55 protein-coding genes (1 of these 55 only partly in view) are annotated in these 56,516 nt (G+C 55.5%); 21 read left to right on the plus strand and 34 right to left on the minus strand.

Annotated features, from left to right (window positions below):
- Nucleotides 1-67 precede the first annotated feature (67 nt).
- The 6 genes from rplV to rplC form a co-directional block, all read right to left on the minus strand.
- Entirely contained in the window at nucleotides 68-427 is a 360-nt protein-coding gene (gene rplV / locus JUJ53_RS09230; protein ID WP_204151711.1) for a 50S ribosomal protein L22, read from the minus strand.
- Nucleotides 428-505: 78 nt separating this feature from the next.
- Nucleotides 506-784, minus strand: coding sequence for a 30S ribosomal protein S19 (rpsS, locus tag JUJ53_RS09235; protein WP_204151712.1), 279 nt, complete (start codon nucleotides 782-784; stop codon nucleotides 506-508).
- A 54-nt stretch (nucleotides 785-838) separates the two neighbouring features.
- A complete protein-coding gene (rplB, locus tag JUJ53_RS09240; protein ID WP_204151713.1) occupies nucleotides 839-1,702 on the minus strand; it encodes a 50S ribosomal protein L2 in 864 nt (287 codons plus the stop codon).
- 95 nt (nucleotides 1,703-1,797) lie between these two features.
- The gene (locus tag JUJ53_RS09245; RefSeq protein WP_204151714.1) at nucleotides 1,798-2,109 is read right to left on the minus strand and encodes a 50S ribosomal protein L23; all 312 of its coding nucleotides are present in this window, start codon (nucleotides 2,107-2,109) and stop codon (nucleotides 1,798-1,800) included.
- The gene (rplD, locus tag JUJ53_RS09250) at nucleotides 2,102-2,734 is read right to left on the minus strand and encodes a 50S ribosomal protein L4 (RefSeq protein ID WP_204151715.1); all 633 of its coding nucleotides are present in this window, start codon (nucleotides 2,732-2,734) and stop codon (nucleotides 2,102-2,104) included. Before rplD ends, JUJ53_RS09245 begins: the two co-directional genes overlap by 8 nt.
- A gap of 69 nt (nucleotides 2,735-2,803) precedes the next feature.
- Nucleotides 2,804-3,442 carry a 50S ribosomal protein L3 gene (gene rplC, locus JUJ53_RS09255; protein WP_204151792.1) on the minus strand — a complete coding sequence of 213 codons (639 nt, stop codon included), beginning with the start codon at nucleotides 3,440-3,442 and terminating at the stop codon, nucleotides 2,804-2,806.
- Between the two features lie 661 nt (nucleotides 3,443-4,103).
- Here rplC and JUJ53_RS09260 point away from each other — a divergent pair.
- Entirely contained in the window at nucleotides 4,104-4,580 is a 477-nt protein-coding gene (locus JUJ53_RS09260) for an NAD(P)H-quinone oxidoreductase subunit N (RefSeq protein ID WP_204151716.1), read from the plus strand.
- Nucleotides 4,581-4,643: 63 nt separating this feature from the next.
- Entirely contained in the window at nucleotides 4,644-5,153 is a 510-nt protein-coding gene (locus tag JUJ53_RS09265) for a hypothetical protein (protein ID WP_204151717.1), read from the plus strand.
- Between the two features lie 103 nt (nucleotides 5,154-5,256).
- Here the strand turns inward: JUJ53_RS09265 and JUJ53_RS09270 are convergent, their stop codons facing one another.
- A complete protein-coding gene (locus JUJ53_RS09270; RefSeq protein WP_204151718.1) occupies nucleotides 5,257-6,495 on the minus strand; it encodes a VWA domain-containing protein in 1,239 nt (412 codons plus the stop codon).
- A 305-nt stretch (nucleotides 6,496-6,800) separates the two neighbouring features.
- Here JUJ53_RS09270 and JUJ53_RS09275 point away from each other — a divergent pair, with 305 nt between their 5' ends.
- The 3 genes from JUJ53_RS09275 (at nucleotide 6,801) to JUJ53_RS09285 (ending at nucleotide 8,920) form a co-directional block, all read left to right on the plus strand.
- Nucleotides 6,801-7,490, plus strand: a complete 690-nt coding sequence (locus JUJ53_RS09275; protein ID WP_204151719.1) for an ATP-dependent Clp protease proteolytic subunit — start codon at nucleotides 6,801-6,803, stop codon at nucleotides 7,488-7,490.
- Between the two features lie 84 nt (nucleotides 7,491-7,574).
- Nucleotides 7,575-8,177, plus strand: a complete 603-nt coding sequence (locus tag JUJ53_RS09280) for an ATP-dependent Clp protease proteolytic subunit (RefSeq protein ID WP_204151720.1) — start codon at nucleotides 7,575-7,577, stop codon at nucleotides 8,175-8,177.
- 50 nt (nucleotides 8,178-8,227) lie between these two features.
- A complete protein-coding gene (locus JUJ53_RS09285) occupies nucleotides 8,228-8,920 on the plus strand; it encodes a J domain-containing protein (protein WP_239124914.1) in 693 nt (230 codons plus the stop codon).
- Nucleotides 8,921-9,016: 96 nt separating this feature from the next.
- On the opposite strand, the gene JUJ53_RS09290 is transcribed toward JUJ53_RS09285, so the two are convergent.
- From JUJ53_RS09290 to JUJ53_RS09315, 6 genes are all read right to left on the minus strand, one after another.
- Entirely contained in the window at nucleotides 9,017-9,313 is a 297-nt protein-coding gene (locus tag JUJ53_RS09290) for a DUF2103 domain-containing protein (protein WP_204151721.1), read from the minus strand.
- 24 nt (nucleotides 9,314-9,337) lie between these two features.
- Nucleotides 9,338-9,631 (minus strand): ATP-dependent Clp protease adapter ClpS, encoded by a 294-nt coding sequence (gene clpS / locus JUJ53_RS09295; RefSeq protein ID WP_239124930.1) that lies wholly within the window; start codon nucleotides 9,629-9,631, stop codon nucleotides 9,338-9,340.
- Between the two features lie 165 nt (nucleotides 9,632-9,796).
- Nucleotides 9,797-11,563: an NAD+ synthase gene (locus tag JUJ53_RS09300; protein ID WP_204151723.1), complete on the minus strand. Its 1,767-nt coding sequence runs from the start codon at nucleotides 11,561-11,563 to the stop codon at nucleotides 9,797-9,799.
- A 147-nt stretch (nucleotides 11,564-11,710) separates the two neighbouring features.
- Complete coding sequence (locus JUJ53_RS09305; protein WP_204151724.1) at nucleotides 11,711-12,451, minus strand: NUDIX domain-containing protein; 741 nt, start codon at nucleotides 12,449-12,451, stop codon at nucleotides 11,711-11,713.
- The gene (locus JUJ53_RS09310) at nucleotides 12,412-13,011 is read right to left on the minus strand and encodes a nicotinate-nucleotide adenylyltransferase (RefSeq protein WP_239124915.1); all 600 of its coding nucleotides are present in this window, start codon (nucleotides 13,009-13,011) and stop codon (nucleotides 12,412-12,414) included. Before JUJ53_RS09310 ends, JUJ53_RS09305 begins: the two co-directional genes overlap by 40 nt.
- A 186-nt stretch (nucleotides 13,012-13,197) precedes the next feature.
- Nucleotides 13,198-14,586, minus strand: a complete 1,389-nt coding sequence (locus JUJ53_RS09315) for a nicotinate phosphoribosyltransferase (protein WP_204151725.1) — start codon at nucleotides 14,584-14,586, stop codon at nucleotides 13,198-13,200.
- A gap of 352 nt (nucleotides 14,587-14,938) precedes the next feature.
- On the opposite strand from JUJ53_RS09315, the gene JUJ53_RS09320 reads away from it, so the two are divergent.
- Nucleotides 14,939-16,312 carry an NAD(P)/FAD-dependent oxidoreductase gene (locus JUJ53_RS09320; protein ID WP_204151726.1) on the plus strand — a complete coding sequence of 458 codons (1,374 nt, stop codon included), beginning with the start codon at nucleotides 14,939-14,941 and terminating at the stop codon, nucleotides 16,310-16,312.
- An 83-nt stretch (nucleotides 16,313-16,395) separates the two neighbouring features.
- Here the strand turns inward: JUJ53_RS09320 and cobU are convergent, their stop codons facing one another.
- The gene (cobU, locus tag JUJ53_RS09325) at nucleotides 16,396-16,944 is read right to left on the minus strand and encodes a bifunctional adenosylcobinamide kinase/adenosylcobinamide-phosphate guanylyltransferase (RefSeq protein WP_204151727.1); all 549 of its coding nucleotides are present in this window, start codon (nucleotides 16,942-16,944) and stop codon (nucleotides 16,396-16,398) included.
- A 178-nt stretch (nucleotides 16,945-17,122) separates the two neighbouring features.
- Here cobU and JUJ53_RS09330 point away from each other — a divergent pair, with 178 nt between their 5' ends.
- Nucleotides 17,123-17,959 carry a hypothetical protein gene (locus tag JUJ53_RS09330; RefSeq protein ID WP_204151728.1) on the plus strand — a complete coding sequence of 279 codons (837 nt, stop codon included), beginning with the start codon at nucleotides 17,123-17,125 and terminating at the stop codon, nucleotides 17,957-17,959.
- A gap of 243 nt (nucleotides 17,960-18,202) precedes the next feature.
- On the opposite strand, the gene JUJ53_RS09335 is transcribed toward JUJ53_RS09330, so the two are convergent.
- The gene (locus JUJ53_RS09335) at nucleotides 18,203-18,583 is read right to left on the minus strand and encodes a hypothetical protein (RefSeq protein WP_204151729.1); all 381 of its coding nucleotides are present in this window, start codon (nucleotides 18,581-18,583) and stop codon (nucleotides 18,203-18,205) included.
- A 198-nt stretch (nucleotides 18,584-18,781) separates the two neighbouring features.
- Here JUJ53_RS09335 and JUJ53_RS25065 point away from each other — a divergent pair, with 198 nt between their 5' ends.
- Together JUJ53_RS25065 and JUJ53_RS09340 are read left to right on the plus strand one after the other, a co-directional pair.
- Nucleotides 18,782-18,910 (plus strand): hypothetical protein, encoded by a 129-nt coding sequence (locus tag JUJ53_RS25065; protein ID WP_275415745.1) that lies wholly within the window; start codon nucleotides 18,782-18,784, stop codon nucleotides 18,908-18,910.
- Complete coding sequence (locus JUJ53_RS09340) at nucleotides 18,910-19,368, plus strand: DUF3531 family protein (protein ID WP_204151730.1); 459 nt, start codon at nucleotides 18,910-18,912, stop codon at nucleotides 19,366-19,368. The genes JUJ53_RS25065 and JUJ53_RS09340 overlap by 1 nt, the downstream gene beginning before the upstream one ends.
- Nucleotides 19,369-19,511: 143 nt before the next feature.
- Here JUJ53_RS09340 and JUJ53_RS25070 read toward each other — a convergent pair whose 3' ends face one another.
- The gene (locus JUJ53_RS25070; RefSeq protein WP_275415746.1) at nucleotides 19,512-19,634 is read right to left on the minus strand and encodes a hypothetical protein; all 123 of its coding nucleotides are present in this window, start codon (nucleotides 19,632-19,634) and stop codon (nucleotides 19,512-19,514) included.
- A gap of 9 nt (nucleotides 19,635-19,643) precedes the next feature.
- Between JUJ53_RS25070 and JUJ53_RS09345 the strand changes: the two genes are divergently transcribed.
- Nucleotides 19,644-20,423: a hypothetical protein gene (locus JUJ53_RS09345; protein ID WP_204151731.1), complete on the plus strand. Its 780-nt coding sequence runs from the start codon at nucleotides 19,644-19,646 to the stop codon at nucleotides 20,421-20,423.
- 2 nt (nucleotides 20,424-20,425) lie between these two features.
- On the opposite strand, the gene JUJ53_RS09350 is transcribed toward JUJ53_RS09345, so the two are convergent.
- From JUJ53_RS09350 to ndhC, 4 genes are all read right to left on the minus strand, one after another.
- Nucleotides 20,426-21,712, minus strand: a complete 1,287-nt coding sequence (locus JUJ53_RS09350) for a hybrid sensor histidine kinase/response regulator (RefSeq protein WP_343327924.1) — start codon at nucleotides 21,710-21,712, stop codon at nucleotides 20,426-20,428.
- 298 nt (nucleotides 21,713-22,010) lie between these two features.
- Complete coding sequence (locus tag JUJ53_RS09355; RefSeq protein ID WP_204151733.1) at nucleotides 22,011-22,535, minus strand: NAD(P)H-quinone oxidoreductase subunit J; 525 nt, start codon at nucleotides 22,533-22,535, stop codon at nucleotides 22,011-22,013.
- Nucleotides 22,528-23,214 (minus strand): NADH dehydrogenase subunit K, encoded by a 687-nt coding sequence (locus JUJ53_RS09360; protein WP_239124931.1) that lies wholly within the window; start codon nucleotides 23,212-23,214, stop codon nucleotides 22,528-22,530. Before JUJ53_RS09360 ends, JUJ53_RS09355 begins: the two co-directional genes overlap by 8 nt.
- 41 nt (nucleotides 23,215-23,255) lie before the next feature.
- Entirely contained in the window at nucleotides 23,256-23,618 is a 363-nt protein-coding gene (ndhC, locus tag JUJ53_RS09365; RefSeq protein ID WP_204151735.1) for a photosynthetic/respiratory NAD(P)H-quinone oxidoreductase subunit C, read from the minus strand.
- A 422-nt stretch (nucleotides 23,619-24,040) separates the two neighbouring features.
- Here ndhC and JUJ53_RS09370 point away from each other — a divergent pair, with 422 nt between their 5' ends.
- The gene (locus tag JUJ53_RS09370) at nucleotides 24,041-25,504 is read left to right on the plus strand and encodes a phosphoglucomutase/phosphomannomutase family protein (RefSeq protein WP_204151736.1); all 1,464 of its coding nucleotides are present in this window, start codon (nucleotides 24,041-24,043) and stop codon (nucleotides 25,502-25,504) included.
- 285 nt (nucleotides 25,505-25,789) lie between these two features.
- Here the strand turns inward: JUJ53_RS09370 and JUJ53_RS09375 are convergent, their stop codons facing one another.
- On the minus strand, nucleotides 25,790-26,332 hold the full coding sequence (locus JUJ53_RS09375; protein ID WP_204151737.1) for a response regulator: 543 nt from the start codon (nucleotides 26,330-26,332) through the stop codon (nucleotides 25,790-25,792).
- 568 nt (nucleotides 26,333-26,900) lie between these two features.
- Between JUJ53_RS09375 and hisIE the strand changes: the two genes are divergently transcribed.
- Entirely contained in the window at nucleotides 26,901-27,560 is a 660-nt protein-coding gene (gene hisIE / locus JUJ53_RS09380; RefSeq protein WP_239124916.1) for a bifunctional phosphoribosyl-AMP cyclohydrolase/phosphoribosyl-ATP diphosphatase HisIE, read from the plus strand.
- 13 nt (nucleotides 27,561-27,573) lie between these two features.
- On the opposite strand, the gene JUJ53_RS09385 is transcribed toward hisIE, so the two are convergent.
- The 4 genes from JUJ53_RS09385 to glnT form a co-directional block, all read right to left on the minus strand.
- Nucleotides 27,574-30,054: a peptidoglycan-binding protein gene (locus tag JUJ53_RS09385; RefSeq protein ID WP_239124917.1), complete on the minus strand. Its 2,481-nt coding sequence runs from the start codon at nucleotides 30,052-30,054 to the stop codon at nucleotides 27,574-27,576.
- A 382-nt stretch (nucleotides 30,055-30,436) separates the two neighbouring features.
- On the minus strand, nucleotides 30,437-30,607 hold the full coding sequence (locus JUJ53_RS09390; RefSeq protein WP_204151738.1) for a hypothetical protein: 171 nt from the start codon (nucleotides 30,605-30,607) through the stop codon (nucleotides 30,437-30,439).
- 359 nt (nucleotides 30,608-30,966) lie between these two features.
- Nucleotides 30,967-31,467: a GNAT family N-acetyltransferase gene (locus tag JUJ53_RS09395; RefSeq protein ID WP_204151739.1), complete on the minus strand. Its 501-nt coding sequence runs from the start codon at nucleotides 31,465-31,467 to the stop codon at nucleotides 30,967-30,969.
- Nucleotides 31,468-31,473: 6 nt separating this feature from the next.
- Nucleotides 31,474-32,799: a type III glutamate--ammonia ligase gene (gene glnT / locus JUJ53_RS09400; protein ID WP_204151740.1), complete on the minus strand. Its 1,326-nt coding sequence runs from the start codon at nucleotides 32,797-32,799 to the stop codon at nucleotides 31,474-31,476.
- 385 nt (nucleotides 32,800-33,184) lie between these two features.
- Here glnT and JUJ53_RS09405 point away from each other — a divergent pair, with 385 nt between their 5' ends.
- From JUJ53_RS09405 to JUJ53_RS09415, 3 genes are all read left to right on the plus strand, one after another.
- Complete coding sequence (locus JUJ53_RS09405) at nucleotides 33,185-34,564, plus strand: ammonium transporter (RefSeq protein WP_204151741.1); 1,380 nt, start codon at nucleotides 33,185-33,187, stop codon at nucleotides 34,562-34,564.
- Between the two features lie 23 nt (nucleotides 34,565-34,587).
- On the plus strand, nucleotides 34,588-35,052 hold the full coding sequence (locus JUJ53_RS09410; protein WP_204151742.1) for a hypothetical protein: 465 nt from the start codon (nucleotides 34,588-34,590) through the stop codon (nucleotides 35,050-35,052).
- 233 nt (nucleotides 35,053-35,285) lie between these two features.
- Complete coding sequence (locus JUJ53_RS09415; RefSeq protein ID WP_204151743.1) at nucleotides 35,286-36,683, plus strand: cytochrome P450; 1,398 nt, start codon at nucleotides 35,286-35,288, stop codon at nucleotides 36,681-36,683.
- Here JUJ53_RS09415 and JUJ53_RS09420 read toward each other — a convergent pair.
- The 3 genes from JUJ53_RS09420 to ilvD form a co-directional block, all read right to left on the minus strand.
- Entirely contained in the window at nucleotides 36,617-37,708 is a 1,092-nt protein-coding gene (locus JUJ53_RS09420; RefSeq protein ID WP_204151744.1) for an outer membrane beta-barrel protein, read from the minus strand. The two genes, JUJ53_RS09415 and JUJ53_RS09420, sit on opposite strands and share 67 nt — an antisense overlap.
- 149 nt (nucleotides 37,709-37,857) lie before the next feature.
- Nucleotides 37,858-39,153, minus strand: coding sequence for a FecR domain-containing protein (locus JUJ53_RS09425; RefSeq protein WP_204151745.1), 1,296 nt, complete (start codon nucleotides 39,151-39,153; stop codon nucleotides 37,858-37,860).
- 631 nt (nucleotides 39,154-39,784) lie between these two features.
- On the minus strand, nucleotides 39,785-41,470 hold the full coding sequence (gene ilvD / locus JUJ53_RS09430; protein WP_204151746.1) for a dihydroxy-acid dehydratase: 1,686 nt from the start codon (nucleotides 41,468-41,470) through the stop codon (nucleotides 39,785-39,787).
- A gap of 289 nt (nucleotides 41,471-41,759) precedes the next feature.
- On the opposite strand from ilvD, the gene JUJ53_RS09435 reads away from it, so the two are divergent.
- Nucleotides 41,760-43,139 (plus strand): TIGR03279 family radical SAM protein, encoded by a 1,380-nt coding sequence (locus JUJ53_RS09435; RefSeq protein WP_204151747.1) that lies wholly within the window; start codon nucleotides 41,760-41,762, stop codon nucleotides 43,137-43,139.
- 293 nt (nucleotides 43,140-43,432) lie between these two features.
- Complete coding sequence (locus tag JUJ53_RS09440; RefSeq protein WP_204151748.1) at nucleotides 43,433-45,295, plus strand: WG repeat-containing protein; 1,863 nt, start codon at nucleotides 43,433-43,435, stop codon at nucleotides 45,293-45,295.
- A gap of 219 nt (nucleotides 45,296-45,514) precedes the next feature.
- Here the strand turns inward: JUJ53_RS09440 and JUJ53_RS09445 are convergent, their stop codons facing one another.
- Both JUJ53_RS09445 and JUJ53_RS09450 read right to left on the minus strand, forming a co-directional pair.
- On the minus strand, nucleotides 45,515-46,681 hold the full coding sequence (locus tag JUJ53_RS09445) for a F420-0:Gamma-glutamyl ligase (protein ID WP_204151749.1): 1,167 nt from the start codon (nucleotides 46,679-46,681) through the stop codon (nucleotides 45,515-45,517).
- A 163-nt stretch (nucleotides 46,682-46,844) separates the two neighbouring features.
- Nucleotides 46,845-46,982 carry a hypothetical protein gene (locus tag JUJ53_RS09450; protein WP_204151750.1) on the minus strand — a complete coding sequence of 46 codons (138 nt, stop codon included), beginning with the start codon at nucleotides 46,980-46,982 and terminating at the stop codon, nucleotides 46,845-46,847.
- A gap of 89 nt (nucleotides 46,983-47,071) precedes the next feature.
- Here JUJ53_RS09450 and cruF point away from each other — a divergent pair, with 89 nt between their 5' ends.
- The 3 genes from cruF to hemC all read left to right on the plus strand — a co-directional run bounded on the left by cruF (nucleotide 47,072) and on the right by hemC (nucleotide 50,506).
- Nucleotides 47,072-48,025 (plus strand): gamma-carotene 1'-hydroxylase CruF, encoded by a 954-nt coding sequence (cruF, locus tag JUJ53_RS09455; protein WP_204151751.1) that lies wholly within the window; start codon nucleotides 47,072-47,074, stop codon nucleotides 48,023-48,025.
- 11 nt (nucleotides 48,026-48,036) lie between these two features.
- Nucleotides 48,037-49,260, plus strand: coding sequence for a 2'-O-glycosyltransferase CruG (gene cruG / locus JUJ53_RS09460; protein WP_343327925.1), 1,224 nt, complete (start codon nucleotides 48,037-48,039; stop codon nucleotides 49,258-49,260).
- A gap of 283 nt (nucleotides 49,261-49,543) precedes the next feature.
- The gene (hemC, locus tag JUJ53_RS09465) at nucleotides 49,544-50,506 is read left to right on the plus strand and encodes a hydroxymethylbilane synthase (protein WP_204151752.1); all 963 of its coding nucleotides are present in this window, start codon (nucleotides 49,544-49,546) and stop codon (nucleotides 50,504-50,506) included.
- 57 nt (nucleotides 50,507-50,563) lie between these two features.
- On the opposite strand, the gene JUJ53_RS09470 is transcribed toward hemC, so the two are convergent.
- The 3 genes from JUJ53_RS09470 to JUJ53_RS09480 all read right to left on the minus strand — a co-directional run bounded on the left by JUJ53_RS09470 (nucleotide 50,564) and on the right by JUJ53_RS09480 (nucleotide 54,674).
- Nucleotides 50,564-52,390, minus strand: coding sequence for a mechanosensitive ion channel domain-containing protein (locus JUJ53_RS09470; protein WP_204151753.1), 1,827 nt, complete (start codon nucleotides 52,388-52,390; stop codon nucleotides 50,564-50,566).
- Nucleotides 52,391-52,462: 72 nt separating this feature from the next.
- Entirely contained in the window at nucleotides 52,463-53,737 is a 1,275-nt protein-coding gene (locus tag JUJ53_RS09475; protein ID WP_204151754.1) for an FAD-dependent hydroxylase, read from the minus strand.
- A gap of 172 nt (nucleotides 53,738-53,909) precedes the next feature.
- Nucleotides 53,910-54,674, minus strand: a complete 765-nt coding sequence (locus JUJ53_RS09480) for a YebC/PmpR family DNA-binding transcriptional regulator (RefSeq protein WP_204151755.1) — start codon at nucleotides 54,672-54,674, stop codon at nucleotides 53,910-53,912.
- Nucleotides 54,675-55,081: 407 nt separating this feature from the next.
- On the opposite strand from JUJ53_RS09480, the gene JUJ53_RS09485 reads away from it, so the two are divergent.
- The gene (locus JUJ53_RS09485) at nucleotides 55,082-55,750 is read left to right on the plus strand and encodes a hypothetical protein (protein WP_204151756.1); all 669 of its coding nucleotides are present in this window, start codon (nucleotides 55,082-55,084) and stop codon (nucleotides 55,748-55,750) included.
- 94 nt (nucleotides 55,751-55,844) lie between these two features.
- Here JUJ53_RS09485 and bioD read toward each other — a convergent pair whose 3' ends face one another.
- A protein-coding gene (bioD, locus tag JUJ53_RS09490) for a dethiobiotin synthase (protein ID WP_343327923.1) crosses the window boundary here: on the minus strand, nucleotides 55,845-56,516 show its 3' portion. The gene runs 21 nt beyond the window's last position; the window shows 672 of its 693 coding nt (coding positions 22-693); the start codon falls outside the window, past its right edge; it ends in the stop codon at nucleotides 55,845-55,847.

Here is a 56,516-nt window from a genome sequence, read left to right on the forward strand (position 1 = left end):
GAATACGTCCTGGTTTTGTTTGGTTTAACCGTTCCTGAGCAATGCTGATCACACAATCGGTATGAGCCTAGTCTTCTTCACCCGGTGCCACCATGATGGTGATGTGGCAGGTTGGCTTACGAATTTGATAGGCCCGACCCTGGGCGCGGGGACGAAACCGTCGTAGGGACGGCCCCTGATCCGCATAGGCCTGGGTAATCACCAAGTTTGATGGGCTATACCCATTGTTGTGTTCAGCATTGGCGACCGCGGATCGCAATACCTTCAGAATGGGTTCACAGGCTCGGTAGGGCATGAACTCTAGAATAATTAGAGCTTCCCGATAGGAGCGTCCCCGAATTTGATCTAAGACTCGCCGCACTTTATGGGGGGACATCCGAATATAGCGTGCGATCGCTTTTACATCTTGTGCAGTTCCAACAGCCATTTATTTCCTCCGATTGCCAACTCCAAATCACTCAACTTAGGGGAGCGATCGCAACTGGATATCCAGCTAATACAATCTTTATCGACGTGCTTTCTTGTCGCTCTTGGCGTGACCCCGGAAGGTGCGAGTTGGCGCAAACTCACCCAGCTTGTGTCCCACCATCTGCTCACTCACATAGACCGGAACATGCTGACGACCGTTATGAACCGCGATCGTATGTCCAATCATTTGAGGAAGAATTGTCGATGCCCGAGACCAGGTTTTGATCACCTGCTTCTCACCCTTGGCATTTAAGTTTTCAACTTTTTTCATTAAGTGATCCGCTACAAACGGACCCTTTTTTAGCGAACGAGCCATAGCCTCAACCTACAGAAATCACTTACACAACCGTACCCAACTATCCAGCCTGCGTTAGGCGTTACGACCGCCCCGACCCCGCTTCGATACCCGACGACGACGGCGCACAATCAGCGCATCGCTTCGCTTGGTTTTCTTGCGCGTCTTGTAGCCGAGAGCCGGCTTACCCCAAGGCGTAACAGGCCCACTCCGACCAATAGGAGCCCGACCTTCACCACCACCATGGGGGTGATCCACAGGGTTCATGACGCTACCCCGAACCTCAGGACGTCTGCCTTTCCAGCGTTTCCGACCCGCTTTACCTAGGCTGATGTTGCGGGCATCGGCATTACCTACCTGACCGATGGTGGCGTAGCATTCCCGACGCACCATGCGCACTTCCGTAGACGGCAGCTTCAGGGTCACATAGTTGCCATCTTTAGCAACAACCTGTGCGCCGGTGCCGGCTGCGCGGACAATTTGTCCACCGCGCCCTGCCACAAGCTCCACATTGTGAACCATCGTACCCAGGGGCACATTGCCCAGGGGAAGAGCATTGCCAACCTCAAACGGAGCATCTTCTCCAGCGATGATGGTGGTGCCAACTTCTAACCCAGCCGGGTGCAAGATATAGCGCTTCTCGCCATCTTCGTAGACCACTAGAGCGATACGAGCATTGCGGTTCGGATCGTACTCAATCGTGGTTACTTCTGCGGGAATTCCTCGCTTATCGCGATGGAAATCAATGAAGCGATACAGGCGTTTATGACCGCCGCCCCGGTGGCGACAGGTAATCACCCCCCGATTGTTGCGACCCTTCGCCCGATGGATGGAGCGCGTGAGGGACTTTTCAGGTTTGCTGCGAGTAATCTCAGAAAACTCTGAAACGGTGCGCTCACGAGTTCCAGGCGTGTATGGTCGGTAGTAACGAATACCCATAATTTAGAACTCTGTTATCTCAAGACTGCCTACGAAATTAAATGACTGGGCTGAGTAGGGCGGAATGCCGAGGACGATCTCCCTTCTCTACAGCGTTAGACCTCAGGGAAAAGGGTGATGGAATCTCCCGGTGCGAGGGTAACGACAGTTTTTTTGTAGTGAGCTTTGTACCCGGCAAAGCGGCCAACCCGGCGCTTCTTCAGGGGAGGATTTTGGGTGTTGACCTTGACGACCTTGACATCAAAGAGCTGCTCGATGGCAACCTTAATTTGATCTTTGGTTGCCTTGGCAGCCACTTTGAAGACATATTTGTTGTCTTCTAGCAGGAGGGTTGCCTTTTCCGTAATCACCGGCACCCGGATCAGGTCGGCCAGATCTCTGGGGTTGTATCGATCAAAACTAGCCACCGTATACCTCCTGGATCTTTTCGAGGGCAGACTGGGTTACGACCAGCTTGTCTGCCAGCAATACATCATAGATATTGAGATTGGTTGACGAAATCAGCTTTAGGCGATCGATGTTGCGAGCTGATAAGTAGACCATCTCATTCTTTTCGCCGGTAATCAGCAAAACCCGATCAGATTCCTGCACGCCCCAGCGGGATAGCGCTTGAATCATGTCCTTGGTTTTGGGACGAGCAAGCTGTTCGGCAAAGTCTTGCACCACAATCATGCTGTCTACCCGGCTTTGGAACGCTGTGCATAGCGCTAAGCGGCGTTCCTTTTTGTTCATCTTGGTGGAATAATCTCTGGGCTTGGGGCCAAAGATGACACCGCCCCCTTTCCAAAGCGGGGATCGGTTAGAACCAGCTCGGGCGCGCCCTGTACCTTTCTGACGCCAAGGTTTCCGACCACCCCCACGCACTTCGGCTCGGGTTTTGGATGATGCGGTGCCTTGACGCGCATTGTTCATCTGACGGACGAGGGCTCGGTGAACCACGTGCGCCGACGACGCTTCTTTTGCTACGCGCAAGCTTAACGATGTTTCACCTGCTTCTTGCCCTTGCCAATCTCGAATTATGCAGCTAACCATTTCCTCTGCCTCATGTACCTTCCAATGCCACGTCGTTGTTCTGCTGAGCTGTTACACCGGGGTAAGCTCTTAAGCCTGTCCAACAATCGTGGCGGGCTTAATATTTAGGAGACTGCCGGGCTTGCCGGGAACAGCACCCTTGATCAGCAGCAGGTTTTGGTCAGCATCGATCCGGACGACTGTGAGTTTCCGAATGGTGACTTGCGACCCGCCTAGGCGACCTGCCATGCGCTTACCTGGGTAGACGCGTCCGGGGGTGGTGCCAGCTCCAGTGGAACCAGGTGCTCGGTGGTTCTTAGAACCGTGAGCCATGGGCCCTCGTCTGAAGTTGTGGCGTTTTTGGTACCCGGCAAATCCGCGACCAATACTAGTGCCTACGACGTCAACGAGTTGTCCTGCTTCAAACGTCTCAACCCCTAACTGTTGCCCTAGCTCGTAGGGGCCGGCCTGGCTCAAGCGATATTCACAGAGATGTCGTACGGGGACACTGCCAGATTTTTTGAGGTGCCCTAGCTCAGGCTTATTCAGAGCCTTTTCCGTCACCTGCTTATATCCGACCTGAATTGCAGAGTAGCCATCCGTTTCGGGGGTTTTGATTTGCGTTACGGTGCATGGATTAGCCTGCACAACCGTGACGGGGATAGCCCGACCTTCGTCATCAAAGACTTGGGTCATGCCAATTTTCGTGCCGAGAATACCAACAGACACAGTCACAAGTCTCCCTTGCTCAACTAAAAACGCGGCGAAACGTAGCCAGCCTATTCCGCTTCCGGTTTAGGATCTGACTGTTCCTCCTTACTAAATGGCTGCAGAAGCAGCCAGAACCCCACAAAACTGGTGTCAGCTTAGAGTTCTATGTCTTTTTGAAACCAGAGGCTGAAGGATTAGCAATTCAGATCCGCTTCAGCGCTTACGCCGAGACTTAAGCAGATGCATCAAAAAAATCCACTCAGTATCTCCTCACAGCCTGGAAAGCAGCACTAACCAGACTTGCCTGTGGCTCTATCCCATGTGACAGGAGGGTTTGACAATGTCATTGCCTTCACCCGTCTGAGCCTTTAGCCAAGTCGTGAATCATTAGCTATTTACTCTCTATGCTGTCTTGGCGACAATTTTAGATTATAGACGTATGAATATCTATTTGTCTAGACCATTTCCAACAAAAGGGCAACAAATTTTCTGGATGCGGAGATGCGGTAGGGCGATCGCCACCCCTTATAATAGCGGCAAGAGGTGAGGGAAACGCCATTTGTTCAGGATGACTGAGACCTAAGACGATGAAGGACTCGGATCCATACTGATAATGAACTAATGAACCCGTGCCGACATGATTGGATGAATGTGATGTAGGAGGCCGCAGACAGCATTTATGGCATTAATTACAACGGGTAAACCTTTCATTCGAGCCTTAGAACAGCATGGGGCTCTCGGCCTTTACATCCCCTTGGAGGGAGGAGCAGAGGGGCGGTATCAGCGGCGTCTGCGAGCGGCGGGCTATGGTATGGAACACCTGACTGCTCGGGGGTTGGGCGACTTGTCGGCTTACTTGTTAGACGTGCATGGGGTGCGTCCGGCCCATTTGGGTAAAAAGTGTGTGGACAGCGATGCCGCGGTTGGTTACACCTACTATATTCCGCCGATCGCTCGCTATCAGCTTGAGCAGTTACCTGCCAAGTCGAAGGGATTAGTGCTGTGGTTGTTGGAGGGGCATGTGCTTTCGCGTCAAGAGCTAGAGTTTTTGGCGAACTTGCCGACTCTAGAACCCAAGTTAAAGGTGGTGATTGAGATGGGAGGCGATCGCACCTTCACCTGGCAACCTTTAAAAACAGTGGTGCAAGCCGCCTAGGTATGAAATTCGGGGTATCTCCTCCGGAGAGCGATCGCTGTTCTATCCATAGGTCAAGGAATCATGACCGCAAATCAACGTCCTGGTAGTGTTACAGCCATCGCGATTTGGCTGATTGTAGCGGGTGTGTTTTACGCCTTATTTGCACTGATCTTCCTGTTGGTGCAAACCTTCTTTGCCTCCGAAGACGGTCGGCAAATGATGCTCCAAGAACCTGAGATGCAAGCCCTGCCGCCAGAGATCTTGGATTTGATGGGCCCCTTATTTCTGGGGCTGGGCTTAATCTCGTTGGTGTTTGCGGTCATCTGCGTCGTTATGAGCGTGGGGCTCTTTCGCCTCAAGGGCTGGGGGCGTATGGGCACCATCATCTTTCACTGGGTTTGCATTGGGCTAAATGCCTTCCAGTTGCTCGGCTCGATCTTCAGCGCAGGGACAGCGGGTCTCACGGTTCTCCCTACCCTGCTGTTGCTGGTGTTCAATCTTGCGATCGCCGGCAGCATTGTTTACATCTTGCAGCAGCCCGATGTCCGTCAAGCCTTTCGTCCTGTCTCGATCAGCGATCAGTCGTTCTAGATGGTGTAGATTCAGTTGAGTTCTGGAATGGCCCAGCGCTCAACTGATCTGTGTTTCAGGCTGATTTGTACTGCAGGCTGATAGAAGCTTCCTAGCGCTGGGACTACTGCAGCATCGTTTTGGAGACCATGCGGGTTTTCTTGCGATCGCTCTCGCTGAGTTCTTCCCCAGACTGGAGGCGCGTGGCGTTGTCTTGCAAGACGGTGGCAGCGCCTTCATCGCCCATTTGTAGCGCGGTCTTAGCGGCCGACTGGAGCATGGTGGCCGCACCGGTGCGATCGCCATCCTTGAGCTTTTGTTCGGCAATCTGCGTCTGACGGTATTTGGCCAGGGCTAAGACATGCTGCTGGACTTGAGGATTCACTTGGGGCTGGAAGGCTTCCAGCACTTTGGCAACCACGGGAATGGCCTCGGAGAAGAGTCGTTCCTTGCCGCTGTTGGGGTCATCGTAGCGCACCTGCAGCCCGGCAATTTGCTGGGAGCCAGGAGGCAACTGTCCAGCATAGAGATTCACTAGCACTACCCGAGGTGCATCTACCATCAGGTCTCCCAGGCGCGCTAGGTATTGATCCCCTTCTTGGATGATCGCTAGTTCAACTGTGTCGGGTGACACTTGGGCAATGGGTTTTAGATCGGCGAGACGGATGTGGGAGCCCAGGGTGAGGGTGAGATAGGCATTGGTGAGCCCCACGGACTGGGCGCGGCTGAAGAGCCGGTCAAACTCACTCACGGCCTGGTCGGGGGTTTGAATGTAGGACAGGGTGCCACCGGCTGCGTCGGCGATGCGTTCGAGGACATCTTGGTTCCAATGATCGCCAAACCCCAGGGTGCTGAGGGTCATGTTGTAGGTGGCGGCCAGCTCCGCTAGTTTGAGGCAGCGATCGTTATCGCCATGCTCATTTTCCCCGTCGGTGAGTAAGAAAGCCTGGGAAATGGTGTCCTGCTTGCCCTTGGCTAGCTCCTCAATGCCCAACTTCATGCCTTCATCAATGGCCGTGCCGCCACTGGCCCGCAGTTGACTGAGCTTCACCTTGACCTCGGCAGGATTCTCAATGTGTTGATTGGACAGTAAGACCTTAGCCTTATGATCAAACGCCACAATGGAGAGGCGATCGCCCGGTGAAAGCTGTTCCACAATGCGGTTGGCGGCTTGCTTGACGATGTCGAGCGGTTTCCCATTCATAGAGCCGCTGTGGTCTAAAATCAGGCAGAGATTTAAAGGAGCATGGCGGTTGAGCGACTCAGCGATCGCCGAAATTGAGACGGCCAGTTGCCGCTGGCTGCTGGGCTGATGAGCGTCAAGATTGACATCATTGAGAGCAGCTTGTAATCCCACTCGCATAGTTAAGCTCCTTAAATTCTGAGCGCAGTTGATCGAAAAATATGGAGATCGATCCTATTCAATCCCTTCACGGTGAGTAGTAAGGGTTTCGGATCATTGGGTGATTTGGGGCCCTGCAAGGGGCGATCGCTTCAAGGCCATTGGCCAAGGCGGCGGCTAGAGGTTCGGGAATCCCGTCAAGTATCCGCCATGAATCTGGGGGATCAGCCACCACCATTGCTAGCGAGGGCACGTTACTATGTTTACTATGTTAAAGGTGTAACACTGCACCCAATTGTTGAGGCAACTGATAGGCAAGACGTTATATGAATTCACCTATCCAGGCGGTTCAGTCTACATATGGTGGTGATGCTTACTATCGCACACCCCCCCCAGACCTACCGTCGCTCTTGTTAAAAGAGCGTATTGTGTACTTGGGGTTACCCCTGTATTCCTCTGATGAGGTGAAACAGCAGGTTGGTATTGACGTAACTGAGTTGATTATTGCTCAGTTGCTCTACCTGCAGTTTGATGATCCGGACAAACCGATTTATTTCTACATCAACTCGACCGGAACCTCTTGGTACGGCGGAGATGCAATTGGGTTTGAAACCGAAGCCTTTGCTATCTGTGACACGATTGACTACATTAAGCCAGCGGTTCATACCATCTGCATTGGGCAGGCTATGGGAACTGCGGCCATGATTTTGTCAGCGGGTACGAAGGGCTTCCGTGCTAGCTTACCCCATGCCACCATTGTGCTGAACCAAACTCGCAGTGGTGCTCAAGGGCAGGCCACCGATATTCAGATTCGGGCCAAGGAAGTGCTGACCAACAAGCAAACGACCCTGGAAATTATGGCAAAAAACACCGGTAAAACGGTGGAGCAAATTGCCAAAGATACGGATCGAATGTTCTATCTGACTCCCCAAGAAGCCTTGGAGTATGGCTTAATCGATCGCGTGTTGGCGAGTTCTAAGGAATTACCCACTGCGCCCGTGGCGTCGCTCACCTAAGGGCTTGCTAGAGCCCTGAAGCTGCCGGCATGGCGGCTGCTCCCCCGTTCTCCTATCGTTTTCAATCTGTAGAGAGTACTCACTATGCCCATCGGCACACCTAAAGTTCCCTATCGGCTACCCGGTAGCCAATATACCCAGTGGATTGACATTTACACCCGCCTCAACCAAGAGCGGATCATTTTCCTGGGACAAGAAGTCACCGATGGCTTGGCCAACTCCATCGTTGCTGCCATGCTCTACCTGGATTCTGATGATCCCGGTAAGCCCATCTATTTGTATATCAACTCGCCCGGTGGTTCCGTGACGGCGGGCATGGCCATCTACGACACCATGCAGTACATCAAGTCTGAAGTGGTGACGATTTGTGTTGGTTTGGCTGCATCCATGGGAGCTTTTCTGTTGGCGGCGGGTAGCAAGGGCAAGCGCTTGGCCCTGCCCCATGCGCGGATCATGATCCACCAACCCTTGGGGGGTGTGGGTCGTCGGCAGGCCACGGATATCCAAATCGAGGCGAAGGAAATTTTACGCGTGCGCCAGCAGTTGAACGAAATGCTAGCGGCTCGTACCGGAAAAACAGTTGAGCAAATCGCCAAAGATACCGATCGCGACTACTTTATGTCGGCAGCGGAAGCGGTTGAGTATGGTTTGATTGATCGTGTTGTGGAAAGCCCACCCTCGACCTAAGGCAGTTCATCTGCACGGTGAGCATCCAATGAAGATGTCACGTTAGATTTATGGCAGAATTGTTCAACATTCTGCCATTTTTGGTATCTATGAACCTACCGGACTGCTATCGACTATTGGGATTACGGACGGGCGCACCGGCAGACGATATTAAGGCGTCCTACCGGCGTTTGGCACGGTTATATCACCCCGATGTTAACCCTGGCGATCAAGCAGCGGAGGAGAAGTTCATTCAGATCACTGAAGCCTACAAGTACTTAATGGAGGTTGTGCCTGAGGGATTGGCTCAGTCTACATCTACGCCGAGTGCGACGCCCTCCCCTACGCCGTCGTCTCAGCCTCCTAAGGTGCGTATCCACGTGAAGCGGCCAGCGGAGCGATCGCCCTCTCCTAGTCCGTCAAAATCCCCTGCGCCCCAGATTCGCCTTGATCCCACCCTGTCGGAGACCGATCGCAAACTAAAGCAGCATAGCTACAAGCAGCTTCAGCATCTGCTCAAAGAGCAGCGGTTTCCTAGGGCGATCGCGTTGGTGGAGGGTCTATCCCAGCGGTTGCCGAAGGATCGGGAGGTGAAGCAGTGGCAGGCGATTACCTATCAGCGCTTTGGCCAACATCTTGTGAAGCAACGGCAGCTTGATAAGGCCAGGATTTACCTCAAAAAAGCGCTACAAACGGATCCCAATAATCGATCGCTTTGGCTAGAAGTGGAGCGGGTGTTCCGGCAGATTGAACAATTGCTCTAATCGGGGAGGGAAAGCGGTCAAACCCTAATTCTCTTGTCTGGTGTGAGCTGTCATGACGAGCATTGGTCAGGATATCCCAACATCATCCAAGAGGGATTACTTGGTCAGGACGTCAGCGATCGCTTCTTCCAGAGCTGGTTTTTCCAACGTTGTAATCACAAATACTTCTTGAAATTGCTTGCCCTTGCGGGCGATCAGCTTAAAGCCACCCAGGACAGGCACAGAGACACGCAGTGTCAGCTTAGGACTATGGGCCCGCGATCGCCCGATCACCGCTGGCGTGATCGTGGTAATCGTGGTTTGACGCTTGAGTAACGTCTCCAGGATGGGGATGAGCCCTGGAATGTGGGTGGAATGATTCCAAACTAAGCGTCCGCTGGGTGGTTGGGCCATGGTGGGGTATGAGGGTGGGCTGGATTAGGCGGCTTCCAAGGGAGCCATGGTGAGCCCGGCGCGACTGAGTTGCTGATGGTACAGTTCCGCCTGTTCTTGCGGCCCTGTCCAAACAATGGCCTGCCCCTCAAAATGTACCTGATTGGTGAGTTCCCAGGCGCGATCGCTGGTCATTTGGGGAATGTATTTCATCAAACAGGCGGCCACGTGCTGAAAGGTGTTGAAGTCGTCATTCAACACAATCACCTTAAAGTTGGGATAGGTTTTGCGCGTGGTTTGTTTAACTCGATCAGGGGTGATGGTGGGGGATGCAGTCATGGTTAGGGGATAGGTGGCTGCATCAGCGGGGTGTACCGTCGTCATACGCAGGGGTACCAAGTCCAAATGTGAACAGAATCTAAAGGATTGATGAGGGCCATTGTAGCTTAGTCGGTCGGGCAGCCGGAGAACCTGCTGGTGCTGGTTGGTTCTGGCGTGCTGGGCCTAGGGAGCGGAGCTGGGAGTGGGAACCGTGGCAATCCAGCGACTGGCGATGGGCATTCGCCAACCGGTACCAAAGGCGCGATCGGTGATCTTTAAGCCGGGAGGGGCCTGCTTGCGCTTAAATTCAGCGCGGGTGACCAGCTGCACGACGCGGTTGACGATGCCTGGGTCATGACCAGCGGTGACGATGTCGCTGGGCGACTGGTGGCGGGTGATCAGTCGACAGAGAATGTCATCCAGGGTGTCGTAGTCGGGCAGGGAGTCGGAATCTTTTTGGTCGGGCTTGAGTTCGGCGCTGGGGGGCTTGGTGAGAATGGCGTCGGGAATGATCTCTCCCGCTGCGCTCTGCGGCAGTCGCCAGGGCACCGCTGGATCGTCACTGGAATTGAGCCAGCGACAGAGGGAATAAACCCGCGTTTTGGGGACGTCGGCGATCGCTGCTAGACCACCATTCATATCGCCGTAGAGGGTGCAGTAGCCCACCGCCAGCTCTGACTTGTTGCCGGTAGATAGCAGCAGGTAGCCAAACTTGTTGGCGATCGCCATCAGTAAATTGCCGCGAATCCGAGACTGGATATTTTCCTCGGCAATGCCAAAGCTGGTGCCGGCAAACAGATCTTCCAAGGTGTCATCATAGGCGGACATTAAGCCGGCGATCGCTAAGGTTTCGGTGCGGATGCCCAAGTTTTTGGCCAGGGCATAGGCATCGGCCAGGGAATGGTCGGAGCTGTAGGGGGAGGGCATCAGCACACCCAGCACCTGATCGGCTCCTAGGGCCGCGGTGGCGATCGCCGCTACCAGAGCAGAGTCAATACCGCCGCTGAGACCGATGACCGCTCGGGAAAAGCCGCATTTCCGGGCATAGTCCTGGACGCCCAGCACCAGTGCTGACCAGATTTCCCCATCATGGCTGGCGGGCTGGGGAGCGATCGCCTCTGGATCGGCGGTCACGTCACCGAGGGTAAGGTCGTAGTCTAGAAACTGTAGGTCAGGCTGGAAGGGCAAGGCTCGCACCACGGTCTGTCCCTGAGCATTCATGGCTACGCTGCTGCCGTCGAAGATCAGATCATCATTGCCGCCGACTTGATTGACGTAGAGAATGGGTACCTGGTGACGCAGGGCCGCATGGCGTAGCATCGCCTCTCGAATTGCCTGTTTACCGACGCTGTAGGGAGATGCGGATAGATTTAGCACCAGATCGACGCCTTGGCTGGCTAAATCAGCGATGGGATTCACCTGATAGCTGCGCTTGCCCCAGAATTCCTCATCGTTCCACAGGTCTTCGCAAATGGTCACCCCCAGCGTTACGCGATGACCATCGGGTAAGGTCACGGCAAAGGTATTGATATCGTCCCCGGGTTGAAAGTAGCGATCTTCGTCAAAAACATCGTAGGTCGGCAGCAGACGCTTGTGGAAGATCTGCTGAATGGCACCCTGTTCTAACAACGCCACGCTGTTGAACAGCGGTTTCTCTCCTAGGGGCGATCGCTGATTGGGATCAATGGTGCCCACCAGGACAGCGATCTGGGGCGGCAGGTCATGGGCTAACTGGTGCAGCGTATCTGCCATAGCCTGGATGAACCGAGGCTGTATCAGCAGGTCGCGGGGGGGATAGCCGCAGAGAGAAAGTTCTGGGGTGAGCAGTAACCGCACCCCCTGGGACGCAGCCGTTTGGGCGGCGGTCAAAATCTGCTGAGCATTGCCCGCAAGGTCACCAATGGTCGGATTCAGTTGAGCGATCGCCAGGGAGAGGGTGGGAGGGGTCATAGGGGTAGGAAGGAAAGGGAATGCAGGCTGACGGAGATCCTACTTGGGCTCATATCGGTAGGCATCTTGACTCGATGGGGCTGCGGGATCAGGTTGGAGACGGTAGAGGCTAGATAGGAAGGGTTAGACAGCAATGGCCAGGCAGGGCTAGGCAAAGACGAGGGGTTTATTCTTCAGCGGCGCAAAGGCTTCGGCATCAAATCGGTAGAGGCTGGCGGGACGACCGGCCCCACGGGAAGTTTTAATGCCCGTATCGCTGAGGATGCCTAGTTTGAGGATGCGGGTGCGGAAGTTGGAATAGTCAGCAAAATGGTCACCCAAGACGGTGGTATAGAGCTGATACAGATCATTGAGGGTAAACATCTCGGGCAAAACATCAAAGGCGATGGGGCTATATTCCAACTTATTGCGCAGGCGGCGATAGCCATAGTCGAGGATTTGCTGATGGTCAAACGCTAGGCTGGGAACTTGCCCAAGGGGATACCAGGCAATGCCGTTGACGCCATCAGCAATCAATTCGGCTTCGGCAAACCGCACGAGGGCAAAGTAGCTCACCGATAGGTAGCGTACGCCGTAGCTGGTTTCGGCTTCCCTAGGATCGCGGTTGGGGCCGCCGAAGGTATAGAGCTGTTCGAGATAAAGGTTTTCGACGCGGATTTTTTCGGAGAGTACTCGATAGGCTGAGCCTTCTAAGGATTCTCCTTGACGGACTAAGGTGCCGGGTAGGCTCCATTCACCGGAAAAAGGCGCATCTTGGCGCATCACCAAGAGTACCAAGAGGCGATTTTGGTCACTGTCTACCGAAAAAATGACGCTATCGACTCCCACCTTAAACTCGGCAAGTGGGCTTACCAGGTCGGTAGGCTTTCGTTGGCTCCGTTCTGACATGCGTACAACTGCTCCCGATGGATATAGTCCTCAATGGGAGGCGTGAGAATAGCCGTATCTCCGGCTTTGCGGTAGGCTGTGGACGAGACTGCCAGACCGGTTAGGTCAGCGATCGCCACCGTAGCTCCCATCTGCCGCAGCTGATCTAAGTTCCCGTCTTCTAGAGGATACCCAGGCCGGGGCACCACGAGCAGATCAACCTGGTGCAGCAGCTCGTCTACTTGGTACCAGCGCGGCAGTTGATCCACTAAGTCGGAGCCAATAATCAGCGTGAAGTTGGCTTGGGGCCAGCGCTCTCTGGCCCGTTCAACGGTGATTAGCGCGCGGGGACTGCTGAGGTCGGGATGGTAGCCAATATTGTGCCGAGGGGGATAGATATCGGCAATCAGCAATCTTAACATTGCCCCTCGATGTTGGAGCAGAGTTTGGTGGGACTTAAAGGGATTGTCGGAAGCCCAAACGGCTACCCAATCAAAACGATGGGAGAGCCAGGTGAGAATTTGCTGGTGGGCAGTGGTGGGGGGATCGGCGCTGGTTCCAAACAAAGCAATGTTCAGCATAGGGCAGAGGGGATCAGGGGGATCGAGGTTGGCAAACGACGAATAATCTGACGTGGGTTGACACCATCTGGGGTGTCGCACTCCTTGGGAGTCGTGGGTTATCCATAAACCCGTTTCATCGGGCGGCTGTCTAGAAGGAACCTGAAGGAAACGGGTGGGGCGGTTGTTCGTCTAGGAGGTATGGTTTCAATCGGCAACGCTGGAATTTTGATCAGTATAGACCTGACGCGCTCGGTCTTGGGTGTCTTGGGTGAGCGTTTGTAGGGCGGTGGACAGGATGGGGGATGTCATGACGGGATGGTCGAGGTCGCGTAGGCTGGCTGGAAGTGCCTGAACGGCGGCGGCGGTGCGGGTGGCGATCGCTCCCAGAGGTTCTGCATCTAAGCGGCGATCGCCCTTGTCCATGACCAACTGCAGTAGGGGCACTTCTCCTGGTTGGGCTTCTTCGTCCATCAGGGCTAGGCGATCGTGAACCCAGCGGTCTTGCTCGTAGGTGCGGAAAATCTGCTTGCGACCGGGGTAGGTAGTCTTGCTCGTCGAGTTTTTCATGGTGGGAATGCCGTCGATGTCCACCAGTTTATAGACGCCATTGACCGGGGTGCCGGTCACCAGTTTGGTGCCCAAGCCGTAGGCATCGATCTGAGCGCCCTCGGCAAGCAGGCGGGCAATTTCGTATTCATCCAAGTCGCCGCTGGCTACGATGGTGGCATGGGGCAGCAGCGATCGCACCTCCTGAGACTGGGAAACTAGATCGCCGGAGTCGAGGCGCACCCCTTGCACCTGCAGGGTGCCGGCCGTGACGCGATCGCTCAACCGTTGGGCCGCAGCGATCGCATCGTAGGTATCGATCAACAGAGCCGTGTCGGGGAAATAGCGCAGCATGGTGTCAAAGGCCACGTCTTCATCCTGGGCGATCGCGGTTAACGCCATCACTAGGGCATGGGCCATGGTGCCTGCGGGGCGTTGCCCGAGCTGCAGCGCGGCAAGGACATTGGAGGTAGCGTTGAGACCGCCGGCGATCGCGGCCCTGGCCGCCCAGAGCGACGCTTGGGGACTGAACGCCCGCCGGGTACCAAACTCCAGCAGGGTAGCATCGGGGCCCGCCACATCCCGCAATCGAGCGCTGCGGGTGGCCACCAGGGTTTGATAATTGAGGGTATTAAGAAGATAGGTTTCCACCACCTGAGCCTGCCAGAGGGGCGCTTCAATGCGCAACAGCGGCTCATTGGCAAACATCACGGTGCCTTCAGGAACCGCCCACACCGAGCCACTAAACCGGGCTGACTCTAGCACCTGCCAGAAGCGATCGGGGACATGGGCGAAGAGTCCGGTGCCCTGCAGCGCTGCAATCTGGTCGGGGCCAAAGGAAAACTGGGTGAGGTAGTCGAGAGCTTGCTCTAGCCCCATGGCGACTAGATAGCTGAAGCCATCGGGCAAGCGACGCACAAAAAGTTCAAAACTAGCGGGGCGCTGATCCAGATCCTCGCCCACATAGCAGGCTGCCATGGTGAGCTGGTAGAGATCGGTCAGCAGTCCATAATCCTGAGGTTGGGGAATTAGAGAGACCATCGTCATCTTCGACCATAGCTGTGATTTTATTATAGTGTTTCCTACCAAAATTCAGGTAGAGGGTTCCGGTCATGATCCCATTAAGGTTTGAAGAAATTCCGGTGCTATCTTTGAAGATTCGTAGAAGATAGGGCGATCGCGACCCTCTCTTGTTCTGACTTATATTGAAACAGACTAAAATTGTTTGCTAATCTGATCCCTGCCTAGGACGCGATCGCCCCTCGTGTTTACGAATACGACAGCCTTGGGCAGAATGGGGCAAGATTAAGGTCTGTAGGCCCCAACTCTGCCTGCAGCCATCTCCCCAGCGCCTGTTTTCTACCCGCCTGTACTCCTAATCTCCTACCCCTTTTCTTCCATGTCACAACCTCAGCGATCGCCCCATAAAGTTGTCATCATCGGCGGTGGATTTGGTGGCCTGTATGCCGCTCAGGAACTCAACCATGCAGCCGTTGAGGTCACGTTGATCGACAAACGTAACTTCCACCTGTTTCAACCGTTGCTGTACCAAGTGGCGACCGGCGGCTTGTCGCCTGGTGATATTTCCTCGCCGCTGCGGGCTGTTCTCAGCCACCAACGCAATACCAAGGTGTTGATGGATGAAGTGACGGATATTGACCCGGTGGCCCAGACCGTCACTCTGCGCCACGATACGCTGCCCTACGATAGTTTGATTGTGGCCACCGGCGTCAGCCATCACTATTTTGGCAATGAGCATTGGTCAGAGCAGGCTCCGGGGTTGAAGACGATTGAAGATGCCCTAGAAATGCGGCGGCGGATTTTCCTGGCCTTTGAGGCGGCAGAACGGGAGCCTGATCCGGTGAAGCGACAGGCTTGGCTGACGTTTGTAGTCGTAGGCGGTGGGCCGACGGGAGTGGAACTAGCCGGTGCGTTGGCGGAACTGGCCTATGGCACTCTCAAGGCAGATTTCCGCTCGATCGATACCTCAGAAGCGAGAATTTTGATTGTGGAAGGTATGGATCGGCTGCTGCCGCCCTACCCGCCCGATTTGTCGATTCAGGCAGAGGAGGCGCTGGCGGAACTGGGCGTCACGATTTGCACCAGTACCTTTGTCACCAGCATTGACAAGGGCGTGGTCACGTTCAAACAGGGCGATCGCACGGAAGACCTTGCGGCCCGAACGGTGCTGTGGGCTGCGGGGGTGAAGGCCTCTGCCATGGGGCAGGTGCTTGCCGATCGCGCTGGTGCGACCCTCGATCGGGTGGGACGGGTGATGGTCGATGCAGATTTTGCTGTACCTGGTCAGCCCAATATCTATGTGATTGGTGACTTGGCCCACTATATTTATGAGGGTAAGCCTGTTCCAGGAACGGGGGCAGTGGCGATGCAGCAGGGTAGCTATGTTGCTCGTGCCCTGCGGGCGAAGCTTAAGAATAAGGTGCCGAAACCCTTCAAGTATTTTGATGCGGGTAGCTTAGCGGTGATTGGTCGTAATGCGGCGGTTGCTAGGTTGGGGAACTTCCATTTTGCTGGATTTCCCGCCTGGTTGATTTGGGTGTTTATCCATATTTATTATCTGGTGGAATTCGATAATAAATTGGTGGTGATGATCCAGTGGGCTTGGAATTATTTTACCCGCAAGCAAGGATCGCGGTTGATTACCGGCTATGTGCTGCCGCCTGTGGATCCAGATAGTGTAGAGGGCGATCGCTCCCCAGAACATATCTCGGAAGACGCCGTGACCTCGGAAAAGTCAGTGGTCGAAGTCTAATCCTGCTTCTAGATCCCCGATGTTCCAGATCCCCGATGTTCCAGATCCCCGACGTTTTCAAAACGTCGGGGATCTTATTCTTGCTAGTTTTCTAGCCGATCGATATGCTGACCCAGATGCTGTAAATCCAGCACATAGCCGGCGGTCACTAAATAGGCTGCGTCGGCGATCGCTCCTACCTGCCGTGTGAGACGTCCGAGGCGATCGCGAAAGGCACGGCCCAGGGGATAGGCCGGCACAACGCCCCAGCCCACTTCTTCGGTCACCAGAATCACCTCAGCGGTTGTTTGCTGCAGGCTGTCTAGGAGAGCAGTGGCTTGGATCTGCCAGGCGTCATCGGTTTGGTCGATGGCATTGGCCAGCCAGGTGCCCAGGGAGTCGATCAGCAGGCAGTCTTTAGCGGCAGCCGTTTGCAGGGCGATCGCCAGCTCGTGGGGTACATGGCGCGATCGCCAATGGGCAGGACGGCGCTGCTGGTGCTTCAGGATCCGAGCTTGCCACTCAGCATCCGTGGGATCCATCTGGGCGGTGGCAATGTAGAGGACATCTCGGGGCGATCGCTCTGCTAGGTGTTCGGCCCATTCGCTTTTGCCCGATCGAGATGGGCCGGTGATCAGGGTGAGGGGAGGCATGGGGCGTTAGGCGGGATAGGAACGTTAAGGCGTATCAGGGTGGGGACGACCTCGACCAGTTTAGACGCTTTGGGGGGTAGGCTGGGAGATCTGGTGGCAATGGGGGGCGATCGCTTTTATGCTTAGGGGCACGACCTCGGATGTTCTGAGGGCTTCATCTACTGATGGCGGTGGGCCGATGATTAGCTTCATTCAAGATTTAGCGGTACTGGTTCTCGATCGCGTATTGGGGGTTGATCCAGAGGATAACCTGGATGCCTTAGAACAATCTACCTCGCCTCAACTGCGGCGCTTGGGTGAAGTATTGTCGAATCTGGAGATGCCGGTGCAGGTGCCGCCTCCGCGGCCGGAGTTGGTGGAAAAGCCCCGTCCTGCCCTATCGGCGCGGGCGTTGTTGGGCCAATCTCATCCCAGTTTTGATCTTCATACGTCGATGCCTCCAGCCTTGTCGCCTGTGGAGCAACGATCGGTTGAGCAACGACCGGTTGAGCAACCATCGATGGGGAATCCGATCGCTTCGCCTAGCCCGTCGGCGACCGAATCTATGCCGGCTCCACCCAATCTGCAACGGCATCCACCGACATCGGAGCCCTCCAGCCCCCCTCCGCATCCCGCACCTCCGCACCTTGATGTACCCCTCCACGGCCCATCCGATTTAGTCTTGCCAGCCCTCACGGAACTGAATACGTTGCTGGTCACCTGGCAGGCGGAGGTGCAACGGCTCCAGCAGCAGCGCCAGGAGATTTGTGCGGAGGGGCCGGCCTTTGGCGGTTGGCTAGAGGCGGAGCAGGGGGCAGATGGAACGGCGCAATATCGGCTCTGCAGTATTCACGAGAGCGGTCGGCTGTTATCGGAGCCTTGCCCGTTGGTGCAGGTGGGAGAAATCCGGAAAGCGATCGCTCGTTATCATCGTCAGCAGCATCTTCTCTCTCGTCAGCAACAGCTTCAAGGTCGCCTCGATATGCTGACGGCGATCCTCCAAGGTTTGGCTAACCAAATTCGCTCACAAAAATAGCAGCCCCACGGTGATCCACTCGGGATCAGGGTAGGGCTGGAGACGCAGTTAGGAGGTATCTAATTCTGAAAATACCCTCGGAATTCGGATTTGCCTCTGGCTTTAACAAGTTCTTAATCCTGCGATCGCCTTTTGGTAACAAAAGCAACCGTTCGTCAAGTTTTGGGCTGCCATTTCCCCTGATGAAGACCGAGGGTTGAGGATCTGCTCCCACGGACTTAAGGGGGGAAGGCGCGGAATATCTCAGCCAAGGGTTTCATCAAGGGGCGCACAAAATTGATCCACGCCAGTTTTCACTAAGTAGATGGCCAGGAGGGTGACGAGGGACACCGGTAGGTCAATCACTTGAGTTAAGAGGGTCACCTGCTCGGCAATGGTTTCCGCCTCCGTCAGCGTGGTGCGGGATGGCGTTTGGCAAATGCGCGATCGCCACCGTTTTGCCAACCCCATCAACCATTGGTCAGAACAATCCGGCTCCTGCCCCGCTGAAATGGCCAGGGCGATCGCCGCATCTTCTAAATTGCCTTCGCAGTCTTCTAACATGTCTAGGGCTTGGAGCGCGTTCGCATTGCTGGCTAGCTCTGCCCGATACTCAATAATGTCAACAGCCGTTACGGTGATCATGAAACGTTCTCCCTATCCCCCATGGCTGCGTTAGAGGCGCGTGACAGAGGCTCAGGGTGCTTCTAAGTCACCCCAATGCTTCACTCACTCCCCGAATCTATGACCTCTCAGGGAGTTGATCCATTGAGGCTGCAACGCTACGATGAGTAGTCTGCCAGAAATTTTAGTCTAGACCTGCCCCTTCTGTCTGGTAATGACATGAAACGTTGGCATTGGCGATCGCTTTCCCTGCCCCACCAAGCGCCTCAGAATCCAAAACTCTGTGAGATGATTTGGATGACGGGGGCTGCCCCTGCCAAGACCTACTCAGGACAACCCAACTGTTAATGAACGTTGAATTTCGTGAATGTGACTTTTTTGATCTGTGGATTTGGCTGGAATTTGACACCGTTCCCTCCAACCTAGAACAGCAATACATTGAAGAAGTCCTCAATTCTTGGTTTTTTCTTGGAAAACTGGGCGGCTTTAATGCCGAAAATCTTCAGGTGCAAGATACAGGGCTGGATATCAGCTACATGTCCTACGATTCCAGCCAGATCGACAGCAGTCTGACCTCGCTCATGCACAACATGGCTGACCTGGAGTTTCAGGGAACCTGGGCCCGCTGCTGGTTTGACCTTGGCACCACCGACGCGATCGCCCTGGATGTGTTGATTAATGCCCTGCATCAGTTCAGCACTGAATATGTCGCCATTGAAACCCTGTGGATTGGTGGCGAAAATGCCGACTGGCCCATTCCAGGGCACCGCCGACCCAATTATCTTGAAACGAATACAGACTATTAAGTCGGAGGACGTAACGCTTGGTAAGCATTTCGATGCCGCTCAAGGCTCCAATCCTGATGAGAAGAGGGTTGAGCGGAGCCGAAACCCGGCAAGCTTCATTTACATGGGAGTTTACCTACATAAGGCGTCAGTCGGCGTAAACCTTAAGGCCATGGGGGCAATCTCCAAGTCACCCGCATGGGCAGGGTAAAATAAACGGAACATTCCAGCGATCGCTCCAACATCCCTACCCGAGAGCGATCGCCCCGTTCACACCGCAACTTCACCCAGGACCTGTGGCACATATCTCTCCTCTCCCCCAACATTTGACCCATCGCCTGCAGCAAGCCATGCCATCCCCGGTGCTGCCCAACCTCCGAGATTGGCTGGACGCTGATCTGCTGCACATGGTGATCAAGGCCGGTCAGCGGCGGCGCTGGCTGGGGCTTTGCTTTGGCTTGGGGCTGCTCTTGGCCTGGAACTGGCTCTTGGTATCCGCCGCGATCGCTGGTGCAGGGGTGAGTGTGGCCAGCTATCAGTTCCAGCAGGGGCGCTTGCAGGTGATGCAAACCCTTTGGCAACGGCTGTGGAAACCCACCAATCGTTCCTTGACCTTGTCGGTGGGCGTGGGCGGTCTGACCCTTTTGGGCACCTACCTAACGCTCCACACTTGGCTGATTGCCGAGAATCCCACCCTAGCGATCGCGTTCTTGATTCAAGGTGGTGGCATGTTGGGTCTGGCGCTGCTGCTCAGCCGTCGTCCATCGGCAACTACGGAGCGATCGCCCTCCTGGGATGCCCTCGCAGATGGGTTATCCGATGCCAATCCCCTCAAGCGCCTTTTGTCCATTCGCCGCGCTACGGAGTCTAGTTCCGCCGCGAGCTATCGGGCAGAGCTACTAGCCTGTTTCCATCTCATGCTCAAATATGAGACCGACGATATTTTGCGTCAGGCCCTGCTCGATGGTATCCAACGTCTCCAGACCCAGCATGGCTTAGGCACCGGAGCCCCTTCTCTGCATATGCCCCTGCCAACGGTTCAGCAGGCCGATCAGATTGCCCTAGAGCGCCATTGATTCTAGGTATGAGCCTGGATAGGTACTGTAAACCAAAAGGTGGCTCCTTGCCCAACCGTGCTTTCGACGCCAATGGTGCCGCCGTGGGCTTCCACAATTTGCTGACAGAGGTAAAGCCCTAGACCCAAGCCAGCACTATGGTTTTGCTGATTGCCGCGAAAGTAGAGATTAAACAAATGTTCTTGCTGGTGTGGATTAATGCCAATGCCGTCATCCTCCACGGTGATATGCACCTGTTCCGAGCGCTCTATCTGCCGGTTGGCGGTGATGGTCAAGGTCAAACCGGGAGGATTATGCTTCACCGCATTGGCAACTAGGTTTTGAATCACCCGCACGAGTTGCATTGGATCTGCGGTTAAGACCGGGAGGGTTTCATCAATGTGCAACTTCAACGTCGTCTGAAACTTATCTAAAAGGGGCTGGACATCAGCGATCGCTGCCTGGATCACCGTCGGTAGGGCGATCGCTTCTGGGTGCAGCACAATGCCCCATACTTCCGCTGCGTGGGTATCGATCAGAGAATTAATCAGCGCTAACTGGCGGTGATTGCTTTCGGCGATCCGTTCCATCACGTGGCGTGCTACCTGCACATCGCCCTCCGTCTCGGCCATTAAATGGTTCAGCACGATGGATGTGCCTAGAACCGGATTGCGCAAATCGTGGGAAACGGCATGGAGAAATACGTTGAGCTGCTGCCGTAGCTGAGCTTCGAGGGTACGCAGTTGTTCATTGGCATCCTGAAGGGCGGCGGTGCGTTCGTCTACCCGCTGTTCAAGCTTTTGGTTGAGGGCTTCTAGGGCCTGCTGCGCTGCCATGCGATCGCTCACCTCCTGCTGCAGGTGCCGATTTTGCTCTTCAAGCTGATGCTGGAGGCGACGCAGGTTGAGGTGTGTGTCAATCCGCGCTAAGACTTCCTGGAGCTGAAACGGCTTGGTGATATAGTCCACCCCCCCCATCTCAAACGCCATCACCTTATCCAGGACGTCGTCTAAGGCGCTGATGAAGATAATCGGAATATCACGGGTGCGATCGCTTTCCTTAAGCTGGCGGCACACGTCATAGCCGCTCATGTCTGGCATATTGATATCCAGCAAAATCAGATCGGGAAGAATCGCCCGAATGGCCCTCAGGGCGCGATCGCCATTAATCGCCTTGCGCACCTTGTAGCCAGAATCCGTCAGCATGACCGATAATAGCCGCAGATTATCCGGCATATCGTCCACGATAAGAATATCCGCCAGCGGCGGATCAGCCACAGGATGCATCGCCTCGTCTGGAACGTGAGCCATTCCCTTCATAGGATCACCACAAGGATATTTCTTTATTGCCCATACCGCAGCGCTATCATGCGCTAAACGACCGCTTCTCTTGTCGATGGCTATCGGTTAAACCATCAAGACAGGCGGTCAGGACACATTGATCTCACGAACAGAGCTCACGAAAACCTAGAGTTGAGTGTTCAGCAGGACGATTCAGGTTCCAATGCCCATAAGAGGCCAGGTAACCTGACCTCTAGGGCATTGGGGCGACTTAGACTAGACCGGTGCCGATAGGATGCTTCCTAAGGGCAGGCGATCGCGAAACGACTTAATAGGCGTCTTGCAGCTCGTAGAAGTCTGGAGAAATGTAGTCTTTCCGCAGGGGCCAGCCTACCCAGTCTTCAGGCATCAAGATCCGCTTCAGGTTGGGATGCCCTTCATAGACAATCCCATACATATCGTAGGATTCGCGTTCTTGCCAGTCGGCAGCCTTCCAAATCCAGTACACCGACGGGATGCGTGGATCCTGCCGAGGCAGAAACACCTTCACCCGCACTTCCTCGGGGCGATCGGCATTGTCATACACCTTACACAGATGGTACATGCTCACCAAATCGCCACCGGGGCCCATGTCATAGGCACCTTGGCATTGCAGATAGTTGAAGCCATAGGCATAGAGGGCTGTGCAGAAAGGAATCAGCACGTCCCGATCGACCTTCAGCACTGGAATACCGGAGTGATCTGGCTCCAAGCTTTCATGCTGAAAGCCGTTCTCAGTGAGCCAGCGCGATACGGCACTGGCCTCGACTATCTTAGACTCCTGCTCCTCGGCAGGGGTAGCCTCATCAACCATTGCGCTCCTCCTCCTGGGTAACTTGCTGCTGTAGGGCTGGCACGGGCATTCCGGTCGCTGCGGCCAATTCTTGAGGTGGTGCTTGCCGAGAGGCGGAGCGAATATATTCCCCCGTCAAAATCTCGGGCACCACCTTCATCTTGTGCTTCACGGTGAAGTAGCGATGGGTTTGGTCGAAGCTACCCCTTTCTTGCAAGGCCTCGTTGGAGATCTTCTTGCGCAGTTTGATGATCGCATCAATGATGGCTTCGGGGCGGGGCGGACAGCCGGGAATGTAGACATCCACTGGAATCAGCTTATCGACTCCCCGCACTGCCGTCGGTGAATCAGAGCTGAACATGCCGCCGGTGATTGTGCAGGCTCCCATGGCGATCACATATTTGGGATCGGGCATTTCTTCGTAGAGCCGTACCAGTGCCGGAGCCATTTTCATGGTGACCGTGCCGGCGGTGATCAACAAATCGGCTTGGCGAGGACTGGCCCGAGGCACTAACCCAAAGCGATCGAAGTCGAAGCGAGAGCCAATCAGCGCCGCAAATTCGATAAAGCAGCAGGCCGTACCGTAGAGCATGGGCCAGAGGCTGGAAAGGCGCGCCCAGTTATGCAGATCATCCACGGTGGTGAGGATGACGTTTTCTGACAAATCCTTGGTGACTTGCGGAGCCCCAATGGGGTTCATAATCCGCTCATCGGATGTCGTAATTGATGGGGTGCCGGAATTCATGACCATTCCAATGCTCCTTTTCTCCAAGCGTAGACAAGACCAATAACTAGAATTGCGATAAAAATTAACGCTTCTATGAATGCAAGCAGCCCAAGTTGGCTGAATGCTACCGCCCAGGGATAGAGAAACACGGTTTCTACATCAAAGATGACAAAGACCAGGGCAAACATGTAGTAGCGAATATTGAACTGGATCCATGCACCCCCCACGGGTTCCATCCCAGATTCGTAGGTTGTTCGCCGTTCGACGCCCGTGCGCTTAGGGCGAACCAGTTTGGAGACGGACAGGGCAAGGACGGGCACCAGCCCACAAATAATGAGGAAGCCTAGAAGATACTCGTAGCCGCTGAGTACAAACACGATGTCGCTGTAGCTGTAGGGTTTCTAGTAGCCATGTTACTTGTTTTTTACATTATAAGGAATCAGGCTAATGGTCGCAGAGGCAAGAAGTGTTGATTTCCATGGCTGAAATCGTATGCCCATGGCGAGGTTGCCCTAAAAATTGCTAGATTTGCGGATGCTCCAGACCTGTCTTAGGGATGAGTCTTTGCCGTCGATCGCCCTAGTTGCATCGGTGAAGACGTTCATGGACTAGAGATGCCCCATGGACAACAGCCCAGATGCCCGATAGGGAGCGATCGCCCCTGAAGGATGAAAAATCTTGGTGCAGCAACCCGAGTCCAAGGTTCTAGAATTATCGTGACTCGGTATTTGATCCAAAGAACTCATTCTAAAGCACTGATTCTAAAGCACCGATAGAGTACACCAAGGCAAACAGCACTATGGCAGTTCATATTTCTCCAGCGTTGCTCGCAACGAAGCCCATTCAGTTTGGAACCGATGGGTGGCGAGGACTGATCGCGGCGGATTTTACGTTTGAGCGCGTCATGCAGGTTGCACCGCGAGCAGCCCAAGTTCTTAGCCAGCACTATGGTGAAGGGACGTGCCGCACCGTGGTGGTAGGCTACGATCGCCGCTTCCTTTCTGAGGAATTTGCCCAGGTGGCTGGGGAGGCCATCCAGGCGGCGGGGTTTGATGTGCTGTTTGCTGAGGGCTATGCACCCACGCCGGCTTTTAGCTGGGCTGCCAAGCAGCACAATGCTCTAGGCGCGATTGTGATTACGGCTAGCCACAACCCAGGGGTCTATTCTGGCTTGAAGGTGAAGGGAGCCTTTGGTGGATCGGTGTCTCCTGAGGTGACCCAGCAGATTGAAGCTATCCTGGATCAACCCCTGCCGGCGGCAGCCCAACCGGGAACCTGGACAACCTTTGACCCCTGGGAAAGCTACTGTGCGGGTCTCCGGGCCATGGTGGATATTGCGGGCATTCAGAAGGCGATCGCTGATGGTACGCTCACCGTGTTTGCGGATGTGATGCATGGCGCGGCGGCGAGCGGTCTAGCGCGGCTGTTGGGCGATGGCATTCATGAACTAAATGGCGATCGCGATCCTCTCTTTGGCGGCGGTGCGCCTGAGCCTTTGCCGCGCTATATTCCTGACCTATTTAAGGCGATCAAAACCCAGCGCCAGGCCGATGCTAAGGGGTTAATTACCGGCCTGGTGTTTGACGGCGACAGCGATCGCGTGGCCGCTGTTGATGGTCAAGGAAATTTTCTGAGTTCCCAGGTGCTCATTCCTGTGTTAATTGAGCATTTGGCAACCCGACGCGGTTTCAGCGGCGAGATTGTCAAAACCATTAGCGGCTCGAACCTGATTCCTAAGGTGGCGGCGCTCTACGGGCTATCGGTCTACGAGACCCCCATCGGCTACAAGTACATTGCCGATCGCATGTTGTCGGCGGCGGTGCTGCTGGGGGGCGAAGAATCTGGCGGTATCGGCTATGGGCATCACATTCCTGAACGGGATGCTCTGCTCTCGGCTCTCTACGTTCTTGAAGCTGTCGTCCAGGCAGGACAAGACATCAGCGACCAGCACAAGCGCCTGCAGGAGGTCACCCAGTTTAGCTCCACCTACGATCGCATTGACCTGCCCCTCGCCAGCATGGAGGTGCGATCGCGCCTCTTGCAGGCCCTAGAGGAGCAAACCCCGACGGAAATTGCTGGGCAAGCGGTCACCCGTTGCCTTGCCATTGATGGCTATAAATTTGACCTAGCTGATGAAAGCTGGCTGCTCATCCGCTTTAGCGGCACCGAGCCCGTCCTACGTCTCTACTCAGAGGCCACTACCATGGATCGGGTCAAGGCAAACCTACACTGGGCCAAGGACTGGGCCAATGCGATCGCTTAGCACTCTGCGACGGAAGGTTGCTCTGTAGTAGGGCATCAGCGTTCCCCACCATTGTCCCCTGAGCGAAATCGAAGGGAGCAATGGTGGGCTTTTGGCTTTCTCCCTTTGGGAGACGTTACACGTTGGCGTAGCCTGTCCTCAGGACAAACGACTCCGCTCAGCCAGCCCATACCCAATGAATCAATAGCACTAGAAATTAACTTCCTAGACCTTTTATGACCGCTCACGACATCTGGTCAGGGCAGCAGGGTGTGACCTCTTGTTCCAAGAGTGAAACGAGAGGGATTACTTGAACTTTTGGCGAATGAAGGTCAAGATTTGCACCATTTGCTTCTTGAGCATGTCGATTTCGGCCTGCATCTTGGCAATCTTATCGTTCAGCGCCTGGATTTCTTCTGCATTACCAGCCACCACCTGCTCCGTACCCATGGATGGGGTAGAAGGAGCTGGCCAGTTGCGGAATTTGCTCATGGCTGACTTGATAGCTTCTACTAGCTCTCGCTGCTCGAAGGGTTTTTCGATAAACTCAAAATACTCAAAGGGCTCTTGGAGTTTCTCTGTCACCTCTTCCTTGCGCCCCGACATGAGTACCAGGGGAGCCCGCAGCTCCGGCTGGGCATGCAGTTGCTCAAAGACTTCCCAGCCACTGACACGCGGTAGCAAGAAATCGAGCATGATCAGGTTAGGGTGCTCTTGACGAATGAGGTTGATGCCCTCAGAACCGTCTTTCGCTTCTAGCACCTGGAAATTACCCTTAGGCAACATATCCTTGACCATGTTGCGAATAACTCGGCTATCGTCGATGACTAGAATTTTGTGACTTGCCACAATAGACTCCTCTAGTGAGTAAAGGAAACACGCTTGTAGAACCTAGCAATATCATGTTTTGCACTGTAAGGCTCTAATCGTACTACCGTTCATTCGCTTCCGGGGAAAACCGGTATCAGAACGCAACCAATGAAAAATTTTGAATATTGGAGGGCTTTAATAAAAAACGGGCTGCACGGTAGGCAGAACCGATGGTGTAGGTATGAGTAATGTGGAGCGTAGGAGGGTGATGCATCATAACGATGCAACATCTTCATCTCTGCACTCAAGATATGGATGAACAGAGTAAACCTTGGGCGATCGCCGGATTGCTCGTCCATTTTTGCTCCACTCTAGTTTAGCCTCTGCAATTGGGAATGCCTCATTCTTTTCACGGAGGTTGTGGAGATCTCACCGGTCTAAGCAACAACCTTGATCGTAGGATGGGAGGAGGCATGGGATGGAGTCGCCGCCGTTAGGGGCGATCGCTCTTGGTTCGGAATGGCACAGACGGTGCTTTCAGACCAGGGTGGACATACTGTTGAAGATTTGAAGTTGAAGATTTGAAGTTGAAGACTTAGGAGGAGACATGAGCGATAGGTTGTCGATGAATAATGTCCTAGGGGAAGCGGCGATTCCGGTGGAGCAGATTTGCTACAACGATCAGGGGTTGGTGCCCGCCATTGTTCAAGATGTCCTGGATGGCACGGTGTTGATGATGGCTTGGATGAATGCTGAGTCGTTGACCAAAACTCTGGAGACGGGAGAAACCTGGTTTTGGAGCCGATCGCGCTCTGAACTTTGGCATAAGGGCGCGACGTCGGGGCATCTGCAAAAGGTGCAGTCTTTGCGCTATGACTGCGATAGTGATGCGCTGTTGATTACTGTGGAGCAGTTGGGAGATATCGCCTGTCACACAGGGGAGCGCAGTTGCTTTCACCAAGTCAGCGGCGGCATTACGCCACCGCCCGCCGACATGCTCTCTCAGGTGTTTGCGGTGATCTGCGATCGCCGCGACCATCCCACTCCCAGTTCCTACACCAGTCGCTTGCTAGAGGGCGGTGATAACCAAATCCTCAAGAAAATTGGCGAGGAGTCTGCAGAGGTGGTCATGGCCTGCAAAGACGACGATCCGGAGGCGATCGCTGGGGAAGTGGCGGATTTGTTCTACCACACCATGGTGGCGATCGCCCATCACAACGTTAGCTTGCGAGATGTGTACCGTAAGCTGCAAGAGCGACGGCGCTAATCTCTGCTGATCTTTACTGTGCCTGGAGATTGCGAATATCAACCCAGGTACCGTCGCTTAACTCTGCCCAAGTGCGGTTGAGGGCAAAGGTACGGTTGCCCGTTAGTTCAACCTCCTCTCCAGAACCAACGCTGCCAATCACCAATCCGTACGGATCGTCCCGGCGCTCGATGGTGGCAGAGGCGGAAAATGAACCGCTCGGCCCTCGAAAGACGTAGGAATCTTGCAAGACCAGTTCTTGGGCACCGTCATCTTCTGCTTCAGCAACCGTTGGCTCGGGCTCAGGCTCGGGCTCGGGGGCTTGGCTGGTAACTGGACTATCGCCTTCGCCAGCGATCGCCGCATCAATTTGCCGCGCATTCACCCAACTGCCGTCTTCAAGTTGTGCCCAAACGACACCACCCACCAAGGTTCGGCGAGAGGTCACATCAAACGATGATTCTGAATCAATGATGCCCACCATGGTTCCACCGGGTTGATCGTAGCGATCGACCGAAGCCTCGGTGGTAAAGGTGCCGCTGGGCCCTTGGAAGTCAGATTCTGAAGAACCAATGATGGCATCTGTGGGCCCGTCTGCCGCTTCTGGATCGACGGCTTCCGGATCAACTGCTACTTCATCCGAGGGCTCTTCCGTTTCTGCAATGGGTTCAGGATCAGGTTCATCCGACGGTTCTGCTGCTGACTGACTGCCGTCCAAGTCAACAGCCATCGCATCCACCCAGGTGCCATCGGTAGCTTCTGCCCACACGGTGCCATTGGCGAGCGATCGCCGTTGGGTGAGTTGAATACTCTCTCCGGGCATCAGGGTGGTCACCGGCGCTCCTCCCGGACTGCTGCGTAGATCCGTTGGAGCCTTCACGGAGAAAGTGCCGCTTGGCCCTTGAAACTCAGGCTCGGAGCTGGGTGGCTCTGTTGTCACATCAAGATCGTCCGCTGGCTCTTCGCCCTCGGCCACGGTGTCAGGTTCCTCTTCGGGTTCCTCTGTCACCGCCTCATCCGGCTCAACGTCATCTGGTTCAGGCTGGGTGGGAATCACAAGTCCATCACCCACTGCCCCCCCGACGATCTCAACGTCAGGATCAACAGCCGTCTCTTCCTCCGGTTCGACCGGCTGTTCTGCTGTGGGAGTTTCCTCATCCGGCTCTTCTGCTACTGGAGTGTCTGGAGCTTCAACCTCAGCTTCCGCTGTCGTCTCGTCATCGGTTTCGACCGGCGCTTCCGCTGCTGGAGTTTCCTCATCCGGTTCTTCTTCGGCTACCGGAGTATCTGGAGTTTCAACCTCGGCTTCTGCTGCCGTTTCTTCCTCCGTTTCGGCAGGCACTTCTGCAACCGTCTCTTCTTGAGTCTCGGATTCTCCATTATCGGGGAAGGCTAGAGCATCCTCGACGGGGTCAGAGTCGGTAGGCGGATCTGTATCCGCAGCAGTATCTTCGGGCTCTGCCGTCTCCGGCTGCTCGGTAAAGACGTCTGACTCTTCTTGAACCTCGGGCGCGGGAGCTGGGGATGCAGGCGTAAAGGATGCAGCCGGAGTAGGAGCAGGAGCAGGGGCTGGAGCAGGGGCTGGTGGTGGTGCAGGGGCTGGAGCCGGAGCCGGAGCCGGCGGAGCCGTTGCAACGGTTCTGGTGCCCGCTGATTCTGCCAAAAAGTCTGTTGCTACCCAGGCTCCGTCTGTGGTCTCAGCCCAGAAATAGGAGCCGGCAGGCACTTGCGCGCCCGTCAAGAACACGACGGCACCATCCGCCAAGCTGCCAACGACCTCGCCATTGGGCGTGCGGCGTAAGTTTACACCACCGCCTGCCTGGGTCGTGATCACCGCAGTTCTTGCTGAACTGTCTACCACACCCGACTGGCTGGAGACCAAGGTAGCTTGCCCGGAGGTAGAGGAGGCTGAATATTGCAAAAAGTCTGTGGCCACCCATTGACCATCACTGAGCTCTGCCCAGCTATAGCCGCCTGCTGAGACTTCGCGTCCTGTCAACGACACAGACGCGCCCTCCGGCAATCCACCTGAAATGGCTCCGTTGGGCGTGCCCCGGAGATTAACGCCCACGCCACTACGGGTGACGATCAGCGCTTGCCCAGTGGCGATGCCTCCACCTGAACTAGCTGGAGCGACTCCTACGGTGTCTGTCAAATCCCCAAGACCTAGGGAACTCAGGGTCTCTGGGCCAGCTTTACCATCTGCCAGAAGCCCCATGGCCGCTTGGTAGCGCAGAACGGCCGCTTCGGTTCTAGCGCCGTAGATGCCATCAGCCGTCACCCCTAGCGATCGCTGAATATCGGCTACAGCTCCCCCGGTACTACCCTTGCGGTAGATCATGGCTTCGGCGGGTGTGGCTGCACTGAGCAGGGTGAAGAGGGCGATCGCTCCAACTAATCCCATCCAGGCCGAACTGGGAATGCGCCAGTCAGCCAATCCAAACTCACGCATGGGTGGTTGGGGGGAGGGATCAGAATAGGCAACCGAGTGGTGGATAAAGGCAAGTGATTCCATAATGCCCCTGTCGTGGCGTAATGGTGGCTAGACAACAGGCGATCGCCCTAGCGTGGCTGAGCCGCATCTAGTACTCTTAACTCTTCCTAGTGTAGGTGAGTCCTGAGCATAACCAAGGCGCACCCTATAGGGGCCTTCAGTGCGATCGCTAACATCACAACTATATAAAGACTTCCCTAAAACAGCCACCCTTTTGCCAAGCAGTTTACAATCCCTACCCTGGGTACCTAATCTATTAAGACTTCATTAGCCACTTCATCAGCCACTTCATCAACCTAGGATGTCCGCTGGGCCGCCTTGGGCGGTTTTACCGGGTTGATATCGGTCGATGAACTCAACCCGGCTGCCCCAGAGAGTACCGTGTTTTGGCTGATCTGCCACTCTAGGGGCGATCGCTCTGAGTTCTGGGGGTGGATCGTTCAGAACGCTTGCGTAGGCAATCGAGCATTTGCTGTCTGACGGCTTGAGACCAGCGGTCAAAGTCTCCCGGCGTGACGACTGTCAATGTCGAATGCTGCTCACGACGGGCATTGGAATTTGCTTGGAAATCCATGACAGTTATTACATTGGGGTTCATCCCTAGGCTGACATAGATCGCTAGGGATCAACCTCCGAGTCTATGCACTTATTGCATTCTGTAGATGCACGATTCGCAAATCAGGGATTTTCTGGAGGGCAACCTATGCTGCAGATGCAGTAGCTGTGGTACTTTGCCTGCTCTGCTCTTGATGCCCTCCGGTTTTCCCTGGAGCGGGCTTGTCAGGATTTGTCTATGTCCCACGGGATAATCTAGGCATCAATCTTTACATCTAAACGTGAGAGCTGCTTGGCTGACGAAACGCGGGAGCCTGATGCTCGAACGTCCTCACCCTAGTCTTCTGGGAGAGGGACTAGGGTGAGGACTGCTGTTAGTCAACCAGATGCCTGGGCTAGGGTCGTCAAGGCATCGCCGGTGACGCGACAGGTGCGCCAATCGGGTAAGACGGTGGCTCCCATGGTTTTATAAAAGCGGATGGCGGGTTCGTTCCAATCCAACACACTCCACTCCAGCCGTCCGAGGTCGCGATCGACAGCAAGCTGGGCCAGGGTTTGCAAAAAGGCTTGACCAATCCCCCGTCGCCGATAGTCGGGCAACACAAACAGATCTTCTAGGTAAATGCCTGGCTTGGTGAGAAAGGTTGAGTAGTTGTAGAAAAATAGCGCGAAGCCGACAATCCGCTGATCTACTTCCGCAACCAAGGCTTCCACATAGGGGCGATCGCAAAATAGATGATTGTGCAAACTCTCGGCATTGCCCACTACGTGGTGGGACAATTCTTCGTAATCCGCCAAGGCCTGCACCAACTCAAACAAGACGGGGGTATCGGGAGGATGAGCTGGGCGAATCGAAAGACCTGGGGAATAGGAAACCATTGTGCGTTAACAATTAATGTATTGATCTAGCTCCCACGCCGTTACTTCAGCGTTATGAGCATTCCATTCATGATACTTGAAGCCTAGGAACGTCTTGGCAGCCTGTTCTCCCATCATGGTCATGAGTAGGGGGTCTTTCTCAAAACACTGGAGTGCTTCCAGCAAGCTGGTGGGCAACATGTCTAGATTGGAGAACTCCGAGCCTCGGACAAACATGTTTTCATCCAAGCGATCGCCTGGACTAGCGTGCTGAGCGACCCCATCCAATCCAGCAGCCAACAGGGCGGCCTGGGCTAGGTACAGAGTGGTGGCTCCATCCAGCAAGCGGCATTCAAACCGTCCGGCATCGGGGATGCGGATCATGTGGGTGCGGTTGTTGCCGCCATAGGACAGGTAGCGAGGGCTCCAGGTGCTGCCGGATTCGGTGGTGGTGGCTCCGAGGCGGCGGTAGGAGTTAATGGTGGGATTACAGAGCGCCGTCATACTTCGGGCATGGCCGAGCACCCCAGCCAGGAATTCGTAGCCCAGGGTGGAGAGCCCTAGTTCATCGTTCAGGTCGGCGAAGACATTGGTGTCTCCTTGCCAGAGGCTCATGTGGATATGGGCCCCATTGCCGGTGAGGTGGCTGAAGGGCTTGGGCATGAAGGTGGCGGTCAGCCCCTGCTGTTCTGCCAAGCTCTTCACCATGTATTTGTAAAACACGTGGCGATCGGCGGTGGTCAGGGCATCGTCGTAAGTCCAGTTGATTTCAAACTGCCCATTGGCATCTTCGTGGTCGCACTGGTAGGGCTCCCAGCCCAGTTGCTCCATGTAGGTTACCAGGGTGGAAATGAAGCCAAACTGCCGCATCAGGTTCATTTGGTCGTAGCAGGGGCGGGTTGCGGTATCTAGGTCATCGGCAATTTTGTAGCCCTGCTCGGTTTTCTTCAGCAGCAGAAACTCGGCTTCCACACCCGTTTTGTAGGTATAGCCGAGGTTTTGACATTGTTCCAGCACCCGCTTAAAAATTACCCGAGGTGCGGCTTCAAAGGGTTTGCCATTCATATACACATCGCTAGCGACCCAGCCCACGGTGGGTTCCCAGGGCAGCACAATCAGCGAGTTGGGATCGGGAATGGCGGCAATATCAGGTACTTCGGGCCCTAGACCCAGGTTGGAGGCAAAGGGCGCAAAACAGGCCCCATTTTTCTCGACGTCAGCAATTTGTCGAGCGGGCACCAGCTTGGCGCGGGTTCCGCCCAGCAGGTCTGTGTAGGAAACCAGGAAGAATTCTAGTCCTAAATCCTTGGCCTGCTCAACCAGGCTTTTCTCCGACGGCAACGTTCCAACCATAGCGGCTCTCCGAATGTCGCTTCTCAGTAAATCAACCTTTTTGATCCAGTATTTGTATAGTTAGATACGTTTCATGGTTTCCGTGGCGGGCGATCGCTTTTTTCCTCGCTCATGCACCCTTCATGACCAATCTAGGCAGACCAAATCACAGTCCGTAGCCATCGTTACAAACTTGTTTGGAGAGCGATCGCACACTTGACATAACAATTTTCTTATCGTTCCGTCCGACTCAGTTCTTCGGTACTTGGCAGCTCCCAAGCACAAGTGTCCAGAGCTTTTCATGCTTACCTGTCTAGGATAAATCCATCCTAAGACAGGTATAAAAAAGAGCGATCGCCCTTTTACTCACGAATTCCATTGAGTGTTATCCACCTGAGAGTTACTCATGTCGCCTGAAGCAACAGAATTTCTCGGAACCTTTGTCACAGAGACTTACTATTACTGGGCCTCTGTGTTCATGCTCGCCATTCACGCAGGCTTCCTTGCCTACGAAGGCGGTGCAGCCCGGACTAAAAACGTGTTGGCCACCATGGTCAAGAACCTGCTGACCCTATCCGTCGTCGGTCTATCCTTCTACTTCTTTGGCTGGTGGGTCTATGCAGGGTTCTCCATCTTTCCGCGCTTTGGACCAATTCTTGGCCCTTGGACCAGCGAACTCCCCGCCAACCTTGGCACCTTAGATGGCGATGGCCTGTTGGACTTTGTTGCCAGCACCTATCCATGGTCAACGGCGATGGCACCCAACCTTTCGGATAATCTAACTGGGGTCTTTTGGTTTGCCTTTAGCTTGTTTGCCATGACCACTGCCTCGATTATGTCTGGAGCCGTGATTGAGCGAATTCGCCTCGGTGCCTACCTAATCTTGGCCGTCGTTCTCGGTGGATTTACCTGGGTGGTGGCAGGATCATGGGGCTGGAACTACTGGGGCTGGTTCAACACCATGGGCTACCACGACTTCGGTTGTTCAGCCGTTGTCCATGGCGTGTCAGGATTCTTCGCCCTAGGTGTGTTGATTAACCTTGGCCCTCGGATTGGTAAATACGACGCCAACGGCACACCCCGCGATATTCGCCCCCACAATCTGCCCCTGACCATGGTGGGCCTGATGCTGATTTTTGTCGGCTTCTACGCCTTCCTAGCAGGCTGCGTGATTTTTGGCCCTGGCGCAACGGTGGAAAGTACGATTTACGGGTCTCCCATGACCCTCGCCTCCATCGGCGTGAATACGACCCTAGCGCTCTGTGCGGGGATTGTGGGTGCTTACCTGGGCTCCAAGGGCGATCCATTCTTCACCATTTCCGGTGGATTAGCGGGCATCATCTCCGTGGGCGCTGGGTTAGATTTGTACTCTCCACCGTTGGTGATTCTGATTGCCTTCATCGGCGCAGTCACCATGCCTTGGGTTGGCAAGTGGATTGAGAAAATTGGCATTGATGATGCCGTGGGTGCCTTTGCGGTACATGGCTATTGCGGCATGTTGGGCGCGATGACCGTGGGCATCATGGCCAGCGGCTACCAAGTGCTGGGCTACCCTCCCATTAACTTTGGTGGGCAGTTGCTGGGGACGTTCCTTTGCACCATCGTACTAGGGCTGATTCCTGGGTATGGGGTGAGCTGGGTGCTTAAGAAAATGAACCTGCTGCGCGTACCGCCTGAGGAAGAAATTGAAGGGTTGGATATCGGTGACTTCGGCGTTACTGGCTACCCAGAATATACGATTGTGCCCGAAGCTGCTGAACGTACCGAAGCCCCTATCAGTCACTAGTTCTTGGATCAGAGGAGACTGTTATGTTGATGATTGAAGGCTTGGCTGTAGCCAGCCCGTTCCAAACCTGGGCCGAGTTTGAAGGAGCCATCGATGGCCCCACCGGCGGCGCGATCTATACCTTTGCCGATCGCCCTGGAATTACTGCCATCTTGCTGATTGTCTCGGCGCTGATGTTCATCTATTTTCTCTATGCGTCGTTCCACACCAAGATCAACGACGAGCCAGCCAAGAGCCCTACAGCCTTAGGAGTACTGTTCCTAGCTGGAGCCGTCTCTCTGGCCTCAGCGGCCTACGATGCCTATGCCAACCGCCAACCCCAAGAGGCCTTCCAGCGGCGCTCTACGCCGGAGGCGATCGCCCGTCAACGATCAGGGTCGCCGATGTTGTTGGGGCTGATGGGCATGACCGCTAGTCTACCAAAAGCATTTCAGACGCGATCGAAGCGCCGCCGTAAACCTGGGCGCGATCGCTATTCTCGGTTCTAAGACCGAATGTCTGTTCAATCTTCCGCTGTTGCGGTTGCAATGTGTTGAAGGGTGGGGCCATCGTGCCCCTTTTTTTATGGAAATTTAGGCTGACGCGGGAATCATTCCTGCGCATCTATTGGCAGCGATCGCCTTTTGGATAACAGTTGGGCAACTGATGGATGAATCCGAGAGCGATCGCTGATCTAGAGATTACACTGGGCAAAAGACTAGAGCTTTCTGGTGGTGTACCTATGTCTCTCCCCAACGGCCCCAAAACCCCGCCACTGTTGCTCTTGCTACGGTGGATTGCTGATCCCCTCTCCATCTTGCAAGCCGGTGCCCAGCAGTATGGCGATTGCTTCATGCTCGATTTCGGACGCTACGCCCCTTTCGTCTTTTTCAGCCACCCGGAGGCCATCGAGCAGGTTTTTGCTCTGGGCTATGAAGAGGTGCAGGTGGGCTCGTCCAATAGCATCCTGCGTCCTACCCTGGGCGATCATTCCTTGCTGTTACTCGACGGCGATCGCCACCAGCGGCAGCGACAGTTATTGATGCCATCCTTCCACGGGGAACGAATGCGCGCCTATGGAGCGTTGATTCAGCAGGTCACCGAGCAGGAGATCCAAACCTGGACAGCGGATCAGGTTTTCACCCTTCGTCCTGCCATGCAGCGTATTTCCCTGCAGGTGATCATCGAGGCTATTTTTGGCGTTCAGGACAGCGATCGCGCCCAGGCGCTCCAGCAGCGCACAGCGGATTTACTACATCTGACGACGTCACCTCTAGGCTTTGCCTCCGCCTTCTTTCCCATCCTGCAGCGTGACCTTGGGCGGTGGAGTCCGGGGGGAAAATTTCTCTACCTGAAGCAGCAGGTGGATGAGTTGATCTATGCCGAAATCCGCGATGGGCGATCGCACCTGGATCCCAATCGTAGCGATGTGTTGAGCCTGATGATGGCGGCGGTGGATGAGCAGGGCCAGGGCATGACCGATGTGGAACTGCGGGATGAACTGATGACCCTCTTGCTGGCGGGGCATGAAACCACGGCAACGGCCCTGAGCTGGGCTTTGTACTGGATCTATCAAAATCCTGCCTTGGTGCAGCAACTGCGTGATGAGTTGGCCCAACCCAGCGAGGGCGATCGCCTTTCCCTGATGCGGCTACCCTTGCTGAATGCCGTTTGTATGGAAACCCTGCGCATTTATCCCGTCGCCTTCATTGCCGGGCCCCGCTTTTCCCAGCAGCCCACTTCAATTATGGGCAGGACATTTCCAGCGAACACCCTGCTCACCCCCTGCATTTATCTAGCCCACCGGCGTCCTGAGCTCTATCCCGACCCAGAAACCTTCCGCCCCGAGCGCTTTCTCGATCGCCAGTTTTCGGCCTTTGAATTTTTGCCCTTTGGCGGCGGCAATCGGCGCTGCATTGGCTCTGCCTTTGCCCTGTTTGAGATGAAGCAGGTGTTGGCTACCATCCTCAGCCACTGTGACTTGGCGATCGCTGAACCCCAGCCTGTCCGCCCCGTGCGGCGAGGGGTGACCATTGCTCCCAAAACGGGGATTCGTGCCCGGCTTATGACCTCTCAAAACAAGGGCACGTACATATCGACGCCGATGCCGAACACCGTGCCATCAAAGTTGACAGAATGATCGGTAGAGTTGCCTAGGCTATAGCCGCCGTAGAGCAGGACGCGGGTGCGGCGGTTGAGATCGTAGGTCAACTCTGCCACCAGTTGGTGGTAGGCATCTAGGCGATCGCGCTGGGTAAAGTCCACATAGGTAAACCGGTAGTCTAGACCTACCGCCAGATCGGGCTGTAAGGCATGACTGAGACGTGCGCCTAGGGACTGAATCACCCGACTGCGATCGCTCGGATCCGCAATGCTCCAACGGGCTTGATAGGTACTGCTGACGACCAGATCATCAGCTAGATCGTGCTGCCAAGACACCAGTACCCGAGGTGAATGATCGTTCAAAAAGCGATCGCCGCTGTCGGAGTCAAAAAGCTGGCGGTTGGCCCAGTCCGCCGTAATCGATACCTGATTGGACAGATCATGGCGCACCCCAGCCTGAAGCCGCAGATCGTGGTAGTTGAGGTCGGTCAAGGTGCCGTAGCGGGAGATGCCACCTTCCACGGCCGCAATCAGACTTGTATTGGCACTCAGCGGCTGTTGGGCATAAAGCCCTAGGCTAGGGCGCAGGATCCCGTCATCGCTGGGATCGCGATCCTCCAGCAAAATGTTGTCGCTGCGAAAGTAATGCACGTCCATGACCAAGAACAGGCTGGGACGCGTGGAGCGAGGCGGGGTGGTGTCGCGTAACCGCAAGGTGCCTAGTTCTGGATCCTCAACGGTGGGGGAAGGGGCGATCGCCTCGTTGTCATGTTCGGGTTCATCCATGCTTTCGGTCACCGGAGCCTCTATGGGCTCGGCGATCGGCTCCACTTCTTGAAGACGCAGGATGCCCAGTTCTGGATCGGCGAGGGATGGCACGTCAGCGATCTGATCGGCCTCTGCGGCAGGTTGTTCTGGAGGGTGAACCGCTTCTGTACCGTGAGCGGTGGCACCCAGAGTTAGCCATAGCCCGAGTACAAGGCTCAGGCATCGGAATCGGTGGACAACAGGATGATGACGGCCGTCATGCAGGGGAGACTGACGGGTTGCTGCACTATTCAAAGCCTCTACTCCTTGCCCTAGGGGGATATGCGTCCGCCCCGTATCCACCGACAGGGCTCAGTCCTCACACAAGATGGAGGATCGCAAAACCGTCATCCTAGATTGTCAAAAACCAGGAGGAATTGCGATCCCGCTCAATCTTAGCTGATTTAGTTTCGACCGCCTCTTCCACCAGGAAAGCCATCGTCCACACCACCTCCCTGACCAGGAAAACCATCGTCTACGCCTTGTCCTTGACCAGGGAAGTCTCGGTCTGGAAGTTCACCCAGACCTGAATCGGGGTCGGTAGGGCGATCGGGGCGATCGGGACGGTCAGGTCGGTCGGGACGGTCAGGGCGATCGGGACGATCGGGACGGTCAGGTCGATCGGGACGATCGCTAGGACGTTCTCCTAAACCAGGAGTTCCATCTGGATTACCACCGCGAACATCTCGGTCATCGCGATTCATTGGGTCAGAGCGATCGGGTCGATTGGGGCGATTGCCTTGGTTAGAGCGAGCGGGTTGGTTGGGAGTATTAGCATTGGGATCATCCGCAGGCCGATCGCGCTGGTCTTGATTCACCTCCCCAGACTCCCGCAAGGTCTCGCGGTTGGTGCGCGTGCTGCGATCGCTGGTTCTACGGTTCGATGAAGGCACAACAAAGGGTTGCCGCGCAAAGTCGGGCATGTCTAAATCTGTGGGCATCTCGTCGCCATTACTGGGCGGCAGCAGCACAAACGTTGGGGTATCGATCGCCCCCTCGGCATCCACGGGCTCGTAGGCATCCAACGCCTCTTGCATTTCCTGTTGAACAAGGGCGATCGCTTCATCGTTGCTGACCGGCTCATCCGTCGGCGAAAATCCCTGCATCAGGGCGCTAGTTTCATGGAATAGATCGAGGTCAAAGGTGTAGACCGCATCGAGGCGATCGCCCACCGCCACCGCCATCTGCCCCGCCTCCAGCTCCCACACCTGGGATCCATCGGTGCTGTAGGCCCGAATGCCACTATTGGTCAGCGCGCCAATGAGGGTGGTGTCACTCTCTTCGATGTAGCGCACAAAGAGAGCCGAGCCCTGGATGCCAGCGGCGGCGTTGGGTGTACGAATATAGGTACTGCCCTGTCCGGGGGGAACCAACAGGAGTACCGTGCCATTGGATAGGGAAAAGTTGCGGGTGCCGGGGGTAAACCAGAAAATTACCTGTTCACCCATGCGGCCTAGGGAGCCGTCATTGAAGCGCAGTTCGGCCAAGGAGGATTGCCCCGTGGTAAGACCATCGCCAGGGGCCATCGTGTCAGAAATCCGAGCCGCCCGAGAGTTGCCGTCTTGCAAAATAAGCTGCACTCGGTTTTGTATCGACTCAACCGTAGCGCGGGTGAGAGCCGTTTGAGCAGCCGCAGGACTGGGTATGGCGAGTAGGCTGCAACCTACTGCGACGAGGAGTGAAATTGGGCGACGAAGCATAGCTAATCTCCTAGGCACTGAGTATAGGTGAAATCGCGATCGCACCAATGATTCAAGCGGAACATCACTGCATAGGTAGACATCTTCGGCACCGACTTGAAGTTGTTAAGGATCTAGTGATTGGAGGGACAACACACCGAGAACGATTCCGTTGATGATGGCATCGATCAACATCTACATCAGTAAATATCTATGTATGGCCGTTGAGACCACTAGCTTTTATGATGCAAGATTAGCCCTAGTTGTTCCATGGGGTTGTACTCCCAAACACTAGGGGCGATCGCCCCATACCCCTTCATACAAGTCTTCCTACTCGATTCTAGACATTCCAGACTATGAGCTATCCATTCTGAAATTTTGCTTCTCTAGTTGTAGGGCGCTGTTAGGCGCAGCCGTAACGCACCGCCCCAGTCCAAACCGTCACATTCCCGGATTAAGGTGCTGTTAGGCGTAGCCGTAACGCACCGCTTCGTAAGGTGTTGACGCATGATACTGTGCCCATGTATCGCCCCATCCAGTTTTTCTACTCATCATCAAGCCCATGCCAAAACAAACAAACCTTCGGCGGTCAGAGAATAACTCTAACCGCCGAAGGATCAGTCTATGGCTATGGCTACTACCTTGAGTCTGTTTAGAACAGGTTCAAATCGGTGACGGCACCTAGGCTGCTGGACGACACCAGCTTGGCATATTTGGCCAACACGCCACGGGTGTAGCGTGGTGCAGGAGGCTGCCACTGGGCTCGACGCTGGGCCAGTTCCTCGTCAGAAACATGCACCTGTAGCAGACGCGCATCAGCATCAATAGTAATCGTGTCACCTTCTTGAACCAGAGCAATGGTGCCTCCTACATAGGCTTCCGGAGCCACGTGCCCCACCACCATGCCGTAGGTACCGCCGGAGAAGCGTCCGTCGGTAATTAGGCCCACGGAGTCTCCCAAGCCCGCGCCGATGATGGCGGAGGTTGGGGCCAACATTTCCCGCATCCCCGGACCACCCCGCGGCCCTTCGTAACGGACGACGATCACATTCCCCGCCTGGATCTTGCCAGCAAGGATGGCGGCTAGACAGTCTTCTTCAGATTCAAAGACGCGGGCGGGCCCGGTGATTTTGCGTTTTTTAATGCCGGTGAGTTTGGCGACAGCTCCCTCGGTTGCCAAGTTGCCCTTGAGGATGCCTAGGTGCCCAGCGGTATACATGGGCTTGTCCCAAGGACGGATCACGTCTTGATCGGCGGCGGGTTCGTCGGGTATGTCTTGGAGCAGCTCGGCTATGGTCTGTCCGGTGATCGTCAGGGCATCGCCATGCAGGAGCCCTTTCACCAACAGCATTTTCATGACTTGGGGAATGCCGCCGGCCCGGTGTAGATCGGTGGCGACGTAGCGCCCAGAGGGTTTTAGATCACAGAGGACGGGTACCCGCGCCCGGATGGTTTCAAAGTCATCGAGGGTGAGAGGCACGCCCATGGTGGAAGCGATCGCCAATAGGTGTAGCACAGAGTTGGTGGAACCACCCACGGCCATAATTACGGAAATGGCGTTTTCAAAGGCTTGGCGGGTGAGGACTTGGCTGGGTAAGATCTGCTGCCGAATGGCGTTGACCAAGGCATGGGCCGATTTTTCGGCGCTCTCCGCCTTCTCCGCATCTTCCGCCGCCATGGTGGAAGAATACATCAGGCTCATGCCCATGGCTTCAAAGGCTGAGGACATGGTGTTGGCGGTATACATGCCGCCGCAGGAGCCAGCACCGGGGCAGGCATGTTTCTCCACCGCCATCAGTTGCTCGTCGCCAATTTTGCCAGCGCTATATTCACCCACGGCTTCAAAGGCGCTGACCACCGTTAGGTCTTTGCCGTCTAGATGACCGGGTTTGATGGTACCGCCGTAGACGAAGATGGCGGGAATGTTCAGGCGCGCCATGGCAATCATGGCACCGGGCATGTTTTTATCACAGCCACCAATGGCCAAGACTCCATCTAAACTTTGTCCGTTGCACACGGTTTCGATAGAATCGGCAATCACATCCCGCGATACTAGGGAATATTTCATCCCTTCGGTGCCCATGGAAATGCCGTCACTGATGGTGATGGTGCCAAAGAGCTGAGGCATCCCGCCGGCTGCCCGCGCCCCTGCTTCGGCCCGCAGCGCTAGGTCATTGATACCCATGTTGCAGGGGGTGATGGTGCTATAGCCATTGGCGATGCCGATGATCGGCTTGATGAAATCTGAATCTTGGAAGCCAACCGCTCGCAGCATGGCGCGGTTTGGGGTGCGCTGCACGCCCTGGGTCACAACTTGGCTTCTACGATTTTCTGGCATGGCGTTTTTCCTTCAAAAATGAATGTGTGCCGACGTTCTCCCAGGGGTGGCGGGAAGAGCGAGATGCGGCTCTCCAACCAGCAAGGTGCCAACCATGGGCAGCTTCGGCGATCGCAAATAAACTGTGGCTGACTGTGGCGAATACTGGGATGATCGGCCGCGATCGCCCCTGGATTTCTTCCTTTAGTGTAAAGCGACTCGGTCTCTCACTTGCCAGAGTTTCGGGCACAATAAATAATGAAGGGTCTTGCGCGGTTGCGCAAGGGCCGATGTTGTCTAGGGAAGTCCTATGAGTTCGTCTACGATTCGCCCTGCTCGGATTAGCCATGTGTTGCCCGACTCCATCGCTGCTGAGATTGGGTTTGCACCGGGGGATGCGATCGTATCCATTAACGGTCAAGCGCCGCGAGATTTGATCGATTATCAGTTTCTCTGTGCCGATGAGGTGCTGGAATTGGAGGTATTGGATGGGAAAGGGCGATCGCACCGGATTGAAATCGAGAAAGACTACGATGATGACCTAGGTCTGGCCTTTGAAACGGCGCTGTTTGATGGATTGATCCAGTGCAACAACCGCTGTCCCTTTTGCTTTATTGACCAACAGCCGCCGGGCCTGCGGGATACGCTGTATCTCAAAGATGATGACTACCGCCTCAGCTTTCTCTACGGCAGCTATCTCACCCTCACGAATCTGGGACAGCGGGAGTGGGATCGGATTGCCCAGATGCGTCTGTCGCCGCTCTATGTCTCGGTTCATGCCACGGAGCCGGATGTCCGCAGTCGGCTGCTGAAAAATCCCCGTGCTGGTCAGTTGATGGATCAACTACGCTGGTTCCAAGAGCAGCGGCTGCAAATCCATGCCCAGGTGGTGGTTTGTCCGGGGATCAATGATGGCGACCATCTGACCCGCACCTTGACCGATCTAGCCTCGTTCCACCAGGGTGACCTGCCCACCGTGATTTCCGCAGCCGTGGTGCCCGTAGGCATGACTCGCTTCCGCCCCGATGAGGATGAACTAACGCCGGTGACGCCGGATATCGCTCGCCAGGTGATCGCCCAAGTGCAGGATCTACAGGCTCAGTTTCAGGATCGCTTGGACTCCACCTTTGCCTGGCTGGCAGACGAATGGTTTTTGATTGGGCAAGCGCCTCTGCCGCCGGAGTCGCACTATGAAGACTACCCGCAAATTGGCAACGGTGTCGGGTCTATCCGTCTGTTTCTCAAGGAGTTTGACGAGGTGGCGGTTGACCTCCCCGATCGCCTCCCCAGTCCGCGCACCTTCACCTGGGTGGTGGGTAATGCGGTGGAGACGGCTTTTCAGCCCTTGGTGCAGCGGCTGAACCAGGTTGATGGTCTTACGGTCAATCTTGTGGCGATCGCCAGCCGCTATTGGGGACAGGAGATTAGCGTTACGGGGTTAATTACCGGCCAGGATATTCAAGCGGTGTTGCGATCGCAGCCCCTGGGGGATGGCATTCTTTTGCCCACTCTGATGCTCAAGCATGGCGAAACGCGCTTTCTCGATGACAGTACGGTAGAGGAGCTGGCCCAAGCGCTGAAGACGCCCATTTGGCTGATTGACGATCTGGATGCCCTGATCGATTGCTGTAGTGGCGCAGAGGGCGATCGCGTCACCTGCATTCGTCCAGAAGCGATCGCTGTATCCTAAGGTTCGCTGGGGATGTCTGCTGGGGGCGTTCGTTGCTGTCCCCTAGAAATTTGTGCCAAGGCTGGGTGTTTCTTCAAGAGGTAAGTTATGGTGTCCATAGAAGGGGGCCTTGAGTCGTTTTAGAGAGATAGGAGAGACTTCATCACTACTCCTTGACATGGATTTGAAACTGAGGTTGATCCCGTCCTGATCTGGATGACTGCCTTGGAACTAATGAACGATAGGCATGTAGTTGGATGAAGACAATCGTCTGATTGTCTAGTTGCACCACTCCGCCAGCTCTGGAGATTTGAATGTTAATTGGTGGGCGATACGACATTATTCGATCGCTGGGTCGAGGCAGTTTTGGTAAAACATTCCTGGCTACCGACACGTTTCGACGCGGTAGCCCCAAGTGTGTTGTTAAGAAATTTCAGCCCCAATCGACCTTGCCCTCGCTGCTCGGCCATGTGCGTGAGCTGTTTGAACAAGAGGCCCAGCGCCTCTATGAACTCAGTACCCACGACCAAATTCCTAGCCTGCTCGATCACTTAGAGCAGAGCGGTGAGTTTTACATTGTTCAAACCCTGATTGATGGCAATGATCTCCGGCAGTCCTTTGCTCTCGGTAGCCGCTGGGATGAAAAAAGTGTTGTATCCCTGATGCACGAGATTCTGGAGATTCTCGCGGTCGTTCACAGCCACCACATGATCCACCAAGACGTGGCTCCCCAGAATCTGATTCGTCGCTGGACGGATAAGCGGCTGGTGCTGATTGGGTTTGGCAGTATGAAGGCGATCCGCAATATGATGCTGACGCCCGAGGGAACGCCCTACTTCACTCGTCCTGTGGGCACGTCGGGCTATATGCCCAAGGAGCAAGTTGAAGGACAGCCCCAGGAGGCTAGCGACCTCTACGCGGTGGGGATGCTGGGCATTCAAGCTATGACCGGGTATTTGCCCAATCAACTGCCGCGCCATTCTGCCACCCTAGATATTGACTGGTATGACCAAGCGCCGTTGGTGAGCCCCATGCTGCGGCGGGTGTTGGATAAACTGGTGCGCTACGAGGTGGGCGATCGCTATCAGTCTGTAGCAGAGGTGGTTGCCGACCTACCCGATCCGCCGACCCGCCCAGCGCCGCCCATCCAGCCCATTGCGGTGAGTATTGACTTAGACAGTTTGGTGGAAAAGCCGGTGCCGCCACCACCGCCCAAACGCCGCACGTGGAGTCTGGCGATCGCCCCGCAGTTTGCCTTTGTCCACGATTTTTCGGAAGGGCTAGCGGCGGTGGTCAAAGAAGGGCAACTGGGCTATGTCGATCCAGCGGGGGCGATCGTCATTCCCCCGCAGTTTGAGTTCAACTGGATCAATAGCCTGCGGGAAGGCGCGTACCAGTTTTCGGAAGGGCTGGCCCGGGTGGCGGTTGGCCATGCCTGGGGCTATATCAACAAGCTTGGAAAGGTTGTGATTGCGGCCCAGTTTGACGGAGCCGAGAATTTCCATGATGGCCTAGCGCGGGTGGAACAGAACCACCACTATGGCTATATCAATCCCCAAGGTGAGCCGGTGATTCCGGTGCAGTATGCCAGCGCCGCCCAACGGTTCAGCGAGTCCTTGGCCCATGTGGAATCGGATCAGCGCCACGGCTACATTAACGCCGCTGGACATTTTGTGATTGCGCCCCAGTTTGACAGTGCCGATCATTTCAACGAAGGGCTAGCCCGCATTACCCTCAATCATAAATATGGCTTCATCGACAAGACAGGAGCGATCGTCATCCCCGCCGAGTTTGACGTGGCCCACACCTTCCGCCAAGGTCTAGCTCGGGTGCGCATTGACGAGCGCTATGGCTATATCAAACCCAATGGCGACCTAGCAATCCCTGCCCAGTTTGACGACACCTTTAGCTTCACGGAAGGTCTGGCCCTCGTGCGCAACCACGATCGCTACGGGTTTATCGATCCCTCAGGGGCGATCGCTATTCCGCTGCAGTATGAAGACGCCTACCCCTTTTCTGAAGGCTTAGCTGCGGTCAAGCTAGATCAAAAATGGGGCTATATCAATGCCCAGGGCAAAGTCTTAGTTGAGCCCATCTACGAGGATGCGCGTTCCTTCCAAGACGGCCTAGCCGCTGTGCAGCAGGATGGTCTATGGGGCTATCTGCGAGAAGACTAGAGCCCCATGGGCCATGAGAGGCATGAGGCTGAGCGCATCAGTGGGAAGACGTAACGATGGGCAGGCGTTGAGTGACGTCAAGCTCCAATTCTCATGAGCAGAGGGCTGGGCGGAGTCACAACTCGGCAGCGTTCCTTCTGAGCAGAGGGTTGAGCGGAGTCGAAACCCGGCCGCTTTCATGCAATAGAGTCCACGACCTAGCATCTCTGGGGATGACGGCTACTTGGGCCGAATCAGCACCACCGGCGTTTGTTCATCGGCGTTGCCAGCGGGATTGGTAATCAACGCCTGTTCCAACAAGCCTGGTGCAATGCCCGAGGATGCCGCCAAGACCTTCACCGCCCGCAGATCATTCACATCCACGATCGCTGCTGCCAAACCCGTCTCCGCCTGGATTTGATTGACCACCCGTTGGGGATCTTCAGGGCCTAGGACGATGAACTGATCGTAGGGAGGCAGGGTGCCGGTGACGTCATCAATCAGGCGGGCCTGCTCTCCCGCCAGTTGGTAAAACATGCCCGGTCGTTTGAAGATTTTTTTGGCGATCGCCCCCACCAAGAACGCAAACACCACCCGCCACGGCCCGGAAATATCCACCAGGGTTTGCATACCGCAGGCGGTGGCTAGGCTGGAGGTGGGCATGAAGTAGTAGCACAGACGGCGGGCTACCCAGCCAGGCTGCACGGTGGTGGGATGGCGGAAGCGATCTTGCATGATGGCGATCGGGGTTTCACCGATGGTGACAATATCGCCAGGCTGGGCATGGGGCATGACGTAGCGCTGCACCACTTCCACTGGATCATCCAAGTGGGTGAGCAAATGGGTTTTCACCGGCAAAATATCAGCGCGATCGCCCGATCGCCACTGAATAGGCGCATCGGGGCTGGGAAACCGGAGGGGCACAATCACATGGCGGGTCTTCGGCACCCGCCCCTGGGGGCCATAGGTGACATAGCGCACCTTAATCCAGGCGGCCTGCAGCGCTTCTAGCTGCTCGCCCACCACATCCAGCACCACTTCCATGCGGGTGGTCTTGCCAATTTTGACAATATAGCCAAACCAATAGCCATCCTCGCGGGCATCGGCATCGGGGTGGCAGGGGGTGATCCGCAGCGTATGCTGAACCGTGTCGAGACTGTCCTTCGACAGCAGCGTTGCCGTTGCCGAGACCTCCGGCACCATCAGCTCTAGGCGCTGGGTTTGGTTGACAAACTCCATATCGCCCACAATGCGGTAATGCTGAGGCTCGTAGACATCTAGATTCCAGGTGCCTGCCCGCAACTGCAGCCGATTGCCCGGTCGCCGTCGATACTGCACCTCAATGGCGATCCATCCTAAAACCAACAGCAGGGCGATCGCCCCGATCAAAATCCCCAAACTCCCCATCACAGCCTTCTCAGTGGTATTGCTTCACTCTATAGCACAAGCATTCTCTCAGAGTCTGGCACACATTGCACTGCAGCGTTTCTCGATTGCTCCCATAATCTTCACGAGGGTCAAGCTCCACCCGGATGGATTCGACCATGGCGGTAGGTGCCTACTTGATGATCTAGAGGCGATCGCCCACGACAGCCCAGAGCATCCTGTACCGTAGGGGCAGTTCCTCGCTGTGGGGATACCCAATGGTCTGGGAAGAACTAGGGAATTCCCCTAAATTGCCGGGAGAAATTTGAATATTTGTAAACAAATATTTGTAAACTATTAGGAAATCCTTAGCAAATCACGAGTCCACCCGTTCCGCCTATCTGCTGTCTATATCGTCTAGGGAGTTTTTTGATGAAGCAATTAATGCTTGCAGAACGCATTTGTTTAATTGGGCATTTGGTGTCCATGGCCTTCGGCTTAGCCGGTTTGTTGCTGGTGATGCCCCATCCAGAATTTCTCAGCCATGTGCCCGCTGGTCAAACCATGTTCCGCTGGAGCATGGCTGGGGGTGGCGTGGTTTACATTGTCTTAGGAGCGATCGCCGTCGCGCTCTATGCCTACCGTACCCTAGGGCTACGGAACTGGCTCACCTTTATGCTTCCAGCGGTGTTCCTCTCCCTAGGCAGCGAACTGCTGGGTACCAGTACTGGTTTTCCCTTCGGCAACTATAGTTACCTCAGCGGTCTGGGCTACAAAATATCCGGCTTGGTGCCGTTTACCATTCCCCTGTCTTGGTTTTACCTGGGTCTCGCCTCCTACCTCTTGGCTCGCACCGGCTTAGATTCCGTTGAACGTCTTCAGTCCACCGATGTGCTGCGCCCGATGACCTGGTGGCGGCAAATTGCAGCGGTGCTTCTCGGGGCTGTGTTGCTTACCTCTTGGGACTTTGTGCTCGATCCGGCCATGAGCCAAACCGCTATGCCGTTTTGGTATTGGCATGAGCCCGGTGCCTTTTTTGGGATGCCCTACCAAAACTTTGCTGGCTGGACAGCAACAGGCTGCCTATTCATGGGCATTGCTGCCGTCATCTGGTTCCGCCAACCGATTCGTCTAACTGCGGCGCAGCTCAATCTGCCCTTCACGGTCTACGTTGGTAACTTTACCTTTGCCATGGTGATGAGCTTGGCGGCTGGTTTTTGGCAGCCGGTGCTCTTGGGCATTGTTGTGGGTCTTGGGCCAGCGGCGTTGTGTTGGAACCGGGCTAAGTCCATCGAAGCTCAGGGGGCGATCGCTCCTAAGACCAGCATGATGGACGATCCCATCTCTGACTTGCCTTCCACCCCCGTTGGAGTCAGCAGTAAGTGATCGACGTGGGCATATCTCAGGCATCTACATGGATCAATCTCCCTGGATGGATCGCCGTAGCGCTCTTTGTGCTGCTGGCGATTCAGCTTCCTGCGTTGGCCATTTTGCTCTCGCGCCTGCTGCAGGGCCCCACTCGGCAACCACCCCTACCGCCGCAGCAGGCGAATCTCTCCCAGTTTGGTAAGGTGAGCGTGGTGGTGCCAACCCTCAACGAAGCCGAGCGGATTCAGCCCTGCCTGGACGGTCTCAGCCGCCAGAGCTTTGGGGTGCGGGAAATTATCATCGTTGATAGCCGCTCTCAGGATGGCACGGTTGATCGGGTGAAAACCATGCAGCAAATCGATCCGCGCTTTCGGGTGATCTACGATGATCCTCTACCTGCAGGCTGGGTGGGTCGCCCTTGGGCATTACACACCGGCTTCCTCAACAGTTCCGACCAGAGTACCTGGTTTCTGGGGGTGGATGCCGATACCCAACCCCAGCCGGGTCTGGTGGCGGGTCTGGTGGCGGCGGCAGAAGCCGGTAACTTTGACCTCGTGTCCCTTTCCCCCCAGTTCATCCTCAAACAGCCGGGGGAATTTTGGCTACAGCCGGCTCTGCTGATGACGCTGATCTATCGCTTTGGCCCGTCCGGCAGTGCGATCGCTGGCTCTGACCTAGGATCGGAACGGGTGATGGCCAATGGTCAATGCTTCCTCTGTCGGCGATCGCTGTTGACGATGCTGGACGGCTATAGCAGCGCCCGCAATTCTTTTTGTGACGACGTTACCCTAGCTCGCTATGCTGCCGCCCAGGGTGCCAAGGTAGGATTTTTGGACGGTGCCAAGCTGCTGAAGGTGCGCATGTATGAAGGCATGGCTGAAACCTGGAAGGAATGGGGGCGATCGCTCGATTTGAAAGATGCTGCCACGCCGATCCAAACCTGGGGTGATGTCGCGTTCTTGGCGCTGGTGCAGGGATTGCCGCTGATGCTTTTGCCGGTGTTGATGGCCCTAGTGTTCTTAGGCTATGCAGCTCCAGTTCTGTGGATTTGTTTGGGCATGAATGCATTGCTGGTGACCATGCGGTTTGCGCTGCTGTGGGCGATCGCCTCCTCCTATGATGCCTCCCAAGGGAAGGGAGCCTGGGCCTTTTGGCTCTCACCGTTTGCCGACCCCTTAGCGGTGGTGCGCATTGCCCTCTCCGCCAGCCGCACCCCCACCCAATGGCGCGGCCGTCAGTACGACGCGGTCTAGTACTCTGAGGCAGAAAATCTGGTGTGTTCTGGAACCCCTTTTCGTTTTTCTGTCTTCGTTCTTCTGTTTTGCGGTACTAGGCTATGCCGCTCGGTCGCGAATCGGCTACGAAGGGGCTAGGGCTGACCGTCGGCAACTAGGGACAGAATGTTGCAGGAATGTTGCAGAAGCGTTTTTTGCGCAGCAGCCTACGGTACTGTAATAAACAGTGCAATTTTTCAATTGCCAGCCATGGTTCACGACACTTAACCGTTATAGATACGTCTTTACATCTGGGTTTCACATGATTGCAAGTCCTCCCCGCACAGTTCGCATTGGTTCCCGCAAAAGCCAGCTTGCTCTGGTTCAGACCCATTGGGTGCGTGATCAGCTTCAACATCACTATCCCGATCGCCACTTTGATATCTCTACGATGAGCACCCAGGGCGACAAGATTCTAGACGTAGCCCTAGCCAAAATTGGCGATAAGGGGCTGTTCACCAAAGAGCTAGAAGTGGGGATGCTCAATGGGGATATTGATTTTGCTGTCCATTCCCTCAAGGACTTGCCCACCAACCTGCCGGGCGGTTTGATTCTCGGCTGTGTCACTGAGCGAGAAAACCCGGCGGATGCTTTGGTGGTGCATGAAAGCCACAACGATAAGCAACTTGATACCCTGCCCGAAGGGGCGGTGGTGGGTACGTCATCGCTACGACGCTTGGCCCAGTTGCGCTATCACTATCCGCACTTGGTTTTCAAAGATATTCGCGGCAATCTCAACACCCGTCTGCAAAAGCTGGATGACGGTGGCTATGATGCCATCATCCTAGCGGTGGCTGGCCTCGAACGCCTTGGCATGGGCGATCGCGTTCATCAGATCATCCCGGCGGAGATTTCCCTCCATGCGGTGGGTCAAGGAGCCTTGGGAATTGAATGCCGCAGCAGTGACCCAGATATTTTGGCGCTGCTGACGGCGATCGAACATCGTCCTACGGCGCTGCGCTGCTATGCCGAGCGGGCATTCCTGCGGGAGCTGGAAGGCGGCTGTCAGGTGCCCATTGGCGTGAATACTGCCTTCGATGGCGATACCCTCACTTTGACGGGCTTGGTGGCTAGCTTGGATGGTAAACGGCTGGTGAAAGATACCCTGTCTGCACCTTCAGCGGAGGCCGAATCTCTGGGCGTTCAGCTTGCTCAGAGCCTGAGAAATCAAGGTGCTCAGGAAATCCTGGATGAGATCTTGGCGGAGATTCAGCGAGACGGTTAAGCAACGATGGGGGCGATCGCTTGAGGGGTGGGTCATGCCTTGATCCACTCCTCAAGGTTAGGTTAGGGAGTCGCCAGAGCGATCGCTCTCCGAATGATGGGCATGACCATTGGACGATGTTGTCGTCATCAGTTGCTGAATCCACTGCTCCATCTGGGGTGTGAGGGTAATCGGCAGTTGCCCAGAGCGAACATGTAGATCTCGCTGTGGGAAAGGAATTTCCACCTGATGCTCTCGCAGCAGGGCTTCAATGGCGAAATAGAGATCGCTTTTGAGGCGAATTTGTTGACTCGGTTCTGCTGTCCATACCATCACCTCAAAGTCTAAGGAACTATCGCCAAACCCCTTGAAAAATACCTGGGGTGGCGGTGTGCTGAGTACAACTGGGTGACTGCGGGCTGCCTGGAGGAAGACGTCTCTGACGACCTCAATATCAGATCCGTAGGCAATCCCAACGGGGACGCGAATCCGTGAGACGGGGTTGCCCAAACTCCAGTTAATCACCTCATTTTCGAGGAACCGAGAGTTCGGCACAATAATAGAAACCTGGTCGAGGGTGCGAATTAGGGTGCTGCGGGCCCCAATATGCTCGACGGTACCTTGAAATTCACCCACTTCCACAAAGTCACCGACTTGGATAGGACGTTCAAACACCAGCACGAGTCCACTACCAAAGTTTTTGGCAATATCCTGCAGACCAAAGCCAATCCCAATCCCCAGGGAACCGGCCAGGATGGCTAGGGAACTGATGTCAATCCCCCAAATTTGCATCAGGGCAAGGCTGCCAAAAAAGACTAGGCTGTAGCGCACAATAATCGCGATCGTGGCTTGGGCTCCGCGATTGACCCCGGTGACCGCCAACACCTTTGCCCGAAAAAGATCGGTGACGATTTTAGACAGAATAAACAGCACGACCACCGACGTTAACAGCAGCAGCATGTCGGAGATCGAGTAGTCGTTGCGTCCTAGGTCAATTGCCGGGGAGGTAAATACCGACAGGAGGCTCTGACTGACGACATAGCCCCACTGTCTGCTCCAAGGAAATAACCGAGTGATGCTGAGCAGGCTGGCAGTCCATAGCCCCAGTCGCGCCATCAGGGGCGGTAGACTCAACAGGGCATCTAAGAGGCGGTTGGGCGGTGGGTCACCGATATCGGTTGGCTGATCATCAGTTGTGTCATCGTCTTCACCGTTCGGGTCGGACACAAACTGAGACATTAGGACTGGCTGGACGTAGTGACGCCAGCAGTGCTGCAGACCCCATTGAATGAGGGCTGTGATCACCAGGATGATGCCGGATAATAGGGCTGCCCAGCGCAAATAGGAGAGCGATCGCTCTGTGCGCGCTTGTTCTAAAGCCGCTTCCAATGTTGCTTGCCAATCTAGGGCCTGATTATAGGCTGTACTTCCGGGCGGCACATCGGCCTCAGTTACCGTAATCAGATGTTGTTCGTTGAGGGTAATGGTGGGTAGTTTGGTGCGCTCGCCAACCTCAATCTTGGGAGGATTTTCCAACTCGATCGCCATTTCTAGCTTTTCATTGACCGTCTGAGCACGCTCCTCGGCCCCAAACGTTCCTGAAGAATTAACTTGAAACAGAATTTGGCCATCTAGGACAACCGGCTTGGATTCGGGCGGTGGATCGAGTTGGGCGATCGCCCCAGAGTTAATTCCAAGCATCAGACTCACCCCTAGGCTCACCAAACCCAACATGAAGTACCTGGACATCCAGCGGATGCTCCAAGGGAAGGCATGACGATTCATAAACGTTCCTAGTAGGGGCTGAAGCAACACGGCGTTATCTCTCCTCACGGGGATGACCCCGGTACCCGGAGGATAGCGCAAAATGGGGCGATCGCTCGTTTGGCATTCGTCTGGAGACAAGCGCCCACGGGATAGGACATGGGGCGACGTCTGCAGCCCAAGCTTATACCGGAGATTGACGTGGGAAGACTATCACGAGCAGTCTACAGTCCTTTTCAGGCCCGGCTGGGCCAAATCCGGCAATCGCCCGCTCAATCCAGTCATCAGGCGCAGGGAAAGATGGCGCACGAGCCAGATCCGGTTCATGCCCCATAATCCTAGCCGCCGCAGCCGCCGCAGCCACCACCAATTGTTGGAAAAGAGGCGATCGAGCACATCGGTAAACATCAGAATCGCCAGGGTTTCGAGCCGCCGCCAGCGTTCATACCGCCGCAGGATCCTCAGCGAGCCAATATCTTGCCCCCGCTGCTGGGCCTGGGTGAGCACTTGGGCTAGGGCCGCTGCATCGCGAATGCCTAGGTTCATGCCCTGGCCGCCTACGGGATGGCAGCAGTGGGCAGCATCCCCCACCAGGGCGAGGCGAGACTGCACGTAGCGATCGCTATACATGAGCTGCACGGGAAACAGTTGGCGATCGCTCACCATGGCCAGCTCACCCAGTTGTCCTTGATAGCGCCGCTGGAGTTCAGCGATAAACTCGGCTTCGGGAGCCTCTAGCCAATGCTGGGCCTGGCGATGGGGAGCCGTGAGCACAATCTGGCAGCGATTGCCGGGCAGGGGTAGGGTGGCAAAGGGGCCGCTGGCCCAAAAATGTTCGCGGGCAATATTTTGATGGGATTGTTCAGGACGCAGCACCACGGTAATGCAGGACTGCCAATATTTCCAGCCATGGGTTTGAATGCCTGCCTGCTGGCGAATGGGCGATCGCGCTCCGTCGGCGGCAATGACCAGACGACTGGTGACCTGGCGGACGGTATCGTCAAGGGCCACCGTGAGGGTCGCCTGCTGAGATTCGTAGCGCACCGACTGCACCGTCGCGGGACAGAGCCAGTCTACCGTTGAACATTGCTCTAGGCGACGGTGTAGCGCCCGCAGCAGCACGCCATGTTCTGCCACATAGCCAAGTTCTGGAGTACCCAAGTCATCGGGCTGCAGGTTTACCACCTCGGGATGCAGTTCTTCCGCTAGGCGAATCTGCTGAAACGTGGTGATCTGGGGTAACACCTCATCCCAGATGCCTAGACGCTGAAAAATTCTGCCGGAGAGCAGGGTAATGGCATAGGCGCGACGGTTGGCAAATCCGGCTTCCTTGGGGCGCGCTTCCATGAGGGCGATGCGGAGCCCCGAGTCTTTCAAGCTGCAGGCTAGGGTTAGCCCGACAAGACCACCGCCCACAATGGTCACGTCATAGTCTACAGAACGGGAGGCGATCGCCTGAGGTGATTGGGCTGCCTGTGTTAACACCATGCCTGCATTACGTTGCAACAACAATTTGCAGCTAGAGCCTTGGATCTAGGCGTCGATTAAGGGGCATCAGGGGTGATGCTAGCTTGACGCTACGCCACGGAACCATTGCTATATCTCTAGCTCCATCTATCTATTGTGACGCGATCGCTCTCTCCCATCAAGCAGAGACCTATCAACCCATACTCAGGGCCATCAAATCCTCGGCCATATCAAAATTGGCCGTCACGGTTTGCACGTCATCCAAGTCTTCCAGGGCATCCATCAGCTTCAGGAGCGATCGCGCCTGATCCGGATCCGCTACCTCTAGGGTATTTTCGGGAATCCAGCGCAGTTCTGCATCGCTGATGTCATAGCCCCGCTCTTGTAACGCTTGGTTTAGGGTCTCCAGACCGGCTGCATCGGTCAACACCTCTGCCCCCGGCGTTTCGTCCACCTCCATGAGTTCATAGGACTCGGCCCCACCCTCTAACGACGCCTCCAACAGAGCATCTTCATCGGTGATGTTGCGTAACGACACCACGCCCTTCTGGGCAAACATCCAGCTCACACAGCCCGTTTCCCCCAGGTTGCCGCCATTTTTGCTGAACGCCGATCGCAGATCCGCCGCTGTGCGGTTGCGGTTGTCGGTCAGCGCCTCAATCAGCACCGCAACGCCGCCTGGCCCATAGCCTTCGTAGCGAATGTCTTCCAGCTCGTTGGCCGAGCCTAGGGTGCCAGCTCCCTTAGCGATCGCCCGTTCAATATTGTCATTGGGAATGCCCGCCGCCTTGGCCTTTTCAATCGCGGTGCGTAGTTGAAAATTGCCCTCCGGATCGGGGATGCCGTTGCGGGCTGCCACAATAATGGCTCGGGATATTCGGGCAAAGGTCTTGCCCTTGACTGCATCCACCCGTGCTTTTTGGCGCTTGATATTCGCCCACTTACTATGTCCTGCCATCGGTTCTTCTATGATTCGATTGTGACCATGCAACCAGGCGCACAACCTGTCCACTCCTCAGCATAGCGAAAGACGTTTCCCGGTAACCCGCGAATGTAACCGGCGATCGCCCCTAGATTCCAACGGCGTGGAACTTTAGCTTCCGGACAAAGTCAAAGGTAATGAGACTGCGGTGGCGGCTGATCTCTATCGATACGGAGTTTGTCTCTAGGAACCCGACACGATGGTGATCTAGAGCAAAGCCACGATGAGCCTTGCCCTCCATTCTCGTGAAGCCTACTCGTGAAGCCTAAAGGATATCGACCCTGACTTTGGCGAAAGCGATCAAGTTTGAACGCCCCTAGCAGATGAAAGCCAACGGTGGTTTGCAGTGTATCTATGTTCTTGCATTTAATCGGAGACTCATTATGTTGTCAAAACAGTTCAGATCTAAAACAGCGGCACTGATAGCTTTGGGCATGGCATCCGCAGCGATCGCCCCCTTCTCCATGGCTCAGCGGGTCTTGGCATCGGAAGCGCATGTGCAGCCGTTCCAAACCGCTCAGTTGTTTGGGCAACCCGCTGCCGTGGTGGTGCCTGCCGGTACGATTATTCCCGTGGCTTATACCGAAGCAGAGCGGATTGTCATCGCCCCGGATGAAACCTATCCTGTAACCTTGGTGACCACGGTGGATGTGTTCTCCTCGGCTGGCACCTTGGTGATTCCTGCCGGTAGCCAGATTGAAGGTGAGCTATTGCCGGTTGAAGAAGGTACCCAGTTTGTCGCTAGTGAAGTGGTGTTTGCCAACGGCACTCGCCGCGATATCGTGGCATCCTCGGATCCAATTACCGAAACCGAAATCATCTCAGAGCGCAGCGACCCAGATATTCTACGGGGAGCCGCCATTGGTGCTGCTGCTGCCGGTGTCATTTCTGAGGTCTTTGGTTCTATTGACTTCCTAGAAGTGCTAGGTGGGGCTGGCTTGGGCGCACTAGCCGCTATTTTAATCGGCGGTAGCGATCGCGAAGTAGAAGTAGTGGTGATTGAACCTGAGGAAGACCTTGACGTGGTGCTGGATGCAGATTTCGCTCTGTAGTCTCCCAGTCTCCCAGGCTCACGATTGATCTATCGGTAACTAAGAGGTAGCTAGAAAGGGGCGAACATTGTTCGCCCCTTTTCTATGGGAATTCTTATGCCCCGAGAGGTAGGGGCATGGATCCAAAGACTTTTTCAAGTTCAAGGCCTGCTGCTGCCTGTAGGAGAGCGGAGCGATCGCTGGGATCGGGCAGATAGGGTAAGCAGCCTAGAACTGGCATTTGGGTGAGCGATCGCAGCCAGGTTGGTGAGAGCCAGTCGTCTAGATGGTCGGCAGAATCTGGCTGGCAACAGTTGAGCACCAGGCCTTTAAGATGCACCTTTGCCTGCCGGGCTAGGGCCACATGGGCCACCGCTTGGGCGATCGCACCGGGACGCACCGGCACTACTAAAATGGTCGGCAAGCGCCAGTCCCAAGCTAAATCTGCCAGGGTGGTATCTGGAGCGATCGGATAGCCCAAGCTACCCATGGCTTCCAGCAAAACCCAGGTATGGGTCTGCATCAGGGTTTGTAATTCTTGCCAGATAGCCGTTAATTCAGCGTTCATCGAGCCAGCGGATCGATGGGGCTCCCAGCGGCAGGGGGTGATACTGTCGAGCGACTGGTGAGGGACGAGGTCTTGGTAGAGAAGGCGATCGCGATCGTCTTGATCGATCGGTTTCATAATCGCGATGGACTGGGCAGCGCGATAGGTTTGCCAATAAATCGCCAGCGATCGCAGCAGGAGGGTTTTGCCAACCCCTGCCTCTGTTCCTGCAATGAACGT

The sequence above is a fragment of the Leptolyngbya sp. CCY15150 genome (assembly GCF_016888135.1).
Classification (GTDB): Bacteria; Cyanobacteriota; Cyanobacteriia; order RECH01; family RECH01; genus RECH01.

Coding starts and splice junctions, on each gene's coding strand:
- rplV (WP_204151711.1), bottom strand. CDS start 427: ATGGCTGTTGGAACTGCACAAGATGTAAAAGCGATCGCACGCTATATT.
- rpsS (WP_204151712.1), bottom strand. CDS start 784: ATGGCTCGTTCGCTAAAAAAGGGTCCGTTTGTAGCGGATCACTTAATG.
- rplB (WP_204151713.1), bottom strand. CDS start 1,702: ATGGGTATTCGTTACTACCGACCATACACGCCTGGAACTCGTGAGCGC.
- rplD (WP_204151715.1), bottom strand. CDS start 2,734: ATGGTTAGCTGCATAATTCGAGATTGGCAAGGGCAAGAAGCAGGTGAA.
- JUJ53_RS09260 (WP_204151716.1), top strand. CDS start 4,104: ATGGCATTAATTACAACGGGTAAACCTTTCATTCGAGCCTTAGAACAG.
- JUJ53_RS09265 (WP_204151717.1), top strand. CDS start 4,644: ATGACCGCAAATCAACGTCCTGGTAGTGTTACAGCCATCGCGATTTGG.
- JUJ53_RS09270 (WP_204151718.1), bottom strand. CDS start 6,495: ATGCGAGTGGGATTACAAGCTGCTCTCAATGATGTCAATCTTGACGCT.
- JUJ53_RS09275 (WP_204151719.1), top strand. CDS start 6,801: ATGAATTCACCTATCCAGGCGGTTCAGTCTACATATGGTGGTGATGCT.
- JUJ53_RS09280 (WP_204151720.1), top strand. CDS start 7,575: ATGCCCATCGGCACACCTAAAGTTCCCTATCGGCTACCCGGTAGCCAA.
- JUJ53_RS09285 (WP_239124914.1), top strand. CDS start 8,228: ATGGCAGAATTGTTCAACATTCTGCCATTTTTGGTATCTATGAACCTA.
- JUJ53_RS09290 (WP_204151721.1), bottom strand. CDS start 9,313: ATGGCCCAACCACCCAGCGGACGCTTAGTTTGGAATCATTCCACCCAC.
- clpS (WP_239124930.1), bottom strand. CDS start 9,631: ATGACTGCATCCCCCACCATCACCCCTGATCGAGTTAAACAAACCACG.
- JUJ53_RS09300 (WP_204151723.1), bottom strand. CDS start 11,563: ATGACCCCTCCCACCCTCTCCCTGGCGATCGCTCAACTGAATCCGACC.
- JUJ53_RS09305 (WP_204151724.1), bottom strand. CDS start 12,451: ATGTCAGAACGGAGCCAACGAAAGCCTACCGACCTGGTAAGCCCACTT.
- JUJ53_RS09310 (WP_239124915.1), bottom strand. CDS start 13,011: ATGCTGAACATTGCTTTGTTTGGAACCAGCGCCGATCCCCCCACCACT.
- JUJ53_RS09315 (WP_204151725.1), bottom strand. CDS start 14,586: ATGACGATGGTCTCTCTAATTCCCCAACCTCAGGATTATGGACTGCTG.
- JUJ53_RS09320 (WP_204151726.1), top strand. CDS start 14,939: ATGTCACAACCTCAGCGATCGCCCCATAAAGTTGTCATCATCGGCGGT.
- cobU (WP_204151727.1), bottom strand. CDS start 16,944: ATGCCTCCCCTCACCCTGATCACCGGCCCATCTCGATCGGGCAAAAGC.
- JUJ53_RS09330 (WP_204151728.1), top strand. CDS start 17,123: ATGATTAGCTTCATTCAAGATTTAGCGGTACTGGTTCTCGATCGCGTA.
- JUJ53_RS09335 (WP_204151729.1), bottom strand. CDS start 18,583: ATGATCACCGTAACGGCTGTTGACATTATTGAGTATCGGGCAGAGCTA.
- JUJ53_RS25065 (WP_275415745.1), top strand. CDS start 18,782: ATGAAACGTTGGCATTGGCGATCGCTTTCCCTGCCCCACCAAGCGCCT.
- JUJ53_RS09340 (WP_204151730.1), top strand. CDS start 18,910: ATGAACGTTGAATTTCGTGAATGTGACTTTTTTGATCTGTGGATTTGG.
- JUJ53_RS09350 (WP_343327924.1), bottom strand. CDS start 21,712: ATGGCTCACGTTCCAGACGAGGCGATGCATCCTGTGGCTGATCCGCCG.
- JUJ53_RS09355 (WP_204151733.1), bottom strand. CDS start 22,535: ATGGTTGATGAGGCTACCCCTGCCGAGGAGCAGGAGTCTAAGATAGTC.
- JUJ53_RS09360 (WP_239124931.1), bottom strand. CDS start 23,214: ATGAACCCCATTGGGGCTCCGCAAGTCACCAAGGATTTGTCAGAAAAC.
- JUJ53_RS09370 (WP_204151736.1), top strand. CDS start 24,041: ATGGCAGTTCATATTTCTCCAGCGTTGCTCGCAACGAAGCCCATTCAG.
- hisIE (WP_239124916.1), top strand. CDS start 26,901: ATGAGCGATAGGTTGTCGATGAATAATGTCCTAGGGGAAGCGGCGATT.
- JUJ53_RS09385 (WP_239124917.1), bottom strand. CDS start 30,054: ATGGAATCACTTGCCTTTATCCACCACTCGGTTGCCTATTCTGATCCC.
- JUJ53_RS09390 (WP_204151738.1), bottom strand. CDS start 30,607: ATGGATTTCCAAGCAAATTCCAATGCCCGTCGTGAGCAGCATTCGACA.
- JUJ53_RS09395 (WP_204151739.1), bottom strand. CDS start 31,467: ATGGTTTCCTATTCCCCAGGTCTTTCGATTCGCCCAGCTCATCCTCCC.
- glnT (WP_204151740.1), bottom strand. CDS start 32,799: ATGGTTGGAACGTTGCCGTCGGAGAAAAGCCTGGTTGAGCAGGCCAAG.
- JUJ53_RS09405 (WP_204151741.1), top strand. CDS start 33,185: ATGTCGCCTGAAGCAACAGAATTTCTCGGAACCTTTGTCACAGAGACT.
- JUJ53_RS09410 (WP_204151742.1), top strand. CDS start 34,588: ATGTTGATGATTGAAGGCTTGGCTGTAGCCAGCCCGTTCCAAACCTGG.
- JUJ53_RS09415 (WP_204151743.1), top strand. CDS start 35,286: ATGTCTCTCCCCAACGGCCCCAAAACCCCGCCACTGTTGCTCTTGCTA.
- JUJ53_RS09425 (WP_204151745.1), bottom strand. CDS start 39,153: ATGCTTCGTCGCCCAATTTCACTCCTCGTCGCAGTAGGTTGCAGCCTA.
- ilvD (WP_204151746.1), bottom strand. CDS start 41,470: ATGCCAGAAAATCGTAGAAGCCAAGTTGTGACCCAGGGCGTGCAGCGC.
- JUJ53_RS09435 (WP_204151747.1), top strand. CDS start 41,760: ATGAGTTCGTCTACGATTCGCCCTGCTCGGATTAGCCATGTGTTGCCC.
- JUJ53_RS09440 (WP_204151748.1), top strand. CDS start 43,433: ATGTTAATTGGTGGGCGATACGACATTATTCGATCGCTGGGTCGAGGC.
- JUJ53_RS09445 (WP_204151749.1), bottom strand. CDS start 46,681: ATGGGGAGTTTGGGGATTTTGATCGGGGCGATCGCCCTGCTGTTGGTT.
- cruF (WP_204151751.1), top strand. CDS start 47,072: ATGAAGCAATTAATGCTTGCAGAACGCATTTGTTTAATTGGGCATTTG.
- hemC (WP_204151752.1), top strand. CDS start 49,544: ATGATTGCAAGTCCTCCCCGCACAGTTCGCATTGGTTCCCGCAAAAGC.
- JUJ53_RS09475 (WP_204151754.1), bottom strand. CDS start 53,737: ATGGTGTTAACACAGGCAGCCCAATCACCTCAGGCGATCGCCTCCCGT.
- JUJ53_RS09480 (WP_204151755.1), bottom strand. CDS start 54,674: ATGGCAGGACATAGTAAGTGGGCGAATATCAAGCGCCAAAAAGCACGG.
- JUJ53_RS09485 (WP_204151756.1), top strand. CDS start 55,082: ATGTTGTCAAAACAGTTCAGATCTAAAACAGCGGCACTGATAGCTTTG.